Consider the following 56,507-nt stretch of genomic DNA (forward strand, 5'->3'; position numbering starts at 1 on the left):
CCTGGGGCTTGCACCCGGCGGTATCGTGCAAGTGTGGGTGTGGGATGAGTGTTTACGCCGAGTCGCCTTCAACCGCGCCCAAGTGGGGATAGAACCCTTAGGCCCGGACCTAGGCAAATCAAACGGGCACTACTTCCAACAAACCAAGGACTCGAAGCAATACATCGAACGCTTCGGCATTCCGTATGGCAGTTGGTGATCCCCGGTCAACCTCTCAACTCTTGTATTCACAACCCCGGAGAAACAAATGAAAGGAATCGTCCTACTCGTTTCAGCTCTATTCCTGGCCTCCTGCTCCCATGCTGATAACGCGCCATCCAACGATTTAATCGGCAACTATTATTTACAAGGGGTCATGGAAATGGCCTCGCAGCTGTCGCTGCAAGAGGGCGATAACTTTGAAGCCGTCGTTGAATATGGCTCCGCTGACGGTTATGCAAAGGGTAAATGGTCACAAGACGGACAACGGCTAACGTTGCGCCGGAATAACGAGGGCTTGAACGGCGAAAATGACATCAGCCAGTTCTTCGACGAGATGGTATTGGTTGTCGGAGACGATTGCCTAACTATCGAAGAATCGCGTGGCTGTTACGTCAAATTGCCAAAACGTCAGGCCTCGGAATAGGGTTAGCCCATGTTGACTGCGAGAGTATGGCCCGACCGTATGTAACTCCAAAAAAAGCCCGCCGTTCAAAGTTCACTCTGAACGGCGGGCTTTTTGTTGATGCGTGTCGCTCACATCACTTTTTTAAACCGTAATGCTCATCCAGCATGCCGGGTGCATTCGGGGTCTTGGGCGCGTAGTCCTTCGGCGCTTCAGAGTTGCGCGGTGGGGTCAGGCGATCCCGAGGTGCTTGAGTGGTGTCCGCGTGTAAGCTGGCGAGTAAGCGCTGACGCGTCTGCTCATCCAGGGCCAGGCGGTTGGCACCATCGGCAAGGTGATCCTGTACTTCTTGGTAGCTCTGCGAAAGCTTGTTCACCAGGTTCGCCGTGCTGTTGAAGTGGGTGACTACCTCGTTCTGATAACTATTGAAGCGCTCCTGCACATCATCCAGCTGACGCTGGGTGCTGCTCGGTGCGGCGTTGGGTAGCAGACGTGCGACCAGGAAACCAATGACCACACCTGCGACCAGGGCGATAGTCGGCAACAACCAAACTAAGAGCGAGTGTTCCACGAGTCCTTCCTCTATAAACGGCTTTGCTTTACGTTAACGGCTCGAACCTGCGCTGTATACCGCGAGACGCTCTCGGATATGCCAGACACAGACAATCAGCTAGACGAGTCGACCCAATTCGAGGTCACGGAGTTCATTTTTGCTCATGCGCGAAACCCCTGTATTGATTGATGGCCCAGTCGGCCAAATCGAAGCCCTTTACCTTAATACCGAAGGTGCTCGCGGTCTGGCGCTGATCTGCCATCCTAACCCGGTGCAGGGCGGAACCATGCTGAATAAAGTCGTATCGACATTGCAGCGAACTGCACGCGATGCGGGTTTGATCACCTTGCGCTTCAACTATCGCGGGACTGGCGCCAGCGCGGGCAGCCACGACATGGCGGCTGGCGAAGTCGATGATGCCCAAGCCGCAGCGCAGTGGTTGCGTAATAAACACCTCGACTTGCCAATGACCCTGCTGGGCTTTTCGTTTGGTGGTTTTGTCGCGGCCAGTCTTGGCGGACGCTTGGAAGCCAGGGGTGAGAAGTTGGCGCATTTATTCATGGTGGCGGCGGCGGTCACTCGACTCAGCGCCGATCACCCAGTGCCGCAAAACTGTCCGATAACCTTGATTCAACCTGAAACCGACGAGGTGATCGATCCGCAGACCGTTTACGATTGGTCCGCCGCTCTCAAGCGTCCCCATGAGCTGCTGAAAGTGGCAGAATGCGGACACTTTTTTCATGGCAAGCTAACCGACCTTAAAGACTTGGTCTTGCCACGCCTTTCGAATTAATTGCAGCCAGAAGCGCCTGATTCTGTAAGCGCCCAACCTGCCCTACTCTAATAAGCAGCGACTAGCCATGACCACTCGTATCCTGACCGGCATCACTACTTCCGGTACGCCGCACCTGGGCAACTATGCCGGCGCCATTCGCCCGGCGATCATCGCCAGCCGCCAGAGCGATGCTGATTCGTTCTACTTCCTTGCCGACTATCACGCGCTGATCAAATGTGATGACCCGCTGCGCATTCAGCGTTCACGTCTGGAAATCGCAGCGACTTGGTTGGCTGCGGGACTTGATGTCGATCGGGTCACGTTCTATCGCCAGTCCGACATCCCGGAAATTCCTGAGCTGACTTGGTTGTTGACCTGTGTGGCGGCTAAAGGATTGCTTAACCGTGCACACGCTTATAAAGCCTCGGTAGACAAAAACGTAGAAGCCGGTGAAGACCCGGACGCCGGTATCACCATGGGTTTGTACAGCTACCCGGTGCTGATGGCGGCTGACATCCTGATGTTCAATGCGCACAAAGTGCCGGTTGGCCGCGATCAGATTCAGCACGTGGAAATGGCCCGGGACATTGGTCAGCGTTTCAACCACCTATTTGGGCAGGGCAAAGAGTTTTTTGTCATGCCCGAAGCGCTGATCGAAGAAAGCGTTGCCACGCTACCCGGCCTGGATGGTCGCAAGATGTCGAAAAGCTACGACAACACCATTCCGTTGTTCAGCAGTGCCAAAGAGATGAAAGCCTCGATTTCGCAGATCGTCACCGACTCGCGTGCGCCGGGCGAAGCTAAGGATCCGGACAATTCGCACCTGTTCACCCTCTATCAGGCTTTTGCCACCCTGGAGCAAGGCGCTGAGTTCCGTTCAGAGCTGTTGCAGGGCCTGGGTTGGGGCGAGGCCAAGCAACGTTTGTTCACGCTGCTTGACGCTGAGCTGGGCGAGGCTCGCGAGAGTTATCATGGTTTTATGGCGCGTCCAGCCGATCTGGAAGATATTCTGCTCGCCGGTGCTGTAAAGGCCCGCGCCGTCGCAACGCCTTTCCTCGGCGAGTTACGTGAGGCGGTTGGCCTGCGGTCGTTCCGCAGCGTTGTGCAAAACGTTGACAGCGGGAAAAAAAAAGCCGCCAAAGGTGTGCGGTTTATCAGCTTCCGTGAAGACGATGGCAGCTTCCGTTTTCGCCTGCTGGCCGCCGACGGTGAGCAATTGTTGTTATCGCGCACGTTCGCTGATGGCAAGGCGGCGGGTGCAGTCAGCAAGCAGCTGCAGTTGGGTGGCGAGCTGGACCTGCGCAGCGAGGATGATCGCTTCACGTTATGGCTAAACGATTCATGTGTGGCGGACAGTCCTGAGTTTGTCGACGGCGCAGCGCGCGACGCGGCCATCGAAAATCTGAAGCGGGCGTTGGCATCGCAATAGGTCTGATTGCCATTTCCAAGGGCCGTCGCTACAGTGGCGGCCCGTTTTTGTCGCCTTGTTAACAAATATGACCCCCCTAGAACGATATCAAGCTGATCTGAAACGCCCCGACTTCTTCCATGATGCCGCGCAGGAAACTGCTGTGCGCCATCTGCAACGCCTGTACGACGATCTGGTCGCCGCGCACAACAGTAAGCCGGGTCTGCTGGGCAAGCTGTTCGGCAAGAAGTCGCAGGTGCCCGTCAAAGGTTTGTACTTTTGGGGGGGCGTTGGCCGAGGAAAGACGTACCTGGTCGACACTTTCTTTGAAGCCCTGCCGTTCAAGGAGAAAGTCCGAACTCACTTTCACCGCTTCATGAAGCGTGTGCACGAAGAGATGAGAACCCTCAATGGCGAGAAAAACCCGCTGATCATTATCGCCAAGCGCTTTTCCGATGAGGCGCGGGTAATTTGTTTCGATGAGTTTTTCGTTTCAGACATCACCGACGCCATGATCCTTGGCACCCTGATGGAAGAACTGTTCAAGAACGGCGTGACCTTGGTCGCGACGTCGAACATCGTCCCGGACGGTTTATACAAGGACGGTTTACAGCGCGCGCGATTCTTGCCGGCTATTGCCTTGATCAAGCTCAACACTGACATCGTCAACGTCGACAGTGGCGTCGACTATCGTTTGCGTCACTTGGAACAGGCGGAGTTGTTTCACTTCCCGCTGAACGAAGCCGCCGAAGCAAGCCTACGCAAGAGCTTCCGAGCGCTGACCCCGGAATGCACTCAAGCGACCAAAGACGATGTGCTGATGATTGAAAACCGCGAAATTCGGGCGATGCTTACCTGCGATGACGTGGCCTGGTTTGACTTTCGTGAACTGTGTGACGGTCCACGTAGCCAAAACGATTACATCGAACTCGGCAAAATATTTCACGCAGTATTAATCAGCGGCGTCGAACAGATGAGTGTCAAAACTGACGACATCGCCCGCCGCTTCATCAACATGGTCGACGAATTCTACGATCGTAACGTCAAGCTGATCATCTCAGCTGAAGTCGAGCTCAAGGATTTGTATACCGGGGGTCGTCTGAACTTCGAGTTCCAGCGCACCCTGAGTCGGCTGTTGGAAATGCAATCCCATGAGTTCCTGTCTCGGGCGCATAAACCCTAGGGGAGAGTTGCGAGCTACAAGCTTCAAGCTGCAAGAAGGAATTAGCTTGTAGCTTGTAGCTTGAAACTTATGGCTTGTAACTGCCCTCAGGCTGCCTGCAAAAATTGCTGGCGGTACTGATTCGGTGACAATTCCGTGTGTTGACGAAACAGCCGTGCAAAGAAGCTGGCATCGTCGTAACCGACTTCATAGCTAATCGTCTTGATGCTTTTGCGTGTGCCCGAGAGCAGGCCCTTGGCGGTTTCAATGCGCAAGCGTTGCAGATAGTGCAGCGGTTTGTCGCCAGTAGCGGTCTGGAAGCGTCGCATGAAGTTGCGAATGCTCATGCCGTGCTCACGCGCAACGTCTTCAAAACGAAACTTGTCGGCAAAGTGCTCTTCTAGCCATTGCTGAATCTGCAGAATGATCACGTCATGGTGCAGTTTTTGCCCGCCGAAACCCATCCGTCCCGGCACATAGCTACGCTGCACTTCGTAAAGAATGTCGCGCGCCACGGCTTGAGCAACATTGGCCCCGCAGAAACGTTCGATCAGGTAAATGTAGAGGTCGCAGGCTGAGGTAGTGCCGCCAGCGCAATACAGGTTATCGGCGTCGGTCAGGTGTTTTTCCTGATTGAGCAATACCTGTGGGAATCGTTCCCCGAATTCCGCAAACGCACGCCAGTAAGTAGTCGCTTCTTTGCCGTCCAACAAGCCCGATTGCGCTAGCCAAAACACCCCGCTGGCCTCGCCGCATAGTACGGCGCCTTTAGCGTGTTGTTCGCGTAACCACGGCAACACTTGGGGATATCGCTGGCACAACGTATCGAAATTATCCCAAAACGCCGGCAGGATAATCACATCGCTCTGCTCTAGACCTCCCTCCACCGGCAGCATGACCTCGCTGAAACTGCGCACAGGAAGGCCGTTTGGGCTAACGATTCGAGTTTCGAAGGTGGTCTTTAGGCCTTGGCCGAGCTGTTTTCCATAGCGCAGACTGGCGAGGTGGAAAAAATCTTTGGCTTGCATCAGGGTCGAGGCGAATACCCCATCGATGGCCAGGATGCTGACGCGCCGCAATGGCGCGGAGAGCTGGGTAGGCATAATTCTTTTTCTTATATGGGAAAGTGGTCAGGCGACGGCGGGATCGTCTTATTTTTTGTTGTATGTGTCCAGTGTCCTCGTGCAGGTCATGGGCTCAGGCTCCGAAATGTATTCCGGGTTTTGGCTTTCTGATGGGGGTGACATGATTGCTGGAGCTCGTTTCAATCGGAGGAAGTCGAGCGGAATGGATCTGGAATGGTCTGATTTCGTCGATTAAAACTGTATGTCATCACTTTCTACCTCTGAATTCAGGGTGAATTGCAAAAGCTGCTTGAGATTTTTTTCGAAATCTGCATAATTCCGCAGCTCTTTGCAGTGGAAGTGATGCGCCGTCTGCCGAAGAATCTTGCCGTATTACGGACGCGCCGACCCGAGCCCCCGACAGCGTCTGTTCCCGGCCGCCTTTGACCTTGTCAAAGTACGCACTATTCAGTAAGATCCGCCGTCTAATTTATCAGGGCGGCCCCTGAGGCTATTAAAGAATGAAAACTTTTACTGCTAAACCGGAAACAGTTACGCGCGACTGGTTCGTCGTCGACGCTGCTGGTCAGACACTGGGTCGTCTGGCGACCGAGATCGCGAGCCGTCTTCGTGGCAAGCACAAACCGGAATATACTCCGCACGTAGATACAGGCGACTACATCGTCGTTATCAACGCTGAGCAGATCCGTGTTACCGGTGCTAAAACCACCGATAAGATCTACTACTCTCACTCTGGTTTTCCGGGCGGGATCAAGTCGATCAACTTTGAAAAGCTGATCGCTAAAGCCCCAGAGCGCGTGATCGAGACCGCGGTTAAAGGCATGCTGCCTAAGAACCCGCTGGGTCGCGACATGTATCGTAAGCTGAAAGTCTATGCGGGCGCTGTACACCCTCATACTGCTCAGCAGCCCCAAGAACTGAAGTTTTAACGGAATAGTTCATTATGTCGGCGACTCAAAATTACGGCACTGGCCGTCGCAAGACCGCAACTGCACGCGTTTTCCTGCGTCCAGGTACTGGCAACATCTCTATCAATAACCGTACTCTTGACGGTTTCTTCGGTCGCGAAACTGCCCGCATGGTAGTTCGTCAACCGCTGGAATTGACTCAGACTACCGAAAAATTCGACATCTACATCACTGTTATCGGTGGCGGCACAAGTGGTCAAGCGGGCGCAATTCGCCACGGCATCACTCGCGCTCTGATGCAGTATGACGAAACCCTTCGTGGCGCTCTGCGCAAAGCTGGCTTCGTTACTCGTGATGCTCGTGAAGTAGAACGTAAGAAAGTCGGTCTGCGTAAAGCGCGTAAGCGTCCGCAGTACTCGAAGCGTTAATTCGCTGCTACTTTCTAAGCGCCCAGTTCCTTTTAGGATCTGGGCGTTTTTTTATGGGCGCTCGGTTTTGGTGTGACAACGTGCCACATGTCTGGGTGCCGCGTGTTATAAGGCTTGAGACCATTGGGTGATGGTAATTACCTTGTCAATTGAGGGGCTTTTCATTACCATCCGGCAGGATTTTTACACCGTTCTAGATATTTATTAAGTAGACGCCTGATCAAACAGGCCATAGAGCTGATGGGAGAGGACGGAATGAGCAATGACGGCGTGAATGCAGGCCGGCGTCGCTTCCTCGTAGCAGCCACATCCGTGGTTGGTGCAGCAGGAGCGGTGGGGGCGGCGGTCCCGTTCGTGGGGTCATGGTTTCCCAGTGCCAAGGCGAAAGCCGCAGGTGCACCGGTAAAGGTGAATATCAGCAAGGTCGAGCCCGGACAACAAATGATTGCCGAATGGCGTGGCCAACCGGTATTCATTGTCCGTCGTACCGCAGAGATTTTAGGGAACCTGAAAAAGATCGAAGGGCAATTATCCGATCCCACTTCAAAGAACTCCTCGCAACCGACTTACGTCGACCCTGAAATGCGTTCGATCAAACCAGAGATTTTGTTGCTGGTCGGTATTTGTACGCACTTGGGATGTTCGCCGACGTTCCGTCCCGAAGTAGCTCCTGCAGATCTAGGCAAGGATTGGGTCGGTGGTTATTTCTGCCCCTGCCACGGTTCGCACTACGATCTGGCCGGGCGTGTCTATAAGTCTCAACCGGCACCCTTGAATTTGCCTGTGCCGCCGCATTCCTATGAGTCGGACAGCATTATCGTCATCGGCGTCGATCAGGAGAAAGCGTCATGAGTAAGTTCATGGACTGGGTAGATGCGCGCTTTCCCGCCACAAAAATGTGGGAAGACCATCTCAGCAAGTACTACGCCCCAAAAAACTTTAACTTTTTTTACTTTTTTGGCTCACTGGCGCTGCTGGTGCTGGTCAATCAGATCGTTACTGGTGTTTGGCTGACCATGAGCTACACGCCATCGGCTGAAGAGGCGTTCGCTTCTGTCGAATACATCATGCGTGACGTGGAATATGGCTCAATCCTGCGCCTGCTTCACTCAACAGGTGCATCTGCGTTCTTCATCGTGGTTTATCTGCACATGTTCCGTGGACTGCTTTACGGTTCGTATCAGAAGCCGCGCGAACTGGTCTGGCTGTTCGGGATGCTGATCTACTTGGCGCTGATGGCTGAAGCATTCATGGGTTATCTGCTGCCTTGGGGTCAGATGTCCTATTGGGGCGCTCAGGTAATTATCTCGCTGTTTGGTGCGATTCCTGTCATCGGTGGTGACCTGACTCAATGGATCCGTGGTGACTACCTGATTTCAGGTATTACCCTGAACCGCTTCTTTGCGTTGCATGTCGTGGCGTTGCCGATCGTCATTCTGGGTCTGGTGGTGTTGCACGTTCTTGCACTGCACGAAGTGGGTTCCAACAACCCCGACGGTGTAGACATCAAGAAACACAAAGACGAAAACGGCATACCGCTGGACGGCATTCCCTTCCATCCGTACTACACCGTGAAAGACATCGTCGGCGTCGTGGTGTTCCTGTTCATTTTTTGCTCGATCGTATTTTTCTTCCCTGAAATGGGCGGCTATTTCCTCGAGAAACCTAACTTTGAAGTAGCTAACGCGTTCAAGACCCCTGAGCACATTGCTCCGGTTTGGTACTTCACGCCGTTCTACGCGATCCTGCGTGCTATACCGGACAAGCTCATGGGCGTTATTGCCATGGGTGCTGCAATTGCCGTTCTGTTCGTGTTGCCATGGCTTGATCGTAGCCCGGTCAAATCGATGCGTTATAAAGGCTGGTTGAGCAAGATCTGGTTACTGGTGTTTTGCGTGGCATTTGTAATTCTCGGCGTGCTGGGCGTTCTACCGCCAACACCAGAGCGCACGATTCTGTCGCAGGTTTGTACGTTCCTGTACTTCGCCTACTTCATTCTGATGCCGTTCTATACCCGGCTCGAGAAGACCAAACCGGTTCCAGAAAGGGTGACTGGCTGATGAAAAAGCTATTTGCTGTATTGATTTTTGCTCTTCTGCCCGTTGTGTCCTATGCGGCAGAGCACGGTCCAGAGTTAGAGCATGTTGATATTGACGTCTCTGACAAAGCGGCCATGCAGGATGGTGCACGTACGTTTGCCAACTACTGCATGGGTTGCCACAGTGCCAAGTTCCAGCGCTATGAGCGTGTGGCTGACGATCTAGGTATTCCCCACGATTTGATGCTGGATAAGCTGATATTCACGGGCGCCAAGATTGGCGATCACATGTCCATCGGCATGCAGCCTGCTGACGCTAAAGCCTGGTTCGGCGCGGCTCCGCCCGATCTGACCCTGGTGGCTCGTGTCCGCGGCACTGACTGGCTCTATGGCTATCTGCGCTCGTTCTATGAAGACCCTGCACGTCCTTGGGGGGTGAACAACAAGGTTTTCCCGAACGTCGGTATGCCTAACGTACTGGCTGGTCTGCAAGGTCGTCAGGTTATCGGCTGTAAGCAAATGCAAATCGTTGAGGATGGGAAGAAGCAGTTCGACCCTCTGACAGGTTCTCCATTGACCCATGAAGCATGCGATCAATTGACCGTATTGCCGAAAACCGGTTCGCTAAATGAAGAACAGTTCGATGAGAAGATCAAAAATCTTGTAACCTTCCTCGCTTACTCGGCAAATCCGGTGAAGCTGCAGCATCAGCGCATCGGAACCTATGTATTGCTTTACTTGGCCTTCTTCTTCGTCTTCGCGTATTTACTCAAGCGCGAATACTGGAAAGACGTCCATTGATTATGCTGTAACCCCTGCTGTTAACGAGCCGCGCCCTAGGGTGTTTCTCCGAAAAACGAGCGTGGGGCAAGTGACCGCTTCTGTGGTTGTCTGCCCCCGTAGTCGTTTTTGGAGGCGCCCCTTGGGCGCGCTCGTTTTTCTGCTTCTGAAAACTTTTACAAGCGAGGAGGACCGCCATGGGCGTGACCAATCGGTTGGCCTGTTACTCCGACCCCGCCGACCACTATTCCCACCGCGTGCGCATTGTGCTCGCCGAGAAAGGTGTCAGCGCTGAGATCATTGATGTTGTGACGGGTCGTCATCCGCCAAGATTGATCGAGGTTAATCCGTACGGCAGCGTACCAACGCTGGTCGATCGCGACTTGGCTTTGTACGAGTCGACGGTGGTGATGGAATACTTGGATGAGCGTTATCCGCACCCCCCTTTGTTGCCGGTTTATCCTGTAGCCCGCGCCAATAGCCGCCTGCTGATTCATCGTATTCAGCGCGACTGGTGTGGTTTGGTGGATCTGATTCTGGATTCACGCAGTAAAGAACCTGCTCGCGTTCAGGCGCGTAAAGAGCTGCGTGAAAGTTTGACCGGTGTCTCTGCGTTGTTCGCTGACAAGCCTTTTTTCCTCAGCGAAGATCAAAGCCTAGTTGATTGTTGCCTGTTGCCGATACTTTGGCGTCTTCCGGTCCTGGGTATAGAATTGCCTCGGCAAGCGAAACCGCTGCTTGATTACATGGAGCGCCAATTTGCACGTGAGGCTTTCCAGACAAGTCTGTCTGGTGCTGAACGTGATATGCGCTAAGGCTTAAGGAGCCGTTGATGAACTCCAGTCGCCCTTATCTGATTCGTGCTCTGTATGAGTGGATCGTAGATAACGATTGCACCCCGCACATGCTGGTTAATGCGGAATACCCGTCAGTGCAGGTCCCTCAGGGCTTTGCCAATGATGGTCAGATCGTTTTAAACGTGTCGCCCAGTGCTGTGCGTCATCTGCACATGGATAACGATGCTGTCAGTTTCGAAGGTCGTTTCGGCGGTGTTCCGCACACGTTGTACGTTCCTATTGCCGCGATTCTAGGTATTTATGCCCGGGAAAACGGTCAGGGTATGGTTTTTGAAGTAGAACCGGCCCTTGAAGACGTTGATGAAGATATCGATCCTGATGATGAAGGACCGCCACCGGAAAGCGAACCACCGCGACCGACAGGCAGACCGAGCCTGAAAGTGGTCAAATAATCGAACTCAGCTTTTTGAAACAAAAAAACGCCGACAGAGATGTCGGCGTTTTTTGTTGGAAGTAACAGACACCATCTTGGCCTTCGCTGCGTAAGCGCAACGTGGGCGCAGTCGAGGCGGTATCTACGGTCAGATCAATCAATATACTCAAACAGCTTCACAATCTTCTGCACGCCCGATACGCCTTGGACCAGGTTGGTAGCGCGGGTGGCTTCTTGTTGAGTCACTAGACCCAGCAGGTAAACGATGCCGTTCTCAGTCACGACTTTGATACGCGAGCCTGGAATAGTGTTGTCCGTCAACATTTGCGTTTTGATCTTGGTGGTTAACCAAGCATCGTTGTTGCGCGCCAGTATGGAAGACGGTGCCATGATCTGGAGTTCATTGTTGACCTTTTTCACCCGTTGAACCGAAGCTGCGGCTTGTTCAGCAAGGGATTTCAGATCCGCGCGGGGTGTCTGGCCTGCCAGCAGTACGATGCCGTTGAAGCTGGTCACAATGATGTGCGAGCCTTCATCCAAGTCAGGATTAGCCTTGGCGACGTTGACCGCAACTTTGGTCTCGATCAGAGAGTCGTCAATTTTGCTGCCGAACGTGCGAGTGCCACGGTCATCCTGGATCGGCGTATCGCGGGTGGCAGTCAGGACCGAACTGCATCCGCTGAGACCCAGGCAAAGTGTCAGAGCCAGTAGGCTTAGGCGATTAGGTGTCATTCTTCACTCCCGAACAGTTGGCTGTCGATCAGATCGCAGAGGCAGTGGATCGCCAGCAGGTGGACTTCTTGAATACGTGCAGTGACTTTGGACGGAACGCGGATCTCCACGTCCTCCGGCAGCAGCAGCGACGCCATGTTGCCACCGTCGCGACCGGTCATAGCTACGACAACCATTTCCCGATCATGTGCGGCCTGGATGGCTTGAATAATGTTGGCCGAGTTACCGCTGGTGGAAATAGCTAGCAGCACATCGCCCGGCTGACCCAGCGCACGGATCTGTTTGGAAAAGATTTCGTTGTAGCTGTAATCGTTGGCAATCGAGGTAATGGTTGAGGTGTCGGTGGTTAGCGCAATGGCCGGCAGGCTAGGGCGCTCACGTTCAAAGCGGTTGAGCAATTCCGAAGAAAAATGCTGAGCGTCACCCGCAGAGCCGCCATTGCCGCAAGAAAGCATTTTACCTTCATTGAGCAGCGCATTGACCATCACTTGGCTGGCTTGCTCAATGTAGGGTGCAAGAACCTCCATCGCCTGCTGTTTGGTGTCGATACTGGCTTGGAAAAGCTGGCGAATTCGGGATTGCATGTCCATCTATGTGACCTTAAGTAGGGCAACTGCTCCAGGCACAAACAATGTGCAGCCTGCAAAGCAAAATCGGTATAGGTGTTTCATTCGAAAATCAGGCATCCAGGTTCGACAAGTCCTGCCGCCTGGTCTAGCTGTCAAATGCATTTTGGAGCCAATTTAATGAGGGTTCCTTGCCAGGGTCGCCATTAATGCCAATCACATCAAAGCGGCAAGGTGAGTCAGCCCAGTGTGACGCTTGTTGCAGAAAATATTGAGCGGCCATAGCCAGTTTTTCGCGCTTGCGAACATCGACGCTTTCAAGCGCGCCACCCCAGCCTGCGTGGCGCCGATAGCGCACTTCGACGAATACTACTGTATCGCCATCAAGCATTACCAGATCGAGTTCGCCGCGTGGGCATAACCAGTTCTGCGCGATCAGGCTTAATCCCTGCTGCTGAAGATATGTCAGGGCGAATGCCTCAGCCTCACGCCCGGCCCTCAAATGCGGTGCGACAGGTATCAATGCGCGGTGTCTGGCAGGCGATGAACCTGGCCGCCGACAAATTGAGCCCATGGCAGTTGCCGTTCTACACGCTGCCCTTGGCCCAGACTTAATCTGCCGGACTCGCCATCCAGGCGAGTGTCAGGCAACGCTTTGAGTTGTGTCAGACGCGGTGCCAAGCGATAAGCATCGATTCCCATGGCGTACAACCGACCCAGGCTCCCGGCCGCTTGTGGCCATTGCGCGATCACTTGCTGATGCAGCGGATTACTGGTGTTCAGCAGCCATGGGGTATCGCAGAATTGAATGCCTTCCAAGTCCTTGTACTGCGCTTGATCGCCGCTGTTAGTAAACAGTTGGGAGGTCGCATACACAGGCACATCACCAGCATATTGGAACACCAGCGTCGGTTTGATCTGCTGCGCTAGCTGAGGCGTGGCGGCCAGGAAAATAAAATCAATGTCTTGGCGACGCGTTGGCTGAGGTGCTTGAGCGCCTGCAGTATTTTGCAAGCTTTTGGCGCGGGCATCGACATTGCGCAGTTGGAACATGTCAGCAATTTGCTGGGCGAGGGCGACCGGTTGGTCTACGTGCTCGGCGACGATGAACGTGCCGCCTAATGCTTGCCAGCTTTGACGGAAGGCGTCCAGAACACGGTCACCCCATTCACCTCTCGGCACCATGGCGGCAGCGCTCCGCTTGCCATCGGCCCAGGCGCGGCGCGCCACTTCCCTGGCTTCGTCTTCAGCGGCAAGGCCAAACTGGAACAGTTCCGGTGGCCCCGCTTGACGAGAATCGCTGTAGTTAAGTGCCAGCGTTGTAATAGGCAAGTGTGGACGGTTGCTTAACTGTTTAACCAGTGGTTTTTCCAGCGGACCAATTACCAGTTGCACGCCGGACGCTTTGGCCTGACGGTAGAAATCGTCAAGCGAAGTCAGGCGTGAGCTATCGAACACTTGGATGACGGGGGGCTTTTGTCCCGCTTGCTGAGCTTGATAGTGCGCAGCCATAAAGCCTTCGCGCAGTGCCCGGGCCACCGAAACTAGCGGGCCGTCTTGTGGCAGTAACAACGCAATTTTGGTCAGCGGGGCACTGGCTAATGCCTTGAGGGCAATCAGCGGAAGTGGTAATTGCTGAGCGGCCGGATGCTGCGGGTTTTGTGCTTTCCAGGTATCGATCGCGGCTTGCTGCTGCTCCAGCGTACCGGCGGTTTTTACCGCCAGGGCCAAGCTCAGCCAGCCCGCAAGGTCACCGTTGCCAGAGCCTTGGAGTTGCTCAGGCGGTAACTGGGAAACCAGCGACCAGATCGCTTCGTGGTTGGCTGTGGCATCGCCGTTTTTAAGTAGCGGCGCGATAAATACCCGTTGGCTGGCGGCGGCCAGGATTTGTCCGTCGGCTTCCAGTGCGCGCGCCTGAACAAGGCCGGTGCGAACTTGCTGATCAATAGGCAGTTCGCCCAAGCGCAGCAGGCTTGGGTGGCTTAGCGCTGCCAGAGCAACCTTGGGTTGGTTGCGACCCAGGGCCAGCTCAGCGGAAAGAGTGCTCGCGTAGACCTGTTGTGCAGGTTTGAGCTGATCAACAGGAACTTGCTCAAGAATTTTTGCGGCTCGGCCCACGTCCCCTTGTCGATTGGCCTGATCGGCCGCGCTCAGCCTTAGCGACGCGGCTTGATCGGGGGTTTTGGCGGCAGCGGCTTGTTCGAGCAATTGCTCGATGCTGGCGTCGGGCGTGCGAGGAAGTTCGCCCAGGGTCGACGACGGCGAACTGGCACACGCCGCCAACAGGGCAGCGAGACAAAGGGCGGTGAACAGGCGCAGGCAAGCGATCATGTATGTGATCCTGATACTCAAGCAAATAGGCTGGAATTGTACCCAAGCACTGGCCGGGGCGCGATGTTGATGGCGTTAAAGCGGTGATATTGGTCGCGGTGCAGCTAAATAAAAGGCGAAGCGGTGTTTTATTGTTTATTCACGTTGTGCGGTAAGGAAATCAAACGTTCTCTCAAACTGTTTTAGTGTTCGCTTGTGCCAGCGATCCGTTCGCCACGGCCTTAATCTGTACAATGCATTTTTTGTTCAACACAAGAGGTGTGCGCTTTGACTGCTCCAGGTGCTTTGAATTCCGCTCCAGGCTCGCTTTATGTTGTTGCTACGCCTATCGGTAACCTGGATGACATGAGCGTGCGTGCGCTGAAGGTGTTGCGCGACGTGGCGCTAATTGCTGCCGAAGATACTCGTCACTCGTTACGGTTGATGCAGCATTTTGGTATTCCTACGCCACTGGCGGCGTGTCATGAACACAACGAGCGGGAGGAGGGCAGTCGCTTTTTGACACGGCTATTAGCCGGTGATGATGTTGCGCTGATCTCCGATGCGGGCACTCCCCTTATATCCGATCCCGGTTATCACTTGGTGCGGCAAGCGCGTGCAGCGGGCATCCGAGTGGTGCCGATTCCTGGAGCGTGCGCGTTGATCGCCGCGTTGTCGGCGGCCGGGCTGCCTTCCGACCGTTTTATCTTTGAAGGCTTTTTACCCGCTAAAGCGGTTGGCCGCAGGGCTCGACTTGAGTTGCTTAAGAGTGAACCCCGCACGCTGATTTTTTATGAGGCGCCACATCGAATCCTGGAGTGCCTGCAAGATCTTGAATCTGTGTTCGGCCCAGAGCGTCCCGCATTACTGGCACGAGAGCTGACCAAAACCTTTGAAACCCTTAAGGGGCTGCCGTTGTCCGATCTGCGAGCGTTTGTCGAAGGTGACAGCAATCAGCAGCGCGGGGAGTGCGTGGTGTTGGTTGCGGGTTGGACAGCGCCAGAAGATGAAGACGTTATCGGTGCGGACGCACGGCGTATTTTAGATCTCTTGCTGGAGGAGATGCCGCTCAAAAGAGCCGCTGCATTGGCCGCCGAAATTACCGGCGTTCGCAAAAACTTGCTCTATCAGGTAGCGCTGGAAAAGCAAAAAGGCGAATAAATTCCTGCGTCGGCGCTAACCGCTAGAGGTCGCAGAATGTATTAAAGCTTGTTCTTGACGGTCCGTGCCGCTAACCTTGTCGGCGGAGAGTCGATTGGACAGTCGCTGCCTTTTATTGTTCCGCAATAAAGGGGGGAGGAAAGTCCGGGCTCCATAGGGCAGAGTGCCAGGTAATGCCTGGGAGGCGTGAGCCTACGGAAAGTGCCACAGAAAATAACCGCCTAAGCACTTCGGTGCCGGTAAGGGTGAAAAGGTGCGGTAAGAGCGCACCGCACGTCTGGCAACAGGTCGTGGTCAAGGTAAACCCCACTCGGAGCAAGACCAAATAGGGTTCCAAGGCGTGGCCCGCGCTGGAACCGGGTAGGTTGCTAAAGACGTCCAGTGATGGCCGTCGTAGACGAATGACTGTTCACGACAGAACCCGGCTTACAGATCGACTCTCCACCTTATTTTCTACCCCCGCTTTTCGCAGCATCAACCTTTCGTAATATCAAAAAAATCTTACTCTTGATAAATCACATTAACTTCGAGACTCAGGCCTCTGAGCTCTCCGGGGTTTATCTATCAAAACAATTAAAAAAATGCTCCGAAGTCTGACTTTCTTCTCCTAAATCTCCGTTCTGTAAGGGAATTCCTTAGGACCGTGCCTTGACGGTGTGGTGGGCGCATTTATATAGTGTGCGCAAGTGGCGGAAAGTGGCATGAAGTGGGTTTTTTCAGCTCAAAAAGTTAATATTCGGAGATCGCGCCTGTGTTTCGTGGTGCCAACGCAATCAATCTTGACGCAAAGGGTCGCCTCGCAATGCCGAGCCGGTACCGCGACGAGTTGGATTCGCGCAGTGCCGGGCAGTTAATTGTAACGATTGACGCTGTAGACCCCTGCTTATGCCTGTACCCGTTATCCGAATGGGAACTGATTGAGGCCAAGTTGCGTGACTTGCCGACATTCCGTGAAGAAAACCGTCGCCTGCAGCGGCTGTTGATTGGGAATGCGGTCGATCTGGAACTGGATGGAAGTGGCCGTTTTCTGGTTCCGCCGCGGCTGCGCGATTACGCGAAGTTGGATAAGCGCGTGATGTTGGTTGGCCAGCTAAATAAGTTTCAACTGTGGGACGAGGACGCCTGGAACACGCTTGCTGAAGCGGACCTGGCGGCTATTCAACAACCTGGCGCTATGCCTGATGAACTGCGTGATTTGATCTTGTGACTATGACTAGCGGCTTTACCCACATCACCGTACTGCTCGAAGAAGCCGTAGAGGCTCTCGCGGTACGTACCGATGGCTGCTATTTGGATGGTACATTCGGCCGCGGCGGCCACAGTCGCCTGATATTGCAGCATCTTGGCCCTGACGGGCGTTTGCTGGGATTTGACAAAGATCCTCAAGCGATTGCCACAGGGCAAGCGCTAGCGGCCGAAGACGGCCGCTTTGTCGTTGTGCAACGCAGCTTTGCTGAGCTGGGCGCTGAAGTTGAAAGTCGCGGTCTGGCGGGCAAGATCAACGGAGTTTTGCTCGACCTTGGCGTCTCATCGCCGCAACTGGACGATCCAGAACGCGGCTTCAGCTTTATGAACGACGGTCCTCTGGATATGCGCATGGACCCTAGTCGCGGCGTCAGCGCTGCCGAGTTCATCGCCACGGCATCCGCGGAAGAAATTGCCCGTGTGTTCAAGGAATATGGCGAGGAGCGTTTCGCCAAGCGCATGGCGAACGCCGTGGTTCTGCGTCGTGAAACCCAACGCTTTGAGCGCACCGGCGACCTTGCTGAGGTGTTGAAGGTTGCTAATCCTGCATGGGAAAAAGGCAAAAATCCGGCGACTCGCGCTTTTCAGGGCCTGCGCATACATGTCAATAACGAACTGGGCGATCTTGAAGCCGGGCTCGAAGCTGCCCTAGAAACGCTTGAAGTTGGCGGACGTTTGGTTGTCATCAGCTTCCACTCGTTGGAAGATCGCATCGTCAAATTGTTCATGCGTAAGCTCGCAAAAGGCGAAACCGACACAATGCCTCGCGATTTACCGATCCGTTTTCAGGCATTCGACCCGAAAATCAAAATCCACGGCAAAGCGCAATTCGCCTCCGAGGCTGAAACCAAGGCCAATCCACGATCGCGCAGTGCTGTGATGCGTGTAGCGGAGAAGCTTAAGTGAGCCAGCTCGTCCTTAAGCCTTTGCCTACCGGCAGTTTCTTTATGCTGCTGTTGTTCATTGCCGTACTGGTTTCGGCGATTGGCGTGGCATACAGCGCCCATTGGAACCGGCAGTTATTGAACTCGCTTTACAGTGAGCTGAGTGTGCGCGACAAAGCTCAGGCCGAATGGGGCCGGTTGATTCTTGAGCAAAGCACCTGGACAGCGCACAGCCGTATCGAAACGCTGGCCACCGAACAACTGCATATGCGTATCCCAAGCGCTGCTGAAGTTCGAATGGTGGCCCCATGATGAACCTCGAAGGCGCCCTGTATCCCTGGCGTTTTCGCGTGGTGGTGGGTCTGCTCGGCATTATGGTGGCTGCCATTTGCTGGCGCATCATCGACCTGCAAGTGGTCGACCATAAGTTTCTCAAGGAACAAGGCGACGCTCGCAGCGTCCGTCACATTCCTATTCCCGCTCATCGTGGCTTGATCACTGACCGTAACGGCGAGCCTTTAGCCGTCAGTACGCCAGTGACAACGCTGTGGGCCAATCCGAAAGAACTGCAGACGGCCAAGGACAAATGGCCAGCGCTGGCTGCCGCCTTGGGACAAGACGTCAAGTTGCTGAGTGATCGCCTGGAGGCGCAGGCCGATAAAGAATTTATCTACCTGGTCCGCGGCCTTACGCCTGAGCAGGGTCAAGTGGTGCTTGATCTGAAAGTGCCGGGCGTTTACGGCATCGAAGAATTTCGGCGGTTTTATCCGGCCGGTGACGTTACCGCACACATGGTGGGCTTCACCGACCTCGACGACCATGGTCGCGAAGGTGTCGAGCTGGCTTACGACGACTGGCTAGCGGGTGTGCCCGGTAAGCGACAAGTGATTAAGGACCGACGCGGTCGATTGATCAAAGATGTTCAGGTCACCAAAAATGCCAAGGCCGGGAAGACCTTGGCATTGTCTATTGACCTGCGCCTGCAATACCTGGCGACTCGCGAACTGCGCAATGCCATCCAGGAAAACGACGCCAAGGCCGGAAGCCTGGTGATCATGGACGTGAAAACAGGCGAAGTGTTGGCGATGGTCAACTCGCCGACCTATAACCCGAACAACCGCCGCACCATGATCCCGGCCGCCATGCGCAATCGCGCAATCACTGACGTGTTCGAGCCTGGTTCTACCATGAAGCCAATCTCCATGACGGCTGCGCTAGACAGTGGTCGGTGGAAGCCGACCGATAAAGTTGAGGTTTACCCTGGAACGCTGCAGATCGGTAAATACACGATTCGCGACGTGACAAGAACCGAGGGGCCTATCCTCGATCTGACCGGTATCTTAATCAACTCCAGTAACGTAGGCATGAGCAAGGTAGCCTTCGATATTGGGGGTGAAGCAATTTTCCATGCCATGCAGCGAGTCGGCTTGGGACAATACACCGGCCTGGGTTTTCCCGGCGAACGTGTGGGCAATCTTCCAAACTACCGCGAATGGCGCAAAGCCGAGACCGCAACCCTGTCGTACGGCTACGGCCTGTCGATCACCGCGTTGCAGTTGGTGCATGCTTACGCCGCCATTGCGAACAACGGGCGCATTGTGCCGTTGACCATCCTTAAAGCTGATACGCCACCGGTCGCGGTTCAAGCAATCCCGGAAGCAACCGCGAAAACCGTACAGGGCATGATGCAGCAAGTGATCGAAGATCCTCGCGGTGTATACCGTGCTCGGGTGCCGTCCTATCACGTGGCAGGCAAGAGCGGCACTGCGCGTAAAACAGTGTCGGGCACCAAGGGTTATGAAGAAAACGCGTATCGCTCGCTATTCGCTGGCTTTGGCCCGATGAGCAATCCTCGCTACGCCATCGTTGTAGTAATTGATGAACCGGGCAAGGCGGGCTACTACGGTGGTCTGGTGTCGGCCCCAGTGTTCAGCAAGGTCATGTCGGGCACGCTTCGGCTGATGAACGTCACCCCGGATAATTTGGCGGCGACGCCAACGCAGGAGCAAGTGAATGCTGTGCCCGCTGTTAAAGGAGGGCGTGGTTAATGTCTTCTAGCCTGAACAAGATTTTTGCCCATGCTGATCGCGATCTATTAATTCGCGAGTTGACCCTCGACAGCCGTAAAGTACGCCCAGGCGATCTGTTCCTGGCGATTCAGGGTGGAAAAATCGACGGTCGCGTGCACATTGTAGATGCCCTCAAGCGGGGTGCAGCGGCAGTAGCCTATGAAGTGGACGGCGCAACCGTTCTGCCGATTACCGACGTGCCGCTGATCCCTGTAAAAGGTCTGGCTGCACAGTTGTCTGACATCGCTGGGCGCTTTTATGGCGACCCGAGCCGCAACCTGAATTTGGTCGGAGTTACCGGCACCAACGGCAAAACCAGTGTCACCCAATTGGTCGCGCAAGCGCTTGATCAGCTTGGTCAGCATTGCGGGATCGTTGGCACATTGGGGACGGGTTTTTACGGTGCCCTGCAAAGCGGGCGCTTGACGACGCCCGACCCGATTGCAGTACAGGCCACCTTGGCCGACCTCAGAAAAGCCGGTGCCCGCGCTGTCGCAATGGAAGTGTCATCCCACGGTCTGGATCAAGGCCGAGCGAGCGCGTTGGCATTTGACGTTGCGGTGCTGACTAACCTGTCTCGCGACCATCTGGATTATCACGGCACAATGGAGGCCTATGCTGCCGCAAAGGCCAAGTTATTTGCTTGGCCCCATCTGCGTTGTCGGGTAATCAATGTTGATGATGATTTCGGTTGCCAGTTGGCCGCGAACAGACACGAGTCCCGCCTGATCACCTATAGCGTTAAAGACAGCAGCGCTTCGCTTTACTGCAGCGATGCGCATTTTGACGACGATGGCGTGCGCGCCACATTGGTTACTGCACAAGGCGAGCATCATCTGCGCAGTACTTTGTTGGGCCGTTTTAACCTTAGCAACGTGCTGGCTGCCATCGGCGCGTTGATGGGGCTGGATTACCCGCTGGATGAAATTATGAACGTGCTGCCGACGCTTGAAGGTCCTGTCGGTCGCATGCAGCGTTTGGGCGGTGGTCGGCAGCCTTTGGTAGTAGTTGATTACGCACATACCCCCGACGCATTGGAAAAAGTCCTCGAAGCGCTACGCCCGCACGCGAAAGGCCGTTTGATGTGCCTGTTCGGTTGCGGCGGAGACCGTGATCGTGGCAAGCGCCCCTTGATGGCGGAAGTGGTTGAGCGGCTTGCGGACACAGTGTTGGTTACAGATGACAATCCACGCACAGAAGCACCGACTCAGATTTTCGACGACATTCGTAAAGGCTTCGTCGCTGCCGACAAAGTGAACTTTGTCGCCGGTCGCGGTCAGGCGGTGGCGCAGTTGATTGCCAGCGCGCAAGCCGCTGATGTGATCGTGTTGGCGGGCAAGGGCCATGAGGACTATCAGGAAATCGACGGCCAACGTCAGCCATTTTCTGATCTCGAAGAAGCCACCAAAGCCCTGGCGGCATGGGAGGTGGCACATGCTTAAGCCTCTGACTTTCAGTGAGCTGGTTGCTCCACTCAATGGCCGTCAGGTTGGCGCTGATTGCGCCTTTGCCGGGGTAAGTATTGATAGCCGCCATATTGCTCCGGGGCAGCTGTTTATCGCGCTTTGCGGTCCGAACTTTGATGGGCATGACTATCTGAATGACGTCGCGAGCAAAGGTGCCGCTGGTGCGTTGGTCGAGCGTGAAGTCTCGGGTTCTGAATTGTCGCAGTTGGTAGTTGCGGATACGCGTCTGGCGTTGGCTCAGCTTGGTGCCTTGAATCGTAACCGGTTTGATAGGCCTGTCGCGGCGATCACCGGTTCCAGCGGTAAAACCACCACCAAGGAAATGCTTGCTAGCATCCTGCGTACGCGTGGGTCGGTCTTGGCAACCCGAGGCAATTTGAACAACGAGTTAGGGGTTCCATTAACTCTGCTTGAGCTGGCGCAGGAACATACGGCGGCCGTCATTGAGTTAGGCGCTTCTCGACGGGGTGAAATCACCTACACCGTCGGTCTGGCAAAGCCGCACGTTGCGGTCATCACTAACGCAGGAACCGCCCACGTGGGTGAGTTCGGCGGCCCGGAGAAGATCGTCCAGGCCAAGGGTGAAATCCTCGAGGGCCTTAGTGCTAGCGGTACAGCCGTCCTCAATCGAGATGATAAGGCGTTTGCTACCTGGCATGCCCGCGCCAATGGCCGCCCTGTTTTGAGCTTTGCCTTGAATGATGATTCAGCAGATTTTTACGCCAGAGACCTGACCCGCGATGCTCGCGGCTGCCCTAGCTTTACGTTGCATGGTCCCTGCGGATCGGCGTCGATTCAGCTCAATCTGCTAGGCGCCTATAACATCGCTAATGCCTTGGCAGCTGCGGCTGCGGCGCATGCAATGGGTGTGTCACTGGGCGGGATCGTCGCAGGTTTAAATGCGGTTCAACCGGTCAAGGGCCGAGCGGTGGCGCAGTTGGCTACTAACGGCATTCGTCTGATTGATGACACGTACAACGCTAACCCCACCGCGATGTGCGCGGCCGTTGATATACTCGCCGGCTTTTCTGGGCGCACCGTCTTGGTGCTCGGAGATATTGGCGAGCTGGGCGAGTGGGCCGAGCAGGGCCATCGCGATGTAGGCACGTACGCCGCTGGCAAAGTCTCGGCGCTCTACGCAGTAGGGCCGATGATGGCTTACGCGGTAAAAGCGTTCGGCGAGCACGGCTATCACTTCGCCAGTCAGCAAGACCTGATCGCAGCGCTTGGCGCGGAGCAGGACACTAACACCACTATTTTGATTAAAGGTTCGCGCAGCGCGGCGATGGAAAACATCGTCGCCGCTTTGTGTGGTTCTAGCCAGGAGAAACATTGATGCTGCTGTTGTTGGCGGAGTATTTACAACAATTCTACAAAGGCTTCGCGGTCTTCCAATACCTGACTCTGCGCGGGATTCTCGGCGTGCTTACCGCATTGTCGCTCTCGCTGTTCCTGGGCCCATGGATGATTCGGACCTTGCAGAACCGTCAGATCGGGCAATCGGTTCGAAATGACGGTCCGCAATCACATTTGGCCAAATCGGGCACGCCAACCATGGGTGGCGCGCTGATTCTGTCTGCTATCGCCGTTAGCACGTTGTTGTGGGCCGACCTAAGCAATCGCTACGTCTGGGTGGTGCTGATCGTTACCTTGCTGTTTGGTGGCATCGGCTGGGTCGATGATTACCGCAAAGTTATTGAAAAAAATTCAAAAGGGTTGCCAAGTCGTTGGAAATACTTCTGGCAATCGGTGTTCGGTCTTGGTGCGGCGATCTTCCTTTACTCCACGGCGCCTTCCGCTGTGGAAACCACACTGATAGTGCCGATGCTCAAGGATGTCAGCATTCCGCTTGGCTTAGGCTTCATGGTGTTGACCTACTTCGTGATCGTCGGCTCAAGCAATGCGGTCAACTTGACAGACGGCCTCGACGGCCTGGCGATTTTGCCAACAGTAATGGTTGGCGGCGCGTTGGGTATCTTCTGCTACCTGTCGGGTAACGTGAAATTTGCTGAATACCTACTCATTCCTTACGTCCCCGGTGCTGGTGAACTGATCGTGTTTTGCGGCGCATTGATTGGCGCGGGATTAGGCTTCCTCTGGTTTAACACTTACCCGGCACAAGTCTTCATGGGCGACGTCGGTGCCTTGGCCCTTGGCGCGGCACTGGGCACCATCGCCGTTATCGTTCGTCAGGAAATCGTCTTGTTCATCATGGGCGGTGTGTTCGTGATGGAGACCCTGTCCGTTGTAATCCAGGTTGCGTCTTTCAAGTTGACCGGTCGTCGCGTGTTTCGCATGGCGCCGATCCACCACCACTTTGAACTCAAAGGCTGGCCCGAGCCGCGTGTAATTGTCCGCTTCTGGATTATTACCGTGATTTTGGTGCTGATCGGCCTTGCCACCCTGAAGCTGAGGTAGAACGAGTGTCTCTGATCGCTTCTGACCACTTCCGCATCGTTGTCGGCCTCGGCAAGAGCGGCATGTCTCTGGTTCGCTTTCTGGCGAACCGGGGCGTGTCGTTTGCCGTGGCGGATACGCGGGAAAATCCACCTGAACTGGGGACATTGCGTGAGCAATACCCGCAGGTGGAAGTGCGTTGTGGCGAACTGGATGTGGAGTTTCTGTGCCGCGCCGACGAGCTGTACGTGAGTCCTGGTCTGGCTCTGGCCACTCCGGCGTTGCAACAAGCGGCGGCCCGTGGCGTGAAGTTGTCGGGTGACATTGAGTTGTTTGCCCGCAATGCGAAGGCGCCCATCATCGCAATTAGTGGCTCGAACGCGAAGAGCACCGTGACAACCATGGTCGGCGACATGGCGGCGTCGGCAGGCAAGCGCGTCGCGGTCGGCGGCAACTTGGGTACTCCGGCGCTGGACCTGCTCGACGACTCTGTCGAGCTTTACGTGCTTGAACTCTCCAGCTTCCAGCTTGAAACCACCGATCAACTCGGTGCTGAAGTGGCCACCGTGCTTAACGTCAGCGAAGACCATATGGACCGCTACAGTGGTTTGCCAGCGTATCACTTGGCCAAGCATCGGATTTTCCGGGGCGCGCGGCAAGTGGTGGTCAATCGGCAGGACGCATTGTCGCGGCCGCTGATCGGCGAGGGCCTGCCTTGCTGGACCTTCGGTTTGAACACTCCTGATTTCCACGGCTTCGGTTTGCGAGAAGAGAACGGCGAAAAATTCCTCGCCTTCCAATTCGACACCTTGATGCCGGTTCGCGAGCTGAAGGTGCGCGGCGCCCACAACCAGTCCAATGCGCTGGCAGCGTTGGCCTTGGGTCACGCGGTCGGTTTGCCATTCGACGCCATGTTGAACAGCCTGCGCGCATTCACCGGACTGACGCACCGTTGCCAATGGCTGCGCGAGCGTGATGGTGTCAGCTATTACGATGATTCCAAAGCCACCAACGTCGGTGCTTCGCTGGCCGCTATCGAAGGTCTGGGTGCAGATATCACCGGGAAACTGGTGTTGATCGCCGGGGGCGACGGCAAAGGTGCTGATTTCTCAGCCCTGCGCGAGCCGGTAACGGCCCATTGTCGCGCCGTCGTGCTACTAGGTCGCGATGCAGAAATCCTGGCGCAAGCGCTGGGTGAAGCGGTTGCTTTAATACGCGTCAATACATTGGAAGAAGCCGTGCTGCGTGCCGCCGAAATCGCTCAAGACGGGGACGCTGTATTGCTGTCGCCAGCCTGTGCAAGCCTGGATATGTTCAAGAACTACGAAGAACGTGGCCGCCTTTTCGCTCGCTCGGTGGAGGCGTTGTCATGATTCTCGGCATAATTCGGCCTTACCCATCCCCGCTGATCAGTGGCCGTGGCATCGATGTCGATTTTCCGATGCTCGCGGGTTGCCTGGCGCTGTTGGGACTCGGTTTGGTCATGATTACCTCAGCATCGTCGGAAGTAGCCGCAGTACAATCCGGTAATCCGCTGTACATGATGATTCGCCACCTTATCTATCTGGTCATCGGCTTGGGTGTCTGCGCTGCGACGATGATGATTCCGGTATCAACCTGGCAACGGCTGGGCTGGCTGATGCTGATTGGCGCGTTCGGTTTGCTGGTGATCGTGTTGGTGCCGGGGTTGGGCCGCGAGGTCAACGGTTCAATGCGTTGGATCGGTTTCGGGATGTTCAACGTTCAGCCCTCCGAGATCGCCAAAGTTTTTGTCGTCATCTTCCTTGGCGGGTATCTGGTTCGCCAACAGCAAGAAGTCCGCGAAAGCTGGATGGGCTTCTTTAAACCGTTCATTGTTTTGTTGCCCATGGCTGGCTTGCTGTTGATGGAACCGGACTTCGGCGCCACCGTGGTGATGATGGGTGCTGCGGCCGCCATGCTGTTTTTGGGCGGCGTTGGTTTGTTCCGATTCACCTTGATGGTGGTCTTGGCGGTGGGTGCGGTGTTCGTGTTGGTTCAAGCGCAGCCTTACCGTATGGCGCGTTTGATTACCTTCACCGACCCATGGTCCGATCAGTTTGGGGCTGGCTATCAGTTGACCCAAGCCCTGATTGCATTTGGTCGCGGCGAATGGTTTGGGGTAGGTCTGGGCAATAGCGTCCAAAAACAGTTCTACCTGCCTGAAGCGCACACTGACTTTGTGTTCGCCGTGCTCGCTGAAGAGTTGGGCGTGGTGGGTTCGTTGCTCACCGTGGCGCTGTTCGTGTTCGTCAGTATCCGGGCGATGTACATCGGCTTGTGGGCCGAAAGGGCTAAGCAATACTTCGGCGCTTATGTCGCCTATGGATTGGCGTTCCTCTGGATAGGTCAGTTTCTGATCAATATCGGGGTGAATGTCGGGCTGCTGCCGACCAAAGGCCTGACCTTGCCGTTCCTCAGCTACGGCGGCAGTTCGTTGGTGATTTGTTGCGCGAGTCTTGGTTTGTTGCTGCGTATCGAGTGGGAGTCGCGGACCAATACCGGAAGTGAAGAAACGGAATTTAATGAAAGCGACTTCGCTGAGGAGTCGAATAATGGGCGCTAACGTGCTGATCATGGCGGGCGGTACCGGTGGGCATGTGTTCCCGGCGTTGGCCTGCGCGCAAGAGTTTAAAGCTCGTGGTTACAGCGTTCATTGGTTGGGCACGCCACGTGGCATCGAGAATGAGTTGGTGCCCCAGGCAGGCTTGCCGTTGCATCTAATCAACATGACCGGTTTGCGCGGTAAAGGCTTGCTGGCTCTGTTCAAGGCGCCGTTTGTGTTGCTCAAGGCGCTGATGCAGGCGCGCAAAATCGTTCGTCAGCTGCAACCGGTGTGCGTGCTGGGTCTGGGAGGATACGTCACCGGCCCTGGTGGACTGGCGGCAAAACTGGCCGGCATTCCTTTGATTATTCATGAGCAAAACGCAATTGCGGGTACCGCTAACCGCAGTTTGGCTCCGTTCGCCAGCCGTGTATGCGAAGCGTTTCCAAATACCTTTTCCACCTCTGCCAAACGCCGCACGACCGGCAACCCGGTGCGTAGCGAATTGTTTCTGGAAACTCCACGTCAAGTATTGGCTGGACGTAAAGCCCGCCTGCTGATCCTCGGGGGCAGTCTCGGTGCTGAACCGCTTAACAAGTTGCTGCCCGAAGCGTTGGCGTTGTTACCGGTTCAATTGCGCCCTGAAGTATTTCATCAGGCAGGTAAGAATCACGACCAAATTACCTTAGAGCGCTATCGCACTGCTGGCGTCGACGCGCAAGTGGCGCCTTTCATTAAAGACATGGCTCAAGCTTATGGCTGGGCCGATCTGGTGGTCTGTCGTGCAGGCGCGCTGACGGTAAGTGAGCTGGCAGCAGCTGGTCTGCCTTCGCTGTTGGTGCCATTGCCCCACGCAATCGATGATCACCAGTCGCGTAACGCTGAGTATTTGGCCCGCGAAGGCGCTGCCTTCGTCATGCCTCAAGCGACAACTGGCGTAGCCGAAATGGCCGCACGTCTGAAAGAGGTTTTGATGCAACCCGAACAACTGAACAGCATGGCTCGCACTGCTCGCCGCCTGGCCAAACCTGATGCAACCCGCACCGTGGTAGATGTGTGTCTGGAGGTGGCTCATGGTTGAAAATAAACGCGCGATGCCGCAACCGGAAATGCGCCGCATCCGTCGTATCCACTTCGTTGGTATTGGCGGTGTTGGCATGTGCGGGATTGCCGAAGTGCTGCTGAACCTGGGTTATGAAGTGTCTGGCTCTGACCTGAAAGCTTCCCCGGTGACAGAGCGCCTCGAATCGTTCGGTGCGCATATCTTTATCGGCCATCACGCCAAGAACACCGCGAGCGCAGATGTACTGGTAGTTTCAAGCGCAGTGAATACGTCTAACCCAGAAGTCGCCAGTGCCATTGAACGGCGTATTCCAGTAGTGCCGCGCGCGGAAATGCTCGCCGAATTGATGCGCTATCGTCACGGCATTGCCGTAGCCGGTACCCATGGCAAAACCACCACCACCAGTTTGATCGCCTCGGTTTTCGCTGCCGGTGGTCTGGACCCTACGTTCGTGATTGGTGGTCGCTTGAACGCCGCGGGTACTAACGCGCAACTGGGCACAAGTCGTTACCTGATCGCCGAAGCTGATGAAAGCGATGCCAGCTTCTTACACCTGCAGCCGTTGGTGGCCGTGGTCACCAATATCGACGCTGACCACATGGAAACCTACGAAGGCGACTTCAATAAATTGAAGAAAACCTTTGTCGAGTTTCTGCATAACCTGCCTTTTTACGGCTTGGCGGTAGTTTGCATCGATGACCCTGTCGTGCGGGAAATTCTGCCGCTGATCAAGCGTCCGACCATGACCTATGGCTTCAGCGAAGAAGCTGACGTACGGGCAATCAATGTGCGTCAGAACGGCATGCAGACCTTCTTTACCGTGCTGCGCCGAGATCACCAGCCGCTGGATGTTTCGGTGAATATGCCGGGCAATCACAACGTTCTCAATTCTCTGGCGACCATCGCAATCTCTACCGATGAAGGCGTTTCTGACGAAGCTATTGTTCAGGGTTTGTCTGGTTTTCAAGGTGTCGGCCGGCGTTTTCAGATTTACGGTGAGCTGCCGGTTGAAGGCGGAAACGTGATGCTGGTTGATGATTACGGTCATCACCCGCGTGAAGTGGCAGCGGTGATTGAAGCTGTGCGTGGTGGTTGGCCGAATCGTCGGCTGGTGATGGTCTACCAGCCACATCGGTTCAGCCGTACCCGTGATCTTTACGACGATTTTGTGCAGGTACTAACCGAAGCCAATGTGCTGTTGTTGATGGAAGTCTATCCGGCCGGAGAAGAGGCAATCCCTGGTGCGGACAGCCGTCACTTGGCACACAGCATCCGTCAACGCGGCTTGTTGGACCCGATCTACATTGAGCGCGGCGTCGAACTGGCACCACTGGTCAAACCGCTGCTGCGCGCTGGCGATATCCTGCTTTGCCAAGGCGCCGGTGACATTGGTGGTCTTGCGCCACAACTGCTGAAAAGCCCGTTGTTCGCAGGCGCAATCGTTGCCCCTACTGAGGGGAAATTGAAATGACAACAATGACCATTAATGCCTCACTGGTCTGCACCTTAGACCCGACAGTGTTCGGTCGTGTCGCTGTGTTGTTTGGCGGTAAAAGCGCTGAGCGGGAAGTGTCTCTGAAATCCGGTCAAGCGGTGCTTGAGGCGTTGCAAGCCGCCGGTGTAAACGCATTTGGCATCGACGTAGGCGACGATTTTTTGCAGCATCTGGTCAACGAAAAAATTGACCGTGCCTTTATCGTTCTACACGGGCGTGGCGGCGAAGATGGCAGCATGCAGGGCCTGCTTGAGTGCCTGGAAATTCCTTACACCGGTAGCGGGGTATTGGCATCGGCACTGGCCATGGACAAATTGCGCACTAAACAAGTTTGGCAAAGTCTGGGCCTACCCACCCCTCGCCATGCGGTATTGAGCTCTGAGGTCGATTGTATTTCTGCGGCCGGGGAACTGGGCTTCCCTTTGATCGTCAAACCGGCCCATGAAGGTTCCAGTATCGGTATGGCCAAGGTGACCAGCGTCGACGAATTAATCGCCGCATGGAAAGCTGCCAGTACCTATGATTCGCAAGTGTTGGTCGAACAATGGATTCAAGGTCCGGAGTTCACCATCGCCACCCTGCGTGACCAGATATTACCGCCCATCGGTCTCGGCACTCCTCACACCTTTTATGACTACGACGCCAAGTACGTGGCTTCCGATACCCAGTATCGAATTCCTTGCGGGCTTGACGATGCTAAAGAACATGAGCTCAAAGAGTTGACTGCGCGTGCTTGCGAAGCTGTTGGTATCGCGGGCTGGGCGCGTGCGGATGTTATGCAAGACGCTAGTGGCAAATTTTGGCTGCTGGAAGTGAACACGGTTCCAGGTATGACCGATCACAGCTTGGTTCCAATGGCCGCGCGTGCTGCTGGTCTGGATTTCACGCAGTTGGTTTTGGCGATTTTGGCCGACAGTCTCGAGGCGCGAGGTTAATCCCATGCAAGGCGCGATGCTACGTCATCAGCAACCCGTTCCCGGCCGCAAGCCGGTGCCGCGTGGTGCAAGTCGAATGGTGGCTAAAGAGCCGCTGTCGGCGCGCCTGCCTAAAGCCAACTTTGGGTTTTTTAAACAGTTGTTCTGGCCGGTCATGTTGGTCGTTCTTGGTTTTGGTACTTACGAAGCCGCCACACGTCTGCTGCCGTATGCCGACCGGCCGATCACCAAGATTAACGTCCAGGGTGATCTGAGCTACATCAGTCAACAAGCCGTGCAGCAACGTATTGCGCCGTTTGTGGCTGCGAGCTTTTTCACCATTGACCTGACGGGAATGCGGACCGAGTTAGAACAGATGCCGTGGATTGCTCACGCCGAAGTTCGCCGCGTCTGGCCGGATCAAGTCGTGATTCGTCTGGAAGAACAGCTGCCCGTAGCGCGCTGGGGTGATCAGGCGTTGCTGAATAACCAAGGTCAGGCATTTGCGCCGCGCGAGCTGGCCAATTATGAGCATTTACCGCAGTTGTTTGGCCCCAAGCGTGCCCAGCAACAAGTCATGCAGCAGTATCAGGTGTTAAGTCAGATGTTGCGGCCTTTGGGCTTCTCCATCGTGCGCCTGGAGTTACGCGAACGTGGTAGCTGGTTTTTGACCACCGGAGCGGGCAGTTCAGGCCCAGGTATCGAATTGTTGTTGGGCCGCGACCATCTGGTGGAAAAAATGCGCCGCTTCATCGCGATTTACGAAAAAACGCTCAAAGAACAGATCACGAATATCGCGCGCATCGACCTGCGTTATTCCAACGGCCTGGCCGTTGGATGGCGGGAGCAGGCAGCGCCTTCGACGGACAAACCCGCCGTCGCGAAGAATTGATAAGAGGCAGGACAATGGCAAACGTGCAAAGCGGGAAAATGATCGTCGGTTTGGATATCGGCACCTCCAAAGTGGTAGCGCTGGTGGGCGAGGTCGGGGCCGATGGGACCCTTGAAATCGTCGGCATCGGCACGCACCCTTCCCGCGGCCTGAAGAAGGGCGTGGTGGTGAATATCGAGTCCACCGTGCAGTCGATCCAGCGCGCGATTGAAGAAGCCCAACTGATGGCGGGCTGCCGAATTCACTCGGCTTTTGTCGGGGTGGCGGGCAACCACATCCGCAGCCTGAATTCCCACGGCATCGTTGCTATTCGTGATCGCGAAGTCAGCATGGCCGACCTTGAACGTGTGCTGGATGCTGCGCAGGCCGTTGCTATTCCGGCCGATCAGCGGGTGCTTCACACCCTGCCGCAGGACTACGTCATCGATAACCAAGAAGGCGTGCGTGAGCCTTTGGGTATGTCGGGCGTGCGTTTGGAAGCCAAGGTCCACGTGGTGACGTGCGCCGTAAACGCTGCGCAAAACATTGAGAAGTGTGTGCGCCGTTGCGGTCTGGAAATCGACGACATCATCCTTGAACAGTTGGCGTCTGCTTATTCGGTCCTGACCGATGACGAGAAAGAACTAGGTGTTTGTCTTGTTGATATCGGTGGTGGCACCACCGACATCGCGATCTTCACCGAAGGAGCGATTCGTCACACCGCAGTTATCCCGATAGCGGGCGATCAGGTTACCAACGACATCGCCATGGCTTTGCGCACACCAACTCAGTACGCCGAAGAAATCAAAATTCGCTATGCCTGCGCCTTGGCCAAGCTGGCCGGCGCCGGTGAAACCATCAAAGTCCCAAGCGTTGGCGATCGTCCACCGCGCGAGTTGTCGCGTCAGGCGTTGGCCGAAGTGGTCGAGCCACGTTACGACGAGCTCTTCACCTTGATTCAGGCTGAGCTGCGTCGCAGTGGTTACGAAGATTTGATCCCAGCCGGCATTGTGCTGACTGGTGGTACTTCAAAAATGGAAGGCGCCATTGAGTTGGCTGAAGAAATCTTCCACATGCCGGTACGCCTCGGCGTGCCGCATAGCGTCAAAGGGCTCGCCGATGTCGTGCGCAACCCGATCTATTCCACAGGTGTAGGGCTATTGCTGTACGGACTGCAAAAGCAATCCGACGGCATCTCATTGTCCGGCATCAGTAGCAGTAACAGCGGCTATAGCAGCGATGAACCTAAAGCTCCTGTGCTTGAGCGCCTAAAGCGCTGGGTGCAGGGCAATTTCTAAGATTCAAAGCGGTAGTGGTAGGCGGCAGTAGGCAAAAAAACTAGAGAAAATGAAAGGAGAGGGAAAATGTTCGAACTCGTAGACAATGTCCCGCAAAGCCCGGTAATCAAAGTTATCGGTGTTGGTGGCGGTGGTGGTAATGCTGTTAACCATATGGTTAAGAGCAACATCGAAGGTGTGGAATTCATCTGCGCCAACACTGACGCGCAAGCGCTGAAAAGCATCGGCGCACGGACCATCCTGCAATTGGGCACTGGTGTGACCAAAGGCTTGGGTGCGGGTGCCAATCCTGAAGTAGGTCGTCAGGCTGCACTTGAAGACCGTGAGCGTATTGCTGAAGTGCTGCAAGGCACGAACATGGTGTTCATCACAACCGGCATGGGTGGCGGTACCGGTACCGGTGCGGCACCAATCATCGCCGAAGTGGCCAAGGAAATGGGCATTCTGACCGTTGCTGTTGTAACGCGTCCGTTCCCATTCGAAGGCCGCAAGCGTATGCAGATCGCTGATGAAGGCATTCGTCTGTTGTCGGAAAGCGTGGACTCGTTGATCACTATTCCTAACGAGAAGCTGCTGACCATCCTCGGTAAAGACGCCAGCTTGCTGTCGGCCTTCGCCAAGGCAGACGATGTGCTGGCCGGTGCCGTTCGCGGTATCTCCGACATCATCAAGCGTCCGGGCATGATCAACGTCGACTTTGCCGACGTGCGCACTGTAATGAGCGAAATGGGTATGGCGATGATGGGCACTGGCTGCGCCAGCGGTCCTAACCGTGCACGTGAAGCGACTGAAGCCGCGATCCGCAACCCGCTGCTTGAAGACGTTAACCTGCAAGGCGCTCGCGGTATCCTGGTGAACATTACTGCCGGTCCTGACCTGTCTCTGGGTGAGTATTCGGACGTCGGTAGCATCATCGAAGCGTTCGCTTCCGAGCACGCCATGGTCAAGGTCGGTACGGTTATCGATCCGGACATGCGTGACGAGTTGCACGTGACTGTGGTCGCTACAGGTCTGGGTGCAAAAATCGAGAAGCCTGTGAAGGTCATCGACAACACCCTTCAGCCTTCGCAGCACGCTTCGGCACAACCTTCTGCTCGTCAGGAAATGCCGTCCGTGAACTACCGCGATCTGGACCGCCCTACCGTGATGCGCAATCAGGCGCATGCCGGTGCCCAAGCGTCCGCCAGGACGAGCTCTCACGATGATTTGGATTACCTGGACATCCCGGCTTTCCTGCGTCGCCAGGCCGATTAATGAAATGTATCAGGGGTATTAGGGTGATTGGTGTTCAGCAAAGGTCTGGTCTGCTATTATCGCCAGCCTTTGTTGATACCAGTTCGCAACTTGCGCTGAAGCGGCCAATGCCATGATTAAACAACGCACCCTGAAAAATATTATCCGTGCCACAGGTGTAGGTCTGCACTCCGGGGAGAAGGTTTACCTGACCCTCAAGCCCGCACCCGTGAATACCGGCATCGTGTTTTGCCGTGCTGACCTCGACCCTATGGTGCAGATCGCTGCCCGTGCGGAAAACGTCGGTGACACCACCCTGTCGACCACACTGGTCAGCGGGGACACCAAGGTAGATACGGTGGAACACTTGCTTTCGGCCATGGCTGGCCTGGGCATCGATAACGCCTACGTTGAACTCTCCGCCTCCGAAGTTCCGATCATGGACGGCAGCGCAGGACCCTTCGTATTCCTGATTCAATCTGCCGGCCTGGAAGAGCAGGACGCAGCCAAGAAATTCATCCGGATCTTGAAGGAAGTGACAGTGGAGGAGGGCGGTAAACGCGCTACTTTCCTGCCTTTCGAAGGCTTTAAGGTGAGTTTCGAGATCGATTTCGATCACCCGGTTTTCCGTAACCGCACACAAAGTGCAACCGTGGATTTTTCAAGCACTTCTTTCGTTAAAGAAGTCAGCCGCGCACGTACCTTTGGATTCATGAGTGATATCGAGTACCTGCGCAAGCACAACCTCGCGCTCGGCGGTAGTGTTGAAAATGCCATCGTGGTCGATAAGGACGGCGTGCTGAACGAAGATGGCCTGCGGTATGAGGACGAATTCGTCAAACACAAAATTCTGGATGCAATTGGCGATCTTTACCTGCTGGGTAATAGCCTGATAGGCGAGTTCCGAGGCTTCAAGTCCGGGCATGCATTGAACAACGTCCTGCTTCGTGCCTTAATCGCGCAGACAGACGCTTGGGAAGTTGTGACCTTCGAAGATGCCAGCGCCGCACCGATCTCTTACATGCGTCCTGTCGCGGCCGTGTAATTTAGTACTCTCTTTTCTAGTTTTAAGGCTGCCTTCGGGTGGCCTTTTTTTGTGGTTGCAGTTTAAGGGCGGGGTTTTCCATGACTAGCGAGCCGCTCCAGTGCTGCGCGCAACTTTGGATCACTGATCCCGTCCGCTGTCGCTTGAATACTTTCAGCCGCTACTTCTGACAATTTAATCGTATGCCCAGCTGCTCCCTGTTGCACGGTAGGGGGCTGTACTTTGAATAAAATGCGGGTCAGGTTGGCGAACTCTTCGAAAGCGACCAACTGTCGTTGTAAGCGTTTTTGTTGATAACGCAGGCGCGTTGCCCAGTGCCCATCGGTCACGATCAATAACAGGCTACCTTCCCGCCAAGACGCCACGTGGCAATGTTCGCGAGCTGCCGGTTGCAACTGGCTTTCGAGCAGGCGTTGCAAGTGACTCAGGCGCTGAGCCTGATGGAATATGGCTTTGAGCGGTTTCGCTTCGCGAAGCAAGACGGCGGGTGCCCGGGCTGTAAGGGGGCGAAATGCCATGGAGGACACCTAGAATTGCAGAGCTGGCATGGTAGCAGAAAGTGCCCCTTAAACTCTTCGATAAGGGGATTTCCTTAGCGTCCACTGGTGCTTTAGCAGGGCGCTTCATCAGCTGTTGGGTTGAAGTTTGATAAAACGACCCTATTGTAAAAGAGCCCCGTTACAGCGCTGTGCCAGCATCGTGGAAGAACGCCACTTTCCTCACCACCGTTTCCGGGTAGAATGCTCGTTCGCATGCGGCCATGAGGGCTGCACGGGCGACTCACGGGGCCGCCCTCCATCCCTATGTGTGGAAGATCCTGTCGATATGTTTGCGCCTTTGTTAAAGAAACTTTTTGGAAGCAAGAACGAGCGCGAAGTTAAGCGCATGCTCAAGACGGTTCAGTTCGTCAATGCCTTCGAAGAGCAAATGGTGGCCCTTTCGGACGAGCAACTGCGAGCCAAGACCGAAGAGTTCAAGGCCCGCCTAGCCAAAGGTGAGACCCTCGATACCCTGCTGCCTGAAGCCTTTGCGGTTGCTCGCGAAGCCGGTAAGCGTGTTATGGGCATGCGTCACTTTGATGTCCAGTTGATTGGTGGCATTACCTTGCATGAAGGCATGATCGCCGAAATGCGCACGGGTGAAGGCAAGACTTTAGTCGCGACCTTGGCGGTTTACCTCAATGCGCTGTCGGGCAAAGGCGTGCACGTGGTTACCGTGAACGACTATCTGGCTCGCCGAGATGCTAATTGGATGCGCCCGCTGTATGAATTTCTCGGTCTGACTGTTGGCGTCGTTACCCCTTTTCAACCGCCGGAAGAAAAACGCGAAGCCTATGCGTCGGACATCACTTACGGCACAAACAACGAATTTGGCTTCGATTACCTGCGCGACAACATGGCTTTCAGCATGGAAGACAAGTTTCAGCGCGAGCTTAACTTCTCCGTAATCGACGAAGTCGACTCGATCTTGATCGACGAAGCGCGTACGCCGCTGATCATTTCCGGTCAGGCCGAAGACAGCTCCAGGCTGTACACCGAAATCAACAAGCTGATCCCGAGACTGGAGCAGCATATTGAAGAGGTGGAGGGCGTTATTACCAAGGAAGGGCACTTCACGGTTGACGAAAAAACCCGTCAGGTAGAGCTGAACGAAGCTGGTCACCAGTTCATCGAAGAAATGTTGACTGAGGTGGGCCTGCTGGCGGTCGGTGAAAGTCTATACTCCGCACATAATCTGGGTCTGTTGACCCACGTATATGCGGGTCTGCGAGCGCACAAGCTGTTCCATCGTAACGTCGAGTACATCGTTCAGGACGGTCAGATCCTGCTGGTCGATGAGCACACCGGTCGTACTATGCCGGGCCGTCGTTTGTCCGAAGGCTTGCACCAGGCAATCGAAGCGAAGGAAGTACTGAATATTCAGGCCGAAAGCCAAACCTTGGCGTCGACTACCTTCCAGAACTACTTCCGCCTTTACAACAAGCTGTCCGGCATGACCGGTACGGCTGACACAGAGGCGTTTGAGTTTCATCAAATCTACGGCTTGTCGGTAACGGTTATTCCACCCAACAAAGCCTTGGCGCGTAAAGATTTCAACGACCTTGTCTATCTGACGGCCGATGAAAAATATGCTGCCATTGTGACTGACATCAAGGAAAGCATGACCCAAGGTCGTCCTGTCCTCGTGGGTACGGCGACTATCGAAACTTCCGAGCACATGTCTAATCTGCTCATCAAGGAAGGTATCGAGCACAAGGTCTTAAACGCCAAGTACCACGAAAAAGAAGCCGAAATTATTGCCCAGGCAGGACGTCCCGGTGCCCTGACTATCGCCACCAACATGGCCGGTCGCGGTACCGACATTTTGCTAGGCGGTAACTGGGAAGTGGAAGTTGCTGCGTTGGAGGAGCCGACCGCCGAGCAGATCGCCCAGATCAAAGCTGACTGGCAGAAACGCCATCAACAAGTGATCGAAGCGGGTGGCTTGCACGTTATTGCATCCGAGCGTCACGAATCTCGCCGTATCGATAACCAGCTGCGTGGTCGTGCCGGGCGTCAGGGTGACGCCGGTTCCAGCCGTTTCTACCTGTCGCTGGAAGACAGCCTGATGCGCATCTTCGCCTCTGATCGGGTGAAGAACTTTATGAAAGCGCTGGGTATGCAGTCTGGTGAAGCGATCGAGCATCGCATGGTGACCAACGCGATTGAGAAGGCTCAGCGAAAGGTTGAAGGCCGCAACTTCGACATTCGCAAGCAATTGCTCGAATTCGATGATGTCTCTAACGAACAACGTAAAGTGATCTATCACATGCGTAACAGCCTGCTGGCTGCCACCAACATTGGTGACACCATTGCTGACTTCCGCATGGACGTACTCAACAGTTTGGTAAGCCAGCATATTCCGCCTCAGTCGCTACCAGAGCAATGGGATGTTGCGGGTTTGGAGGCTGCGCTAAACACGGATTTCGGTGTGCAGTTGCCTATCCAGCAGTGGCTTGACGAAGACGATCATCTGTACGAAGAAACCCTGCGCGAAAAACTGCTGCAAGAGCTGCTGGCGGCCTATAACGAAAAAGAAGAGCAAGCCAGTGCCGACGCGCTGCGCACGTTTGAGAAGCAGATTCTGCTACGTGTCCTCGACGACCTGTGGAAAGACCACCTTTCGACCATGGATCACCTGCGTCACGGTATTCATTTGCGCGGCTACGCGCAGAAGAACCCGAAGCAGGAATACAAGCGCGAATCCTTTACCCTGTTTCAGGAGCTGCTCGATTCGATCAAGCGCGACACCATCCGTGTACTGTCACACGTTCAGGTTCGCCGCGAAGATCCGGTTGAAGAAGAAGCCCGCATGCGCCAGGACGCGGAGGAACTGGCTCAGCGCATGCAATTCCAACACGCTGAAGCCCCGGGTCTTGATGCGCCACAGGAACTGATGGAAGAAGGCGAAGATGTTGCCGTTGCCGCCGTGCCGGTTCGTAATGATCAGCCGGCCCGTAATGATCAAAAGCAAGGCCGCAACGAGCTGTGCTTTTGTGGTTCAGGCAAGAAGTTCAAACACTGCCACGGCAAGATCGACTAAGTTCAGCCTGGCGCTGTTTATGTGAAATATCCGCGCCGCGACCGGCTTTAGCCGTCGCGGCGTTTTTCAATCGATTGAGCCGTACCGACATGGGCGGCGCAGATAGCTTTCAAGGAGCACTTAATGGCTGTTGGTCTTGGTCCTTTGCCGACATTGCACCCGGTTGCTGGTTTTGAGCTGGGTATCGCTTCTGCGGGTATCAAACGTCCGGGGCGCAAAGACGTCGTGGTCATGCGTTGCGCTGAAGGCTCCCGTGTTGCGGGTGTGTTTACCCTAAACGCTTTCTGTGCCGCGCCGGTGATCTTGGCCAAGCAACGCTTTGAAGGCCCCATCCGTTATTTACTGACTAACACCGGCAATGCCAACGCGGGCACTGGCGAACCAGGTCTTTTGGCGGCGGTGCGGACCTGCGCCAAGCTGGCTGAACTGGCCGGCGTTGACGCCCACGCAGTGCTGCCGTATTCCACCGGCGTTATTGGTGAGCCATTGCCGGTAGAAAAAATCGAAGCGGCGTTACAAGCTGCTCTTGATGACCTGTCTGTGGATAACTGGGCGGCTGCGGCCACCGGGATCATGACCACCGACACCTTGCCCAAAGGCGCTAGCCGCCAATTCGAATACGATGGCGTGACTATCACTGTCACCGGCATCAGCAAAGGTGCAGGCATGATTCGTCCGAATATGGCGACCATGCTCGGCTACATCGCTACCGACGCCAACGTCGCACAAAGCGTGTTGCAAGACCTGCTGCGTGACGGTGCTAATAAGTCGTTCAACCGGATTACCATCGACGGCGATACCTCGACCAACGACTGCTGCATGCTGATAGCTACCGGCAAAGCTGCGCTGCCGGAAATCACTGAGGCCAAAGGCCCATTGTTCGCCGCGCTCAAGCAAGCGGTGTTTGATGTCTGCATGGAAGTAGCTCAAGCCATCGTGCGTGACGGCGAGGGTGCTACCAAGTTCGTGACGGTAGAAGTCAATGGCGGTGGCAACCATCAGGAATGCCTGGACGTTGCTTACGCCGTGGCCCATTCGCCACTGATCAAAACGGCGCTGTTCGCCTCCGATCCTAACTGGGGTCGTATTCTGGCGGCTGTTGGCCGTGCGGGCGTGCCGGATATGGACGTCAGCAAAATCGACGTGTTTCTCGGTACGGTTTGCATTGCCAGCAAAGGCTGTCGTGCCACCACTTACACCGAAGAGCAAGGTTCGGCGGTCATGGCTGAAGCAGAAATCACCATCCGCATCGAACTGGGCCGTGGCGATTGCCGCGAAACTATCTGGACCACCGATCTATCGCATGAGTACGTGAAGATCAACGCGGAGTACCGGACATGAGCTTGCACCTGATTATCGGCGACAAACGCTTTTCCTCTTGGTCCTTGCGCCCTTGGCTGGCATTGGACATGGCGGGCGCAGTGTTCACTGAACAGATGATTTTGCTGAATCAGTCCGACACCTTGCAAAAGTGTCTTGAGCACGGGCCGACGGGTAAAGTCCCGATGCTGAAGACCGAGCACGGCACCATCTCCGATTCTTTGGCTATTGTTGAATACTTGGCCGAGCGTTTTCCTGAGGCCCATCTCTGGCCCCAGGAAATCGCCCCACGCGCACAAGCGCGTTCGGCCTGCGCACAAATGCACAGCGGTTTTGGCCACCTGCGGTCGCACATGGGCTTCGATTTGCGTCGCGACCATGCGCTGGAGGTTATGCCGGTTGAGGTGCAGGCGGATATCGACCGTGTCGTTGCTTTATGGGCTGAATGCCGTGCGGCAGCCGCTGAAAGTGGACCGTATCTCTTCGGCCGGATGAGTCTGGCTGACGCATTCTTCGCCCCAGTGGCGGTGCGTCTGCGAACCAATCGTGTGCCCCTGCCAGCCAAGGCGCAGGCATATGTAGAAACGATTTATCAGTGGCCCGCTTTTCAGCGCTGGCAGAAAGCAGGTCTAGAGGAAGCGGTTCGGTGAAACGAATTCATGTAGCGGCTGCGGTTATCCGTGGCAACGATGGCAAGATCCTGATCGCGCAACGTGCCAATACTCAGCACCAGGGCGGTTTGTGGGAGTTTCCGGGCGGCAAAGTTGAAGCCGGTGAAACAGTGGAAGCAGCGCTGTCGCGCGAACTTCAGGAGGAGTTGGGCATTGCCGTTGTTGCCGCTCGCCCATTGATAAAAATCCAGCATGATTATTCGGACAAACAGGTGTTGCTGGATGTATGGGAAGTATCCGCGTTCAGCGGGGAGGCGCGTGGCGCAGAAGGTCAGCCGTTGGCGTGGGTGTCTGCTCGGGAATTGACGAGCTATGATTTTCCAGCCGCCAATCAAGCCATCGTCGCCGCTGCGCGTTTACCGGATCGCTATTTGATCACCCCGGAAGGATTGAGCACGCCTGAATTGCTGCGCGGCTTGCAGAAGGCGATCGCCGGGGGCATCAAGCTGGTGCAACTGCGTGCGCCTAATGGCTATAACCCGCAATACCGTGATTTGGCGGTGGATGCCGTGGGCTTGTGTGCGGGTAAAGCGCAATTGATGCTCAAGGGCCCGTTGGAGTGGCTGGGTGACTTTCCAGCAGCCGGTTGGCACCTGACGGTGGCGCAATTGCGAAAGCTCGCCGTTAATGGCCGTCCTTTCCCGAAAGAGCGCTGGTTGGCTGCCTCCTGCCACAACGCTGAAGAGCTGGTGCTGGCTGAACAGATGGGCGTGGATTTCGTGACGTTGTCACCGGTGCAGCCAACTCAGACGCATCCAGACGCTTTGCCATTGGGTTGGGAGCCCGCGACGCAGTTGATCGCGGGTTTCAGTAAGCCCGTGTTTTTGCTGGGCGGCATGGGCAGTGATGATCGCCAACATGCATGGGAAAGCGGCGCACAGGGCGTGGCGGGGATTCGGGCGTTTTGGCCTGAGGTTTAATCGGGAGCCAACCCGTCGGCTCAGACAATTGATCTGACCCTCAAGGCTTCGCCGCTGCCTGCCACAGTATCTCCGCAATCCCCTGACGTTTAGCAATCAACCGCGCTGCAACAAACAGCAGGTCCGACAACCGATTGATGTAGGCCAAGCCAACGCCGCTCAACGGTTCAACGGCATTCAGGTGTTGGCAACGACGTTCTGCGCTACGCGCCAAGCTCCGACAGACATGGGCTTGGGCAATCAATGGTGAACCACCTGGGAGGATAAAATTCTCAAGTGGTCCCAACTCCTCGTTCCAAAGATCGATAGCCGCTTCAAGGCGCGCTATCTCGGCGTTATTCAACGCCTGATAAACCGGCATTGCCAATTCGCCACCCAAGTCGAACAGGCGGTGCTGGCACGGCGCTAATACTTCTATCACTTCAGCCAGATTTGGGTGGCGCGCCTTTTCGTCTGTTAATCCGGCGAGTAACAGGCCTACTTGGCTGTTCAATGTATCGACTTCACCAATGGCTTCAATTCTTGGGTGGTCTTTGGGGACGCGACGTCCGTCACCAAGACCGGTCTCGCCAGCGTCGCCAGTACGTGTGTAGATTTTTGAAAGACGAAAGCTCATGCCTATAACTCCGAAAGGTTCTGTTCCAAAGCGTTTGCGGTGCTGCCCGCCAAAGGCAGGCGCAGGGTGAAGCAGGTGCCTTGGCCGGGGGTTGAATGAACTTCCATCTGGCCTTTGTGGTTATTGGTGATGATGAAGTACGACACCGACAGTCCGAGCCCGGTGCCCTGGCCGATTTCTTTGGTGGTGAAAAACGGCTCGAACGTTCGCTTGCGCACGCTTTCTGGCATGCCAATGCCGTTGTCTTCGACCTGAATTTCCGCCCATGGCGGGTTTAGTCGAGTGCGCAGTACGATGCGGCCTGGCTCACTGTCGTCCGCCCGCTGATGGATTGCCTGCGCCGCGTTCTTCAGCAAGTTCAGTAGCACCTGTTCCAATTCGTTTGCTGTGCCCGGTACAGGGCCTAGGTTCGGATCGAACTGACGGGTAATAGCCTGGCCCTTAAAATCAAAACCAATGGTCAGATCGAAGTCGTTGCTGGCAATTTCCACAGCTTGGTCGATTAATGCCGGTAAGTCACACGGCGCCATTTTGCGATTACTGAGTCGGCTGAAGTTAAGCATATGGCTGACGATTTTTGCTGCGCGAGCGCCCGCCTGTTGAATGCCATCGAGCAGCTGCGGCACTTCGCGACCTAGCAGGTATTGGTTAACAGTTTCCAGCTTAATTCCAGCCAACTCGGCCTGTTCAATATTTTTCGGCAAATCCGGTGACAAACGCCGACGAATGTTCTGGACGTTGTGCAAGATCGCGCCCAACGGATTGTTGATTTCATGGGCCATGCCTGCTGCCAGTCCCCCTACAGAAAGCATTTTTTCCGACTGCACCATCATGTCTTCCAGAGTCAAACGCTGAGTAATGTCGTCGATGCGGATTACCACGCCTCGGCCAGCGCCGCCGGTCAGCGGGTAAAAAGTCAGTGCATAGTGGTGCGGGATGTCATCTTTGACCCAAGTGACCCGCTCAATTTTGGCGACAATATGGCGCTCTACCGTATGTTTGATCTTTTGCAAAAAAGCTTTCATAGGTGGAAACGCGAGAAAGATCGGTTGGTTCAGCGCTTCGTCCAGTGGTGTGCCGGAGAGGGCGCTGGCTTCCTGATTCCATTGGGTGACATACAGTTGCTCATCCAGGGCAATCAACGCGGACGGCATAGAGTCGATGATGCTGTTCAAGTAATTCTGAAAACCGGTTAGCTTTTTTTCGATCTTGCTTCGCACTTGCACTTCGAGTTCAAGTTTGCGGTTTGAATGGCGGGTTTCTTCCGCTAGCCCTTGAGCTTGGGCATAGGCGTCTTGGGAGTCGTCCCGGGCGCGTTTGAGCTGCTGCTCTCTGGCTTCGATGCGCGACAACATTGTATTGAACGCTTCCGCCAGGCTGCCAATTTCATCGTTATTACCCGGCTGCGCTCGAAGTGCGTAGTCCTCTTCACGTGTGACCTGTCGGGATAGTTCTTCAAGCTGATAGATCGGCTCGGTGATCAGTCGCCGAATCTGCCGCGCAATCACCAGCCAGAGCAATACGCTAAACACCAGAATGCCCGCGCTGGCAGTAAAGGTGCCGGTATAGAAAGCAGCGGGTAGTTCACTGCTGGCCACCAATAACAAATGACCCGGTTCTTGACCCGGCTTGGGGATCAAAATGAGCTGCGTATTGCGAAATTCAGTGAGGCGCCAAGCTTCCACGCCCTTGAAACGCTCGGGCAGTTTCAGCTTGTCGCCTTGTTGCAGTTGAGCCAGTCGATCGCCATTGTCGTCGTAAAGCGCCGCCGCGCGCAGAGGACTGTAATTTTTAAGCTCCTTGAGCAGCGCTTGGCCATCTTCGGCTGAGCTCAAGGCTTGTGCGGCGAGGTTAGGGTTACTGATCAGTTTACCGATGGTTTGCAAGGCTTGAGGCGCCATGCTTTCCTGGGAAATATAATAGGCGGCGCCGATGAAGGTCAGGTTGGCCACCAACAATACGGTGATCAGCAAGACTAACAGTGCTGCCAGAAGCTTCTGGCCGACCGGCAAGTTTTCTAGGTGTTGGCGCAATGGCATCGGGCAAAATCACAAGCGATTGAATGAACTCGCAGGGTAACGCGCCGATCGCTCGCCGAGCAATCCAGTTGCCCAGACACCTAGTCGATGGGTAGGCCTCGGGACTGCAAAAAACTAATCAAGCGCGCCTGTAACTGGTCCATGTGCGGCATCGGGCAATGATGGCGCGCTGCGACGGCACAGGCATGCCCCAAGAGATAGCTGATTTCGGTGCGACGGCCGTGAGTGACGTCCTGATACATCGATGAATAGTTGGCTGCCGTTGCCTGAATAACGCGTGCCACTTCACTGTGCAGGTCGTTCGCAGCCGCTGGTTGGCCGCAGCAGTGCAGCAAGTCGGTCAGTTCAGCGCATAACGTTGCGACTTCACACGTATGCGCCTGCAAACCGCCGTTTTGGCAGTTGTGGAGAACCGTCAGCGGATTGATCGCGCAGTTCAGTGCAAGCTTGCGCCACAGACGCGTAAGAATATCGGGAGTCCATTGATGCGGAATTCCGCTGGTGTCTAGTTCTTCCAGCCAAAGCGGTGGTGCCGGGTCGCTGACATCGCCCAGCCAAGTGTAACCGTGACCTGCAAACACGACGTTCCAATCGCTGCCGCGGAAAGCGCCTTCTGTGCTCGACGCAGAAATACAACGTGCTTGGGGTACTTTGGAGGCTACGCCATCCTGACTGCCCAGACCGTTCTGCAATAGGATCAACTCAGCATTTGCGGTAAGGCGCGGTGCCAGTCGTGCAACAGCGGACTCAGCGTCATACGCCTTGCAAGCTACCAAAAGGCGTTCGATGGGCTCTATCGCGCTGAACGTTTGCGCCGGGATCGCGAAAAATTGGCTATGACCGTGCTCTACCAAGGTCAAACCGCCTACAGCGTTATAGGCTGACAGCCGCGTAGGATCGCGCAGGATAAGCCGCACCGGCAATCCCGCGCGGGCCATACGGGTGGCCCACAAACTGCCGAGGCTGCCTGCGCCTAAAACGTGCCATGGAGTAGCCATAAGCTGGTCTCTGAAAAGAGCACGCGGAGCCGAGAACCTACGGAATAGAAATTCGACGTGGCAGGCTCACACCGTGGCGAGGAAAAGTCTCGTTATAATGACCGCGCATTCATACCGTCAAGTCAGGCGTACTCCTTCTACATCCGGAGTCGCGCCATTTATCTGGAGAGATTACATGCCCTCGTTCGACGTAGTGTCAGAGCTCGACAAACACGAAGTCACCAATGCCGTCGATAATGCTATCAAAGAGCTAGACCGTCGGTACGATCTTAAAGGCAAAGGGACGTTCGAGTTTAAGGAACTAACGGTCAACTTGACTGCTGAGGCAGACTTTCAACTTGAAGCGATGATCGAAATTCTTAAGTTATGCCTGCTAAAACGAAAGATCGATGCGAAGTGCCTTGAGGTAAAAGATGCGTTCGCCTCTGGCAAATTGATGAAGCAAGAAGCGGTGCTAAAAGAAGGCATTGATAAAGAATTGGCGAAAAAAATTGTCGCGCACATCAAAGAGGCCAAATTAAAAGTCCAAGCTGCAATCCAAGGTGAGCAAGTGCGTGTCACGGGTAAGAAACGTGATGATCTGCAAGAAGCGATGGCGGTGCTGCGTGGTCAGGATTTCGGCATGCCGCTGCAATTCAATAATTTCCGTGACTAAGGAGAAATAAATGGATTTGAATAATCAGGTTGATCATCTAGTTAGGGTGTCGGAGGCTTGGCTTCCGATGTTCTTGCAGTACGGTAGTCGCTTTTTGTTAGCCCTGGTAACCCTTGGCATTGGTTGGTGGCTGATTAACATCGCTACCCGCAAGCTGGGGGGCTTGCTGGCGTTGCGTAAAGCCGATCTGGCGCTGCAGGGATTTATCAGCAGCCTGGCGAACATCATTCTGAAAATTTTACTGGTCGTCAGTGTCGTCTCAATGATCGGCATCGAAACGACGTCCTTCGTGGCTGTAATCGGTGCTGCAGGTTTGGCCATTGGTTTGGCGTTACAGGGCAGTCTGGCAAATTTTGCAGGTGGCGTCCTGATTCTGCTGTTCCGTCCGTTCCGCATTGGCGACTGGATCGAAGCCCAGAGCATTAGTGGCACGGTGGATAATATCCAAATTTTTCACACGGTATTGCGCACAGGCGACAACAAGACTGTGATCGTGCCCAACGGTATTTTGTCCAACGGGATTATCATCAATACCAACCGTCAGCCCACTCGAAAAGTAGTGTTCGACATCGGTGTGGATCACGATGCCGACCTCAAGCAAGCGCTGAACGTGTTGTTGGAAATGGCACAAGACCCGCGTGTTCTGCTGGATCCTGCGCCGGAAGCGGTTGTTTCGGCATTGGGCGAGAACGCTATCACTCTGTCGCTTAGGGCTTGGACAAAAACCAGTGACTATGGCGCTGTTGTTTCGTACTTCAATATTGAGGTGCTGGATCGTCTGAAATCAGCTGACATCTCTATCCCTTCACCGCAGCGTATGCTTTGTGTGATGCAGGAAGTGCCTGCGAAATAACAGGGTCATGCTGCGGCAGTTTCTTCGTAAACAAATTCTCTTTGCTCAGGAGGTCCCGGTTGCGACTAAAAAGAGTCCTGCTGATTTGGCTGGTGTTAAGTCTATTCGCGGGCTGGCGTATCTGAGGCAGGTGTTGTCTGAGCAGCCTTGGTTGCCTCGGCTGCCCGAGTACGGCGTACTTCCTGTGACCAGTGAATGGCGATCATGATCAGCGTAGGAATACCCATTAGTGCGGTGATCATGAAGAAATCGTGATAGCCAAACCGCTCTACCATCACCCCGGAATAGCCTCCGATCAAACGCGGCAATAGCAGCATTATCGAACTGAGTAGAGCGTATTGGGTCGCGGAAAACTTAAGGTTGGTCAGGCTAGACAGATAGGCGACAAAGGCCGATGTTGCGAGCCCTGAGCTGAAGTTATCCAGGGAGATCGTCAAGATCAGCATCTGCAGGTTTGCGCCCATGTCGGCGAGCAGCAGGAACAGTAGGTTCGTGGCGGCAGACGCAGCACCGCCGAAGAACAGAATCGGCAAGATGCCGAATCGCACGATCAGTAACCCTCCAAAGCCGGCTCCCAGTAGGGTCATGACCAAGCCGAAAAGCTTGCTCACGCTTGCTATCTGGTCCTTGGTAAAACCTTGATCTATGTAAAAAACGTTGGCCATCACGCCCATTACGGTGTCTGACATTCGATAGGTAGCGATCAACCCCAGCAGCAGAAAAGCTTGCCACCGATAACGGCGAATGAAGTCGTTAACCGGAGTCAGCACAGGAGCTAACCCGCGCCGCCCAGCCGATGACAAGCACAGTGTAGTGAGCACCACGTAAAGAATGGCGCGCAGAAAGGCACGGTCTTCCATGAGCAAATTAGCCCAGCTTTCCCCGCCAAAGAGCACGCTGGCGAAGTCGGTGTAGTAAAGCTGAGTAAACATCGCTGGCACGGAGACCAACAATATAATCAGCACGAAAACCGAGGCCAATTGGTGGCTGAAGCCGTATCGAGCAGCTGACAGCTGAGTGCGCAACGGCACTGGGGATTCACGCATGACGAGGGTCGTCACTAAAGCCGGCAGCATCAATAATCCGAAAAGGATATAAGTGCCGGCCCACGCTGAGTGTTTATAGCTGAAGCCGGTAGAGCCAAAGCCTTCGGCAATATAGAGCGCACCAGCCGTGGCCAGAAGTGCAGCAATGCGGTATCCCGACATGTAGCTGGCAGCAAGTGCGGCTTGGCTGCTTTCTTCAGCAATCTCCAAGCGGTAGGCGTCTATGGCGATGTCTTGGGTCGCGGATGAAAAGGCTACCAGCACGGCGATAGCTATCAACCAGGAAAGGTGTTTTTGCGGATCGCAAAAGCCCATGCCAATCAAGCCGATAACAACCAGCGACTGCGAAAGCACCAGCCAGGAGCGTCGTCGACCGAGCCGACCAAGAAACGGAAGGCGCCATTGATCCAGCAGTGGTGACCAGACCCACTTAAAGGCATATGCCAATCCGATCAGGCTCGCATAGCCGATGGTTTCACGGGCAACACCGGCCTCACGGAGCCAGACCGACAACGTCGAAAATACCAGCATGTATGGCATGCCGGCGGCGAATCCGAGCAATAACATTACAAACGCTGAGGGCGTGGCATAAGCGGCGAGCGCTGCGCGCCAAGTTTTACGGGGCATGGGCTGAAGTCTGCCTCAGGTTACGAAAACAAAGGGCGCACTCTAACCGCTGTACTCTATCGGGCGCCAGCCATGGCGCTGCATATCTATCCGATTATTCAAGACCATGATGCCTTCTGCTCGCAAACGGGCGCGTTGTTCGTCGCCCGAAACGGATCCTGCGGGTAAGCGGATGATTCCGCTAGCGGCGACCACGCGATGCCAGGGAAGGCTCGTACCGTCGGGTAATTGGCTTAGCGTTCGACCGACCCAGCGTGCAGCTCGGCCTAGCCCTGCCATTGCGGCCAACTGTCCGTAGCTCACCACTTTGCCTTCCGGAACTTGATTCAGGGCTAAATAAAGTGTGGTGCGTCGAATCTCGACTAGCGTTGGGTGTGAAATAGGTTCCGAGGTAATGGGGTCAGTCAAGCGTTCATCCTGTTACATAACGTTGGTCGGATCATGAGGAACTCGGGCAAAGTCTCGGGGTCATTGAACACAGAATGTCGTCCTTGGGGGATGATGCCCGATCTATGCCAGAATTCGAGCCTTGCCGACGCTTATGTTGTCTAGAACCCTGCTGTGTCTTGCTGTTGTCAGTGCCTCCACACCGCTTCTTGCGGACACCGTCTGGATGAAAAACGGTGACAAGCTAACCGGTAAAATCTCTGTTTTTGATGGCGGTAAGCTGTTGTTGCAGACCGACTACGGTGGAGCGATTCCACTGGATTGGAAGCAGGTCAAAACCTTGCAAAGTGATCAGAAATTGCTGGTCAAACAAGACCAGTACACCGGCGAAATCGCTAAGTCGTTGCAGCCGGCCGAAGATGGCAAAGTGATTTTGGCTAACGGCGAAGCGCCTAAGACGGTTGACCTTTCAAGCATCCAACAAATTATGAAACCCAAACCAGTGATTACGGATCTGGTGTGGAAAGGTACTGTTGATGCCGCGCTGAACTTTCAGCGCGCGGAAAATAATACCGACGATTACAACATTGCCTTTAAAACATCTGCACGTCATGGGTTTTGGCGGCACAACGCCAAGAGTGAATATAACCGCGAGACTCAAAACAACGCGGTTAGCACCAATAACTGGAATGCTGAGTATTCCATTGACCGCTTTTTGACGGATAAATGGTTTTGGGAAGGTCGCTTGACCTATAAGCGTGACTATGTTGAAAACCTTGCTCGTCAGCGCGTAGTGGGCACCGGTCCAGGTTATCAATTCTGGGACGATGAATTGGGGGCATTCTCGTTGGGTTCGCTTATTAACCGGACTGACTATGAATATTCCAGCGGCATGAAAGATAATTTTTATTCAGCCGCGATCAAGTGGGACTATAACCGCTACCTTATCGGTAAAAAGGTCGAATTTTTCACCAACGGCGAGCTGGGTAAACCGCTCAGTGGCGTTGCGGACTACAGTCTGGATTCAGAGGTGGGGTTGCGTTACAAGGTCACCGAGTGGGCTTCTCTTAACCTCAAGGCTGAAAAGAATGTAATCAGCGGCGCTTCGCAAGGCGACTTGAATAAAACGCGTTATACCGCAGGGTTTGGTGTGGCTTGGTAAGCGTTACTGCTTTTAAGAGGTTCTTCGCCGTCTACTTGGCGAACAAGTTCCCAGCCAGTTTAAAAACCTGTGGAAGCGAACGTGTTCGCGAAGAGCCGAGCTAAAGAATTTTGAGTCGCGCGGTATTAAACCCGTAACCCACCGTCCAATTCCAGAATCCTGCCGCTGAAGTAGTCGTTTTCCAAAATATAAGCCGCCGAATGGGCGATTTCTTCAGGTTTGCCCATGCGCTTAAGTGGAATGCCAGCGGTCATTTTTTCCAGCGCTTCAGGTTTCATCCCGAGGGTCATTTCAGTTTCAATGAAGCCCGGGGCAATAGCTGCTACACGAATACCATAGCGCGCCAGTTCTTTTGCCCAGGTCACAGTTGCTGCTGCAACCCCGGCCTTGGCTGCCGAGTAATTGGTCTGGCCGACGTTCCCTGCGCGGGAAATTGATGAAATGTTGATGATCGCACCTGAGTTTTTTAGCTCGATCATTTTCGCCGCCACTTCGCGGGTACACAGGAACACGCCAGTCAAATTGACGTCGATCACTGCCTGCCATTGGGTCAGCGACATTTTGGTCATTTCACCGTCCTTGACCTTGATCAACAGCCCATCGCGTAGAATGCCGGCATTATTGATAAGGCCATGGATTGCACCAAAGTCATTAGCGACCTGAGTGACCATATGGGTCACTTGCTCTTCGTTGGCGACGTTACAAAGGTAAGAGCGTGCTTCGACGCCCAAGGCTTTGCACGTATGAACTGCTTGGTCGAGTTTTTCCTGATTCAGGTCTACCAAAGCGAGTTTCATGCCTTTGCCAGCCAGATATTCGGCCATCGAGCGACCCAAGCCTTGGCAACCGCCAGTGATAATTATTATCTTGTCTTTCAATTGCATGTGCGTGGCCCAATAAACAATCGGTGGTGCTGCAAAAATTCTGAGTGGTCGTCTGCGTCCGACGGACTCTTCATTAGGAGATAAAGATGAGCGCGAAAGCCGGTAAGCATGCCCGAGAACTGTTACTCAAGGAATACCGCGGCGCGCTGTCCACGCATTCCAAGTCAATGCCTGGGTTTCCGTTTGGCTCTGTCGTGCCATATTGCATGGACGATCAAGGTAGGCCGTTGATTCTGATCAGCCGCATTGCTCAGCACACTCATAACCTGCAACAAGACCCTAAGTGTTCGCTGCTGGTGGGAGAACGCGGCGCGGAAGACGTTCAGTCAGTGGGGCGAGTGACAGTGATGGCTGAGGCCGAGAAGATAAAGGATCCTGCTGCAATTGAGGCGGCTGCGTGGCGTTATTATCGTTTCTTCCCTGAAGCGCAGAGCTACCATATCGCACATGATTTTGATTTTTGGGTATTGGTACCGGTGCGTTACCGCTTCATTGGCGGTTTCGGTGCTATCCACTGGCTCGACGATGTAGCATTGGCCAACCCTTTTAGCGGGGCGGCCGAAACGAGCATGGTCGAGCATATGAATGAAGACCACACCAAAGCCATTGCCCATTATGTGGAATTGGCCGGTCTAACGCCGACTCCGCCGGCCGTCATGGTGGGCGTCGACAGCGAAGGTATGCACCTTCTGATAGGTCAGGGCATTCACAGGCTTACTTTTGGACGACCTTGTAATACGCCGACACAGGTTCGCGAAGCCTTGGTTGAATTGGCTCATGCCGAAAAATGGCCGGGGGACAAAGCGCAGCAAGCTTGAATTAACGCTTTTGCGACGCCACATAGGTTTATTGACAGCCATCTTCCCTTGAGGAATTCATTGATGCGCGTTTTTATGGTGCTGTTTGTACTGTTCCCGATGTTGGAATTGTTCGTTCTGATCAAAGTTGGCATGGCCATCGGTTTTTTACCCACTATCTTGCTGGTCGTCGCCAGTTCGATGCTGGGCGTGTTCTTGATTCGTGTGGCGGGATTTGCGACTGCGTTGCGCGCTCGCGAAAGCCTTTCACGGGGCGAACTGCCAGCTCAGGAGATGCTTGAAGGGTTGATGATTGCCGTCGGCGGTGGCTTGTTGTTGCTGCCCGGCCTAATCAGCGACGTTATAGGCGTCATTTGTCTATTGCCGATCACGCGTCGGGTGCTGGTTAATAAGCTGCGTACGCGAGCAGAGGCTCAAGCGACGCGCCAGCGTGCGTTTGCCGATGACCCTTACGCGGGTGATGGCCTGAGCCGTCCAGGTATGTCGCCGCCGGGTAATCGTTCGCCGAACGTCATAGAGGGTGAGTTCGAACACCGCGATAAGTAATCACGCGACGTTCGGTTTGGGACTATTCAACTGTTTTCTTCGTTATAGCCGTCTTACGGATAGCAAAAAAAATACACCTCAAGCCTTGTAATCAACTTGCTCGCCCTTATGTATGGGTCACCGCAAGGTTTCTGATGAATTCATCAGACCGTATTCTGCGTTTCGCTTGTCGAATCGCGACCGGCCGAGCCGGATGTTCCACCTCACCGGTGTCGTCACCGGGATGTTTAAACCATAATTAGGAGAGATCGACAATGAAGCTTCGTCCTCTGCATGACCGCGTCGTAATCCGTCGCAGCGAAGAAGAATCTAAAACCGCTGGCGGTATTGTTTTGCCAGGTTCGGCTGCTGAAAAGCCTAACCGTGGCGAGATCCTTGCTGTAGGTACCGGCCGCGTGCTGGACAACGGCGAAGTGCGTGCGCTGGCTGTGAAAGTGGGTGACAAGGTGGTGTTCGGCCCGTACTCCGGCAGCAACACCGTGAAAGTAGACGGCGAAGACCTGCTGGTGATGAGCGAGAACGAAATTCTCGCAGTCGTCGAAGCCTGAGTCCTCCCCGCGAATTTCCCATTACTTCAAAGTATTTAAGGAATAACGATCATGGCTGCAAAAGAAGTTAAGTTTGGCGACTCGGCTCGCAAAAAGATGCTCACCGGTGTAAACGTCCTGGCTGACGCAGTTAAAGCGACCCTCGGGCCTAAAGGCCGTAACGTTATCATCGAGAAAAGCTTCGGCGCCCCGCTGATCACCAAAGACGGTGTGTCGGTTGCTAAAGAAATCGAACTGAAAGACCGCTTCGAAAACATGGGCGCACAGTTGGTTAAAGACGTTGCTTCCCGTGCAAACGATGACGCAGGCGACGGTACTACTACTGCTACGGTTCTGGCCCAGTCCATTGTAAACGAAGGCCTGAAAGCTGTAGCTGCCGGCATGAATCCAATGGACCTCAAGCGCGGCATCGATAAGGCGACCATCGCTATCGTTGCTGAGCTGCGCAAGCTGTCCAAGCCGTGCACCGACACCAAGGCAATCGCTCAGGTGGGTACTATCTCCGCTAACTCCGATAGCTCCATCGGCGACATCATTGCCGAAGCTATGGAAAAAGTGACTAAAGACGGCGTAATCACCGTTGAAGAAGGCACTGGCCTGGAAAACGAATTGTCTGTTGTTGAAGGCATGCAGTTTGACCGTGGTTATCTGTCCCCGTACTTCATCAACAAGCCAGACACCATGGTTGCCGAGCTGGACAGCCCGCTGATTCTGCTGGTCGACAAAAAAATCTCGAACATCCGCGAAATGCTGCCAGTTCTGGAAGCAGTGGCCAAAGCTGGCCGTCCGCTGTTGATCGTTGCTGAAGACGTTGAAGGCGAAGCCTTGGCGACTCTGGTTGTGAACAACATGCGCGGTATCGTGAAAGTTGCAGCTGTTAAAGCTCCAGGTTTCGGCGACCGTCGCAAAGCCATGCTGCAGGACATCGCTGTTCTGACTGGCGGTACTGTTATCTCCGAAGAAATCGGCCTGAGCCTGGAAACCGCTACCCTGGAACACTTGGGTAACGCCAAGCGCGTTGTACTGAACAAAGAAAACACTACCATCATTGACGGTGCTGGCGTTCGTTCGGACATCGACTCGCGTATTGCTCAGATCCGCACGCAAGTAGCGGACACCACGTCTGACTACGACAAAGAAAAATTGCAAGAGCGCCTGGCCAAGTTGTCCGGCGGCGTTGCAGTGATCAAAGTCGGCGCCGGTTCCGAAGTTGAAATGAAAGAGAAAAAAGCCCGCGTTGAAGATGCCCTGCACGCAACCCGTGCAGCCGTTGAAGAAGGCGTTGTACCTGGCGGCGGCGTAGCACTGGTTCGTGCTCTGCAGTCCATCAGCGACCTGAAAGGCGACAACGCTGATCAGAACGTTGGTATCCAATTGCTGCGTCGCGCAGTTGAAGCTCCATTGCGCCAGATCGTTGCCAACTCCGGTGACGAGCCGAGTGTTGTTGTCGACAAGGTCAAGCAGGGTTCGGGTAACTTCGGTTACAACGCTGCTACCGGCGAGTATGGCGACATGATTGAGATGGGTATTCTTGACCCGGCTAAAGTGACCCGCTCTGCTCTACAAGCGGCGTCGTCGATTGCCAGCTTGATGATCACCACCGAAGCGATGATTGCTGAAATAGTTGAAGACAAGTCATCTGGCGGCGGCATGCCAGATATGGGCGGTATGGGTGGTATGGGCGGCATGATGTAAGCCAGCTTTACCCCTACGCTAGACCCAAAAAAACCTCGCTTTTGCGGGGTTTTTTATGTTTGGGATGAGCATAAGCTCAATTCAACCGTTAAGGCTGGTCGAACGCGTCACGACGCCTTAAGCTGCGCCAGCTTCAAAGGCCATAACTGCATACGGAGACCCTCATGCGAATCCTGCTGGTTGAAGACAACCGCGACATTCTGGCAAACCTGGCTGACTACTTGGGTTTGAAGGGATACACCGTCGATTGCGCGCAAGATGGTCTTTCCGGTCTGCATTTGGCAGCCACCGAACATTACGACCTGATTGTGCTCGACATCATGCTGCCCGGCATTGATGGCTACACCCTGTGCAAGCGTCTGCGCGAAGATGCGCGCCGCGACACACCGGTAATCATGCTAACGGCTCGCGACCAATTGGATGACAGGCTGCAGGGCTTCCGCTCCGGCGCCGACGATTACTTGCTCAAACCCTTTGCCTTGTCTGAGCTCGCCGCTCGTATCGAAGCGGTATTACGTCGTGCCCAAGGAGGCGGTCGACGTACATTAACCGTGGCCGATCTAGAGTATGACCTCGATACCCTTGAAGTCAGCCGCGATGGGCGTCTGCTCAAACTCAACCCGGTAGGCCTCAAGCTGCTAGCGGTATTAATGCAAAAAAGTCCGCATGTACTACGCCGAGAAATTCTTGAAGAGGCGCTGTGGGGTGACGATTGCCCTGACAGCGACAGCCTTCGAAGTCACGTGCATCAGTTGCGCCAGGTGATCGACAAGCCTTTCGCCAAACCTTTGTTACAAACGGTGCACGGCGTGGGTTATCGCTTGGCCGAGGGTCGTGATGGAGTTTAAGCAAAGCCTTGCCCAGCGGATCATCATCGCTTTTGCGTTGATGAGTGCATTGGTGGCAGGGTCTTTCGCACTAGGTATTGTTGCAACGGTTCACCTGGTAGAAGAGAAATTAATTTCCTCGGGGCTAGGCGGGGATCTTAACCGTCTGCTCATGATGGACAGCGTCAGCGACTGGGTTCATCGCCCCGAATCGGATCAATTGTTTTATTACAGCAATGGCCGTGGTGACTTTGCACTGCCCAAGGATTTGCGGCATCTGGCTGCGGGGTTTCATGAGGTCTTCCGTGAAACCTTGTCCTATCACGCGATGGTCGAAATCGTCGACGGCCGACGTTACGTGCTTTTGCAGGATCAAAGCGATTTTGAAGAGCGTGAGCGGGTGTTGTTTGCCGTCGTGCTGGTGGGGTTTGTCCTGGCCCTGGCGTTGGCTGTATTCCTGGGCTGGATATTGGCCCGTCGGGTAATGGCACCGGTTGTGCGTTTGGCCCGACAGGTTCGTCATCGCGACCAGTTGCTGGGGCTGGCGCCACCATTGGCGCCAGACTACGCCGCAGATGAAGTGGGGGAACTTGCAACGGCTTTTGACGCTACCCTGGGTCGCTTGCGTCAGGCGCTGACCCGCGAGCGCCTGTTCACCAGCGACGTGAGTCATGAGCTGCGCACGCCGTTGATGGTGCTTGCCAGTTCCTGTGAGTTGTTGTTAGAAAACCCTAACCTCGATCTTCGAGCCCGAACTCAAGTGCAACGAATCGCCCGCGCCTGTGAAGAAATGCGCGATTTGGTACAAACCTTCCTTATGCTGGCTCGCACTCAGCGCGAAGAAGCTGGGGCGTCGAAAATTTCTCTGGCCGCTGTGGCTGATCAGCTCATCACGCTGTGGCGCGATCCCATCGAACGTAAAGGTTTGGCTCTGGAGTTCGAACCCGGTAATCCCTCTCAAGCCACTTACAGCACGACTTTTCTGTTGGCGGTGATGGGTAACTTGCTACGCAATGCCCTGCATTACACTGACCACGGGTTTATCCGTTTGAGCCTGGAAACCAATGGGTTTGTGGTTGAAGACAGCGGTGTCGGTATTCCCGAAGAAAAACGCGAGGCTATGTTTCAACCGTTTGTGCGTGGTAATGAGCAGCGTGGCGAAGGTTTAGGACTTGGGCTATCACTGGTCCAGCGGATCTGCGAGAACGAAGGCTGGAGCGTAAGCCTCAGCACTATGGCGCCCAATGGCTGCCGGTTCCATGTGGTATTAGCTGAATCATCCACCTAACAAAATGGCCGTTGAGTGGCTTTTAACAGTCTGGCCGTTCACCGATTTTTGCGCTCTCTCAATGCCCGACTGATTTTAACTTCGAACCTTTTATTTTTGACGGTGTCAGATTTGCGCAATAACCCTCTCTCTACGACGCCGTGCGCGAATTGCACGTTTGCGCCGTCTTCTTAAGTCGCCGAACTGTTCATAGTGCGCTCCTCACGACGTTAGAGTGCCCCGCCATTCGTCGTTCAACGAAACAGAGTGACTGGAACTGGTCTATTTTTACGGGAATGTGTTTGGCAGCGCTATCAAAGGTTTAAGTTATGAAACTCGAAATTACCCGAGGTTTGTTTTTGGTTGGAGCGCTTGGGGTTGCGGCGCTTGCGCTCACAGTGTGGGAACAACCTGGTCCGAGGATATTAACTTCAGAGGCAGGTATGGGGCATTGCCCCATACCGCGCATAGCCAAGGTCGAGCAGTTGACTAAGCCGAATCATGATTTGTTGTTATTCATGTACGGTATGACCCAATAGGGCGCGTTGAATCTCGTCTTCCGGCGCCAAGGCACAACAGCGTTGACCGACTGGGGTGGCCAATATGGGTTTACCGTCCAGACGGTAAACCACAGCAAAGTGCTGGCCGTCGCTGTTGTCTCTGTGACCTGCACGCTCAGCAGCTCGGCGATGGTTTCATGAGCATCTGAGTAGCGTTGCTTGGGAAAGGTGCTTAGCTGCGCGAGCATGCCATCGGTACTGTC

General features: G+C 54.8%; 56 protein-coding genes, 1 other RNA gene and 1 pseudogene (1 of these 58 running past the window's edge). 44 read left to right on the top strand and 14 right to left on the bottom strand.

Features of this window, described 5'->3' with window-relative positions; translation table 11 throughout:
- Together QN378_RS20610 and QN378_RS20615 are read left to right on the top strand one after the other, a co-directional pair.
- Window positions 1-199, top strand: a 199-nt coding sequence (locus QN378_RS20610; protein WP_323550980.1) for a DUF2931 family protein, incomplete at its 5' end; no start/stop codon positions are given.
- Between the two features lie 48 nt (window positions 200-247).
- Window positions 248-625 (top strand): hypothetical protein, encoded by a 378-nt coding sequence (locus tag QN378_RS20615; RefSeq protein WP_323550979.1) that lies wholly within the window; start codon window positions 248-250, stop codon window positions 623-625.
- A gap of 115 nt (window positions 626-740) precedes the next feature.
- Here the strand turns inward: QN378_RS20615 and QN378_RS20620 are convergent, their stop codons facing one another.
- Window positions 741-1,175 (bottom strand): YhcB family protein, encoded by a 435-nt coding sequence (locus QN378_RS20620; RefSeq protein ID WP_322205361.1) that lies wholly within the window; start codon window positions 1,173-1,175, stop codon window positions 741-743.
- A gap of 145 nt (window positions 1,176-1,320) precedes the next feature.
- Here QN378_RS20620 and QN378_RS20625 point away from each other — a divergent pair, with 145 nt between their 5' ends.
- The 3 genes from QN378_RS20625 (at window position 1,321) to zapE (ending at window position 4,523) form a co-directional block, all read left to right on the top strand.
- Window positions 1,321-1,950 (top strand): alpha/beta hydrolase, encoded by a 630-nt coding sequence (locus tag QN378_RS20625; protein WP_323550978.1) that lies wholly within the window; start codon window positions 1,321-1,323, stop codon window positions 1,948-1,950.
- 67 nt (window positions 1,951-2,017) lie between these two features.
- Complete coding sequence (locus QN378_RS20630; RefSeq protein WP_322205359.1) at window positions 2,018-3,361, top strand: tryptophan--tRNA ligase; 1,344 nt, start codon at window positions 2,018-2,020, stop codon at window positions 3,359-3,361.
- Window positions 3,362-3,428: 67 nt separating this feature from the next.
- The gene (gene zapE / locus QN378_RS20635) at window positions 3,429-4,523 is read left to right on the top strand and encodes a cell division protein ZapE (RefSeq protein ID WP_322205358.1); all 1,095 of its coding nucleotides are present in this window, start codon (window positions 3,429-3,431) and stop codon (window positions 4,521-4,523) included.
- Window positions 4,524-4,609: 86 nt separating this feature from the next.
- Here zapE and QN378_RS20640 read toward each other — a convergent pair whose 3' ends face one another.
- Window positions 4,610-5,530, bottom strand: coding sequence for a GlxA family transcriptional regulator (locus QN378_RS20640; RefSeq protein WP_322206932.1), 921 nt, complete (start codon window positions 5,528-5,530; stop codon window positions 4,610-4,612).
- A 557-nt stretch (window positions 5,531-6,087) separates the two neighbouring features.
- Between QN378_RS20640 and rplM the strand changes: the two genes are divergently transcribed.
- The 7 genes from rplM to QN378_RS20675 all read left to right on the top strand — a co-directional run bounded on the left by rplM (window position 6,088) and on the right by QN378_RS20675 (window position 10,990).
- On the top strand, window positions 6,088-6,516 hold the full coding sequence (rplM, locus tag QN378_RS20645; RefSeq protein ID WP_297846182.1) for a 50S ribosomal protein L13: 429 nt from the start codon (window positions 6,088-6,090) through the stop codon (window positions 6,514-6,516).
- Window positions 6,517-6,530: 14 nt separating this feature from the next.
- Window positions 6,531-6,923: a 30S ribosomal protein S9 gene (gene rpsI, locus QN378_RS20650; RefSeq protein WP_322205357.1), complete on the top strand. Its 393-nt coding sequence runs from the start codon at window positions 6,531-6,533 to the stop codon at window positions 6,921-6,923.
- Window positions 6,924-7,178: 255 nt separating this feature from the next.
- Window positions 7,179-7,775 (top strand): ubiquinol-cytochrome c reductase iron-sulfur subunit, encoded by a 597-nt coding sequence (gene petA / locus QN378_RS20655; protein WP_322205356.1) that lies wholly within the window; start codon window positions 7,179-7,181, stop codon window positions 7,773-7,775.
- Window positions 7,772-8,983 (top strand): cytochrome bc complex cytochrome b subunit, encoded by a 1,212-nt coding sequence (locus QN378_RS20660; RefSeq protein WP_322205355.1) that lies wholly within the window; start codon window positions 7,772-7,774, stop codon window positions 8,981-8,983. The genes petA and QN378_RS20660 overlap by 4 nt, the downstream gene beginning before the upstream one ends.
- The gene (locus QN378_RS20665; protein WP_322205354.1) at window positions 8,983-9,762 is read left to right on the top strand and encodes a cytochrome c1; all 780 of its coding nucleotides are present in this window, start codon (window positions 8,983-8,985) and stop codon (window positions 9,760-9,762) included. The genes QN378_RS20660 and QN378_RS20665 overlap by 1 nt, the downstream gene beginning before the upstream one ends.
- A 176-nt stretch (window positions 9,763-9,938) precedes the next feature.
- Complete coding sequence (locus tag QN378_RS20670; RefSeq protein ID WP_322205353.1) at window positions 9,939-10,556, top strand: glutathione S-transferase N-terminal domain-containing protein; 618 nt, start codon at window positions 9,939-9,941, stop codon at window positions 10,554-10,556.
- A gap of 17 nt (window positions 10,557-10,573) precedes the next feature.
- Window positions 10,574-10,990 carry a ClpXP protease specificity-enhancing factor gene (locus QN378_RS20675; RefSeq protein ID WP_322205352.1) on the top strand — a complete coding sequence of 139 codons (417 nt, stop codon included), beginning with the start codon at window positions 10,574-10,576 and terminating at the stop codon, window positions 10,988-10,990.
- A 134-nt stretch (window positions 10,991-11,124) separates the two neighbouring features.
- Here QN378_RS20675 and QN378_RS20680 read toward each other — a convergent pair whose 3' ends face one another.
- The 4 genes from QN378_RS20680 to QN378_RS20695 form a co-directional block, all read right to left on the bottom strand.
- Window positions 11,125-11,703: a BON domain-containing protein gene (locus tag QN378_RS20680; protein ID WP_322205351.1), complete on the bottom strand. Its 579-nt coding sequence runs from the start codon at window positions 11,701-11,703 to the stop codon at window positions 11,125-11,127.
- Entirely contained in the window at window positions 11,700-12,293 is a 594-nt protein-coding gene (locus tag QN378_RS20685; protein ID WP_322205350.1) for a phosphoheptose isomerase, read from the bottom strand. Before QN378_RS20685 ends, QN378_RS20680 begins: the two co-directional genes overlap by 4 nt.
- A gap of 124 nt (window positions 12,294-12,417) precedes the next feature.
- Complete coding sequence (locus tag QN378_RS20690; protein ID WP_407074089.1) at window positions 12,418-12,789, bottom strand: YraN family protein; 372 nt, start codon at window positions 12,787-12,789, stop codon at window positions 12,418-12,420.
- Window positions 12,789-14,600: a penicillin-binding protein activator gene (locus QN378_RS20695; RefSeq protein ID WP_322205348.1), complete on the bottom strand. Its 1,812-nt coding sequence runs from the start codon at window positions 14,598-14,600 to the stop codon at window positions 12,789-12,791. The genes QN378_RS20690 and QN378_RS20695 overlap by 1 nt, the downstream gene beginning before the upstream one ends.
- Before the next feature lie 267 nt (window positions 14,601-14,867).
- On the opposite strand from QN378_RS20695, the gene rsmI reads away from it, so the two are divergent.
- The 18 genes from rsmI to lpxC all read left to right on the top strand — a co-directional run bounded on the left by rsmI (window position 14,868) and on the right by lpxC (window position 34,283).
- Window positions 14,868-15,740, top strand: a complete 873-nt coding sequence (gene rsmI / locus QN378_RS20700) for a 16S rRNA (cytidine(1402)-2'-O)-methyltransferase (protein ID WP_323550977.1) — start codon at window positions 14,868-14,870, stop codon at window positions 15,738-15,740.
- Window positions 15,741-15,826: 86 nt separating this feature from the next.
- An RNA gene (gene rnpB, locus QN378_RS20705) (RNase P RNA component class A) lies at window positions 15,827-16,185 on the top strand.
- 306 nt (window positions 16,186-16,491) lie between these two features.
- On the top strand, window positions 16,492-16,947 hold the full coding sequence (gene mraZ, locus QN378_RS20710) for a division/cell wall cluster transcriptional repressor MraZ (protein ID WP_322205346.1): 456 nt from the start codon (window positions 16,492-16,494) through the stop codon (window positions 16,945-16,947).
- A 2-nt stretch (window positions 16,948-16,949) separates the two neighbouring features.
- Entirely contained in the window at window positions 16,950-17,891 is a 942-nt protein-coding gene (gene rsmH, locus QN378_RS20715; protein WP_322206931.1) for a 16S rRNA (cytosine(1402)-N(4))-methyltransferase RsmH, read from the top strand.
- On the top strand, window positions 17,888-18,181 hold the full coding sequence (gene ftsL, locus QN378_RS20720; RefSeq protein WP_322205345.1) for a cell division protein FtsL: 294 nt from the start codon (window positions 17,888-17,890) through the stop codon (window positions 18,179-18,181). Before rsmH ends, ftsL begins: the two co-directional genes overlap by 4 nt.
- On the top strand, window positions 18,178-19,917 hold the full coding sequence (locus tag QN378_RS20725) for a peptidoglycan D,D-transpeptidase FtsI family protein (protein WP_407074088.1): 1,740 nt from the start codon (window positions 18,178-18,180) through the stop codon (window positions 19,915-19,917). Before ftsL ends, QN378_RS20725 begins: the two co-directional genes overlap by 4 nt.
- Window positions 19,917-21,380: a UDP-N-acetylmuramoyl-L-alanyl-D-glutamate--2,6-diaminopimelate ligase gene (locus QN378_RS20730; protein ID WP_322205344.1), complete on the top strand. Its 1,464-nt coding sequence runs from the start codon at window positions 19,917-19,919 to the stop codon at window positions 21,378-21,380. The genes QN378_RS20725 and QN378_RS20730 overlap by 1 nt, the downstream gene beginning before the upstream one ends.
- Window positions 21,373-22,740 carry a UDP-N-acetylmuramoyl-tripeptide--D-alanyl-D-alanine ligase gene (locus QN378_RS20735; protein WP_322205343.1) on the top strand — a complete coding sequence of 456 codons (1,368 nt, stop codon included), beginning with the start codon at window positions 21,373-21,375 and terminating at the stop codon, window positions 22,738-22,740. Before QN378_RS20730 ends, QN378_RS20735 begins: the two co-directional genes overlap by 8 nt.
- A complete protein-coding gene (gene mraY, locus QN378_RS20740; RefSeq protein ID WP_322205342.1) occupies window positions 22,740-23,822 on the top strand; it encodes a phospho-N-acetylmuramoyl-pentapeptide-transferase in 1,083 nt (360 codons plus the stop codon). Before QN378_RS20735 ends, mraY begins: the two co-directional genes overlap by 1 nt.
- A gap of 5 nt (window positions 23,823-23,827) precedes the next feature.
- A complete protein-coding gene (gene murD, locus QN378_RS20745; protein WP_322205341.1) occupies window positions 23,828-25,174 on the top strand; it encodes a UDP-N-acetylmuramoyl-L-alanine--D-glutamate ligase in 1,347 nt (448 codons plus the stop codon).
- Window positions 25,174-26,385 (top strand): putative lipid II flippase FtsW, encoded by a 1,212-nt coding sequence (gene ftsW / locus QN378_RS20750; RefSeq protein ID WP_322206929.1) that lies wholly within the window; start codon window positions 25,174-25,176, stop codon window positions 26,383-26,385. Before murD ends, ftsW begins: the two co-directional genes overlap by 1 nt.
- A complete protein-coding gene (murG, locus tag QN378_RS20755) occupies window positions 26,375-27,445 on the top strand; it encodes an undecaprenyldiphospho-muramoylpentapeptide beta-N-acetylglucosaminyltransferase (RefSeq protein ID WP_322205340.1) in 1,071 nt (356 codons plus the stop codon). The genes ftsW and murG overlap by 11 nt, the downstream gene beginning before the upstream one ends.
- Window positions 27,438-28,898: a UDP-N-acetylmuramate--L-alanine ligase gene (gene murC / locus QN378_RS20760; protein WP_322205339.1), complete on the top strand. Its 1,461-nt coding sequence runs from the start codon at window positions 27,438-27,440 to the stop codon at window positions 28,896-28,898. The genes murG and murC overlap by 8 nt, the downstream gene beginning before the upstream one ends.
- 5 nt (window positions 28,899-28,903) lie before the next feature.
- Complete coding sequence (locus QN378_RS20765) at window positions 28,904-29,857, top strand: D-alanine--D-alanine ligase (protein WP_322206928.1); 954 nt, start codon at window positions 28,904-28,906, stop codon at window positions 29,855-29,857.
- A 4-nt stretch (window positions 29,858-29,861) separates the two neighbouring features.
- A complete protein-coding gene (locus QN378_RS20770; RefSeq protein WP_322205338.1) occupies window positions 29,862-30,728 on the top strand; it encodes a cell division protein FtsQ/DivIB in 867 nt (288 codons plus the stop codon).
- Between the two features lie 14 nt (window positions 30,729-30,742).
- Window positions 30,743-32,005 carry a cell division protein FtsA gene (gene ftsA / locus QN378_RS20775; protein ID WP_322205337.1) on the top strand — a complete coding sequence of 421 codons (1,263 nt, stop codon included), beginning with the start codon at window positions 30,743-30,745 and terminating at the stop codon, window positions 32,003-32,005.
- A 66-nt stretch (window positions 32,006-32,071) separates the two neighbouring features.
- On the top strand, window positions 32,072-33,259 hold the full coding sequence (gene ftsZ, locus QN378_RS20780; protein WP_322205336.1) for a cell division protein FtsZ: 1,188 nt from the start codon (window positions 32,072-32,074) through the stop codon (window positions 33,257-33,259).
- 112 nt (window positions 33,260-33,371) lie between these two features.
- Window positions 33,372-34,283 carry a UDP-3-O-acyl-N-acetylglucosamine deacetylase gene (gene lpxC, locus QN378_RS20785; RefSeq protein ID WP_322205335.1) on the top strand — a complete coding sequence of 304 codons (912 nt, stop codon included), beginning with the start codon at window positions 33,372-33,374 and terminating at the stop codon, window positions 34,281-34,283.
- A 62-nt stretch (window positions 34,284-34,345) separates the two neighbouring features.
- On the opposite strand, the gene QN378_RS20790 is transcribed toward lpxC, so the two are convergent.
- Window positions 34,346-34,801, bottom strand: a complete 456-nt coding sequence (locus QN378_RS20790) for a DUF721 domain-containing protein (RefSeq protein ID WP_322205334.1) — start codon at window positions 34,799-34,801, stop codon at window positions 34,346-34,348.
- Between the two features lie 307 nt (window positions 34,802-35,108).
- Here QN378_RS20790 and secA point away from each other — a divergent pair, with 307 nt between their 5' ends.
- The 4 genes from secA to QN378_RS20810 all read left to right on the top strand — a co-directional run bounded on the left by secA (window position 35,109) and on the right by QN378_RS20810 (window position 40,776).
- Window positions 35,109-37,865, top strand: coding sequence for a preprotein translocase subunit SecA (gene secA, locus QN378_RS20795; RefSeq protein WP_322205333.1), 2,757 nt, complete (start codon window positions 35,109-35,111; stop codon window positions 37,863-37,865).
- A gap of 123 nt (window positions 37,866-37,988) precedes the next feature.
- Window positions 37,989-39,206, top strand: coding sequence for a bifunctional glutamate N-acetyltransferase/amino-acid acetyltransferase ArgJ (gene argJ, locus QN378_RS20800; protein ID WP_323550716.1), 1,218 nt, complete (start codon window positions 37,989-37,991; stop codon window positions 39,204-39,206).
- Window positions 39,203-39,835, top strand: a complete 633-nt coding sequence (locus QN378_RS20805) for a glutathione S-transferase family protein (RefSeq protein WP_322205331.1) — start codon at window positions 39,203-39,205, stop codon at window positions 39,833-39,835. The genes argJ and QN378_RS20805 overlap by 4 nt, the downstream gene beginning before the upstream one ends.
- On the top strand, window positions 39,832-40,776 hold the full coding sequence (locus QN378_RS20810; protein ID WP_323550717.1) for a Nudix family hydrolase: 945 nt from the start codon (window positions 39,832-39,834) through the stop codon (window positions 40,774-40,776). Before QN378_RS20805 ends, QN378_RS20810 begins: the two co-directional genes overlap by 4 nt.
- A gap of 40 nt (window positions 40,777-40,816) precedes the next feature.
- On the opposite strand, the gene QN378_RS20815 is transcribed toward QN378_RS20810, so the two are convergent.
- From QN378_RS20815 to QN378_RS20825, 3 genes are all read right to left on the bottom strand, one after another.
- A complete protein-coding gene (locus QN378_RS20815; protein ID WP_322205329.1) occupies window positions 40,817-41,392 on the bottom strand; it encodes a cob(I)yrinic acid a,c-diamide adenosyltransferase in 576 nt (191 codons plus the stop codon).
- 2 nt (window positions 41,393-41,394) lie between these two features.
- Window positions 41,395-43,431: an ATP-binding protein gene (locus QN378_RS20820; RefSeq protein ID WP_322205328.1), complete on the bottom strand. Its 2,037-nt coding sequence runs from the start codon at window positions 43,429-43,431 to the stop codon at window positions 41,395-41,397.
- A gap of 80 nt (window positions 43,432-43,511) precedes the next feature.
- The gene (locus QN378_RS20825; protein WP_322205327.1) at window positions 43,512-44,429 is read right to left on the bottom strand and encodes a putative 2-dehydropantoate 2-reductase; all 918 of its coding nucleotides are present in this window, start codon (window positions 44,427-44,429) and stop codon (window positions 43,512-43,514) included.
- Between the two features lie 175 nt (window positions 44,430-44,604).
- Between QN378_RS20825 and QN378_RS20830 the strand changes: the two genes are divergently transcribed.
- Complete coding sequence (locus tag QN378_RS20830; protein ID WP_322166009.1) at window positions 44,605-45,084, top strand: YajQ family cyclic di-GMP-binding protein; 480 nt, start codon at window positions 44,605-44,607, stop codon at window positions 45,082-45,084.
- Between the two features lie 10 nt (window positions 45,085-45,094).
- Window positions 45,095-45,937: a mechanosensitive ion channel family protein gene (locus tag QN378_RS20835; RefSeq protein WP_323550718.1), complete on the top strand. Its 843-nt coding sequence runs from the start codon at window positions 45,095-45,097 to the stop codon at window positions 45,935-45,937.
- A gap of 101 nt (window positions 45,938-46,038) precedes the next feature.
- Here the strand turns inward: QN378_RS20835 and QN378_RS20840 are convergent, their stop codons facing one another.
- Together QN378_RS20840 and QN378_RS20845 are read right to left on the bottom strand one after the other, a co-directional pair.
- A complete protein-coding gene (locus QN378_RS20840) occupies window positions 46,039-47,610 on the bottom strand; it encodes an AmpG family muropeptide MFS transporter (protein ID WP_322205325.1) in 1,572 nt (523 codons plus the stop codon).
- A gap of 42 nt (window positions 47,611-47,652) precedes the next feature.
- Window positions 47,653-48,018, bottom strand: coding sequence for an MGMT family protein (locus QN378_RS20845; RefSeq protein WP_407074087.1), 366 nt, complete (start codon window positions 48,016-48,018; stop codon window positions 47,653-47,655).
- A 133-nt stretch (window positions 48,019-48,151) separates the two neighbouring features.
- Between QN378_RS20845 and QN378_RS20850 the strand changes: the two genes are divergently transcribed.
- On the top strand, window positions 48,152-49,159 hold the full coding sequence (locus QN378_RS20850) for a DUF481 domain-containing protein (RefSeq protein ID WP_322206926.1): 1,008 nt from the start codon (window positions 48,152-48,154) through the stop codon (window positions 49,157-49,159).
- A 125-nt stretch (window positions 49,160-49,284) separates the two neighbouring features.
- Here QN378_RS20850 and QN378_RS20855 read toward each other — a convergent pair whose 3' ends face one another.
- On the bottom strand, window positions 49,285-50,043 hold the full coding sequence (locus QN378_RS20855) for an SDR family oxidoreductase (RefSeq protein WP_322205324.1): 759 nt from the start codon (window positions 50,041-50,043) through the stop codon (window positions 49,285-49,287).
- Window positions 50,044-50,129: 86 nt separating this feature from the next.
- Here QN378_RS20855 and QN378_RS20860 point away from each other — a divergent pair, with 86 nt between their 5' ends.
- From QN378_RS20860 to QN378_RS20890, 7 genes are all read left to right on the top strand, one after another.
- Entirely contained in the window at window positions 50,130-50,861 is a 732-nt protein-coding gene (locus QN378_RS20860; protein WP_323550719.1) for a HugZ family protein, read from the top strand.
- 63 nt (window positions 50,862-50,924) lie between these two features.
- Window positions 50,925-51,407 carry an FxsA family protein gene (locus tag QN378_RS20865; RefSeq protein ID WP_322205322.1) on the top strand — a complete coding sequence of 161 codons (483 nt, stop codon included), beginning with the start codon at window positions 50,925-50,927 and terminating at the stop codon, window positions 51,405-51,407.
- A gap of 254 nt (window positions 51,408-51,661) precedes the next feature.
- Entirely contained in the window at window positions 51,662-51,955 is a 294-nt protein-coding gene (locus tag QN378_RS20870) for a co-chaperone GroES (RefSeq protein WP_020292988.1), read from the top strand.
- 51 nt (window positions 51,956-52,006) lie between these two features.
- Window positions 52,007-53,650: a chaperonin GroEL gene (groL, locus tag QN378_RS20875; RefSeq protein WP_322205321.1), complete on the top strand. Its 1,644-nt coding sequence runs from the start codon at window positions 52,007-52,009 to the stop codon at window positions 53,648-53,650.
- A 164-nt stretch (window positions 53,651-53,814) separates the two neighbouring features.
- Window positions 53,815-54,498 (top strand): two-component system response regulator ColR, encoded by a 684-nt coding sequence (colR, locus tag QN378_RS20880; RefSeq protein WP_322205319.1) that lies wholly within the window; start codon window positions 53,815-53,817, stop codon window positions 54,496-54,498.
- Window positions 54,488-55,765 carry a HAMP domain-containing sensor histidine kinase gene (locus QN378_RS20885; protein ID WP_322205318.1) on the top strand — a complete coding sequence of 426 codons (1,278 nt, stop codon included), beginning with the start codon at window positions 54,488-54,490 and terminating at the stop codon, window positions 55,763-55,765. Before colR ends, QN378_RS20885 begins: the two co-directional genes overlap by 11 nt.
- A 308-nt stretch (window positions 55,766-56,073) precedes the next feature.
- Window positions 56,074-56,283: a hypothetical protein gene (locus QN378_RS20890; protein ID WP_322205317.1), complete on the top strand. Its 210-nt coding sequence runs from the start codon at window positions 56,074-56,076 to the stop codon at window positions 56,281-56,283.
- Window positions 56,284-56,405: 122 nt separating this feature from the next.
- Here the strand turns inward: QN378_RS20890 and QN378_RS20895 are convergent.
- A pseudogene (locus QN378_RS20895) lies at window positions 56,406-56,507 on the bottom strand (imelysin) (its annotated part continues 56 nt past the right edge of the window); the annotation flags it as partial.

This window comes from Pseudomonas sp. 10S5, assembly GCF_035019745.1.
Classification (GTDB): Bacteria; Pseudomonadota; Gammaproteobacteria; order Pseudomonadales; family Pseudomonadaceae; genus Aquipseudomonas.

Bases quoted from the DNA above. Each gene is read 5' to 3' on its own strand.
- lpxC (WP_322205335.1), top strand. From the start codon at position 33,372: ATGATTAAACAACGCACCCTGAAAAATATTATCCGTGCCACAGGTGTA.
- QN378_RS20820 (WP_322205328.1), bottom strand. From the start codon at position 43,431: ATGCCATTGCGCCAACACCTAGAAAACTTGCCGGTCGGCCAGAAGCTT.
- QN378_RS20835 (WP_323550718.1), top strand. From the start codon at position 45,095: ATGGATTTGAATAATCAGGTTGATCATCTAGTTAGGGTGTCGGAGGCT.
- QN378_RS20765 (WP_322206928.1), top strand. From the start codon at position 28,904: ATGACCATTAATGCCTCACTGGTCTGCACCTTAGACCCGACAGTGTTC.
- QN378_RS20855 (WP_322205324.1), bottom strand. From the start codon at position 50,043: ATGCAATTGAAAGACAAGATAATAATTATCACTGGCGGTTGCCAAGGC.
- QN378_RS20825 (WP_322205327.1), bottom strand. From the start codon at position 44,429: ATGGCTACTCCATGGCACGTTTTAGGCGCAGGCAGCCTCGGCAGTTTG.
- petA (WP_322205356.1), top strand. From the start codon at position 7,179: ATGAGCAATGACGGCGTGAATGCAGGCCGGCGTCGCTTCCTCGTAGCA.
- QN378_RS20615 (WP_323550979.1), top strand. From the start codon at position 248: ATGAAAGGAATCGTCCTACTCGTTTCAGCTCTATTCCTGGCCTCCTGC.
- QN378_RS20675 (WP_322205352.1), top strand. From the start codon at position 10,574: ATGAACTCCAGTCGCCCTTATCTGATTCGTGCTCTGTATGAGTGGATC.
- QN378_RS20870 (WP_020292988.1), top strand. From the start codon at position 51,662: ATGAAGCTTCGTCCTCTGCATGACCGCGTCGTAATCCGTCGCAGCGAA.
- QN378_RS20840 (WP_322205325.1), bottom strand. From the start codon at position 47,610: ATGCCCCGTAAAACTTGGCGCGCAGCGCTCGCCGCTTATGCCACGCCC.
- QN378_RS20815 (WP_322205329.1), bottom strand. From the start codon at position 41,392: ATGAGCTTTCGTCTTTCAAAAATCTACACACGTACTGGCGACGCTGGC.
- murG (WP_322205340.1), top strand. From the start codon at position 26,375: ATGGGCGCTAACGTGCTGATCATGGCGGGCGGTACCGGTGGGCATGTG.
- QN378_RS20640 (WP_322206932.1), bottom strand. From the start codon at position 5,530: ATGCAAGCCAAAGATTTTTTCCACCTCGCCAGTCTGCGCTATGGAAAA.
- QN378_RS20885 (WP_322205318.1), top strand. From the start codon at position 54,488: ATGGAGTTTAAGCAAAGCCTTGCCCAGCGGATCATCATCGCTTTTGCG.
- mraY (WP_322205342.1), top strand. From the start codon at position 22,740: ATGCTGCTGTTGTTGGCGGAGTATTTACAACAATTCTACAAAGGCTTC.
- QN378_RS20725 (WP_407074088.1), top strand. From the start codon at position 18,178: ATGATGAACCTCGAAGGCGCCCTGTATCCCTGGCGTTTTCGCGTGGTG.
- QN378_RS20860 (WP_323550719.1), top strand. From the start codon at position 50,130: ATGAGCGCGAAAGCCGGTAAGCATGCCCGAGAACTGTTACTCAAGGAA.
- QN378_RS20770 (WP_322205338.1), top strand. From the start codon at position 29,862: ATGCAAGGCGCGATGCTACGTCATCAGCAACCCGTTCCCGGCCGCAAG.
- groL (WP_322205321.1), top strand. From the start codon at position 52,007: ATGGCTGCAAAAGAAGTTAAGTTTGGCGACTCGGCTCGCAAAAAGATG.
- QN378_RS20695 (WP_322205348.1), bottom strand. From the start codon at position 14,600: ATGATCGCTTGCCTGCGCCTGTTCACCGCCCTTTGTCTCGCTGCCCTG.
- rpsI (WP_322205357.1), top strand. From the start codon at position 6,531: ATGTCGGCGACTCAAAATTACGGCACTGGCCGTCGCAAGACCGCAACT.
- secA (WP_322205333.1), top strand. From the start codon at position 35,109: ATGTTTGCGCCTTTGTTAAAGAAACTTTTTGGAAGCAAGAACGAGCGC.
- QN378_RS20680 (WP_322205351.1), bottom strand. From the start codon at position 11,703: ATGACACCTAATCGCCTAAGCCTACTGGCTCTGACACTTTGCCTGGGT.
- QN378_RS20665 (WP_322205354.1), top strand. From the start codon at position 8,983: ATGAAAAAGCTATTTGCTGTATTGATTTTTGCTCTTCTGCCCGTTGTG.
- QN378_RS20850 (WP_322206926.1), top strand. From the start codon at position 48,152: ATGTTGTCTAGAACCCTGCTGTGTCTTGCTGTTGTCAGTGCCTCCACA.
- rplM (WP_297846182.1), top strand. From the start codon at position 6,088: ATGAAAACTTTTACTGCTAAACCGGAAACAGTTACGCGCGACTGGTTC.
- QN378_RS20890 (WP_322205317.1), top strand. From the start codon at position 56,074: ATGAAACTCGAAATTACCCGAGGTTTGTTTTTGGTTGGAGCGCTTGGG.
- QN378_RS20685 (WP_322205350.1), bottom strand. From the start codon at position 12,293: ATGGACATGCAATCCCGAATTCGCCAGCTTTTCCAAGCCAGTATCGAC.
- rsmH (WP_322206931.1), top strand. From the start codon at position 16,950: ATGACTAGCGGCTTTACCCACATCACCGTACTGCTCGAAGAAGCCGTA.
- QN378_RS20735 (WP_322205343.1), top strand. From the start codon at position 21,373: ATGCTTAAGCCTCTGACTTTCAGTGAGCTGGTTGCTCCACTCAATGGC.
- QN378_RS20625 (WP_323550978.1), top strand. From the start codon at position 1,321: ATGCGCGAAACCCCTGTATTGATTGATGGCCCAGTCGGCCAAATCGAA.
- QN378_RS20865 (WP_322205322.1), top strand. From the start codon at position 50,925: ATGCGCGTTTTTATGGTGCTGTTTGTACTGTTCCCGATGTTGGAATTG.
- zapE (WP_322205358.1), top strand. From the start codon at position 3,429: ATGACCCCCCTAGAACGATATCAAGCTGATCTGAAACGCCCCGACTTC.
- murC (WP_322205339.1), top strand. From the start codon at position 27,438: ATGGTTGAAAATAAACGCGCGATGCCGCAACCGGAAATGCGCCGCATC.
- ftsA (WP_322205337.1), top strand. From the start codon at position 30,743: ATGGCAAACGTGCAAAGCGGGAAAATGATCGTCGGTTTGGATATCGGC.
- argJ (WP_323550716.1), top strand. From the start codon at position 37,989: ATGGCTGTTGGTCTTGGTCCTTTGCCGACATTGCACCCGGTTGCTGGT.
- QN378_RS20660 (WP_322205355.1), top strand. From the start codon at position 7,772: ATGAGTAAGTTCATGGACTGGGTAGATGCGCGCTTTCCCGCCACAAAA.
- QN378_RS20670 (WP_322205353.1), top strand. From the start codon at position 9,939: ATGGGCGTGACCAATCGGTTGGCCTGTTACTCCGACCCCGCCGACCAC.
- QN378_RS20730 (WP_322205344.1), top strand. From the start codon at position 19,917: ATGTCTTCTAGCCTGAACAAGATTTTTGCCCATGCTGATCGCGATCTA.
- QN378_RS20790 (WP_322205334.1), bottom strand. From the start codon at position 34,801: ATGGCATTTCGCCCCCTTACAGCCCGGGCACCCGCCGTCTTGCTTCGC.
- QN378_RS20630 (WP_322205359.1), top strand. From the start codon at position 2,018: ATGACCACTCGTATCCTGACCGGCATCACTACTTCCGGTACGCCGCAC.
- QN378_RS20830 (WP_322166009.1), top strand. From the start codon at position 44,605: ATGCCCTCGTTCGACGTAGTGTCAGAGCTCGACAAACACGAAGTCACC.
- ftsZ (WP_322205336.1), top strand. From the start codon at position 32,072: ATGTTCGAACTCGTAGACAATGTCCCGCAAAGCCCGGTAATCAAAGTT.
- QN378_RS20805 (WP_322205331.1), top strand. From the start codon at position 39,203: ATGAGCTTGCACCTGATTATCGGCGACAAACGCTTTTCCTCTTGGTCC.
- colR (WP_322205319.1), top strand. From the start codon at position 53,815: ATGCGAATCCTGCTGGTTGAAGACAACCGCGACATTCTGGCAAACCTG.